This window comes from Streptomyces asiaticus, from assembly GCF_018138715.1.
Taxonomy (GTDB): Bacteria; Actinomycetota; Actinomycetes; order Streptomycetales; family Streptomycetaceae; genus Streptomyces; species Streptomyces asiaticus.
The window spans coordinates 1,199,297-1,256,967 of record NZ_JAGSHX010000001.1 but is presented as its reverse complement, the minus strand read 5'-3'; the positions used below and the strand labels follow the sequence as shown (position 1 = coordinate 1,256,967).

At 69.9% G+C, this 57,671-nt stretch carries 32 protein-coding genes and 4 pseudogenes (2 of these 36 running past the window's edge); 9 read left to right on the top strand and 27 right to left on the bottom strand.

Translation table 11 applies throughout. The annotated features are described in order from the left end of the window. The 5 genes and pseudogenes from KHP12_RS05330 to KHP12_RS05315 all read right to left on the bottom strand — a co-directional run. A protein-coding gene (locus tag KHP12_RS05330) for an ATP-binding cassette domain-containing protein (RefSeq protein ID WP_086882323.1) crosses the window boundary here: on the bottom strand, positions 1-589 show its 5' portion. It extends 164 nt beyond the left edge of the window; the window shows 589 of its 753 coding nt (coding positions 1-589); it begins with the start codon at positions 587-589; its stop codon lies beyond the left edge, outside the window. A gap of 150 nt (positions 590-739) precedes the next feature. Continuing rightward, positions 740-1,522: an IS630 family transposase gene (locus tag KHP12_RS05325; RefSeq protein WP_210608870.1), complete on the bottom strand. Its 783-nt coding sequence runs from the start codon at positions 1,520-1,522 to the stop codon at positions 740-742. Then, complete coding sequence (locus KHP12_RS50605; protein WP_245009994.1) at positions 1,411-1,782, bottom strand: helix-turn-helix domain-containing protein; 372 nt, start codon at positions 1,780-1,782, stop codon at positions 1,411-1,413. The genes KHP12_RS05325 and KHP12_RS50605 overlap by 112 nt, the downstream gene beginning before the upstream one ends. A gap of 189 nt (positions 1,783-1,971) precedes the next feature. Further along, positions 1,972-3,103, bottom strand: a pseudogene (locus KHP12_RS05320) (transposase); the annotation flags it as partial. Positions 3,104-3,295: 192 nt separating this feature from the next. Beyond that, a complete protein-coding gene (locus tag KHP12_RS05315) occupies positions 3,296-3,499 on the bottom strand; it encodes a hypothetical protein (protein ID WP_167442474.1) in 204 nt (67 codons plus the stop codon). A 489-nt stretch (positions 3,500-3,988) separates the two neighbouring features. Here KHP12_RS05315 and KHP12_RS05310 point away from each other — a divergent pair, with 489 nt between their 5' ends. The 4 genes and pseudogenes from KHP12_RS05310 to KHP12_RS05295 all read left to right on the top strand — a co-directional run. Next, positions 3,989-5,308, top strand: a complete 1,320-nt coding sequence (locus KHP12_RS05310) for a transposase (protein ID WP_246643035.1) — start codon at positions 3,989-3,991, stop codon at positions 5,306-5,308. A 280-nt stretch (positions 5,309-5,588) separates the two neighbouring features. Continuing rightward, positions 5,589-7,889: an Orn/Lys/Arg family decarboxylase gene (locus KHP12_RS05305; protein ID WP_211831556.1), complete on the top strand. Its 2,301-nt coding sequence runs from the start codon at positions 5,589-5,591 to the stop codon at positions 7,887-7,889. Positions 7,890-8,553: 664 nt separating this feature from the next. Then, positions 8,554-8,883: pseudogene (locus KHP12_RS53240) on the top strand (RICIN domain-containing protein); the annotation flags it as partial. A gap of 119 nt (positions 8,884-9,002) precedes the next feature. Then, positions 9,003-9,173, top strand: a pseudogene (locus KHP12_RS05295) (LysR family transcriptional regulator); the annotation flags it as partial. Between the two features lie 362 nt (positions 9,174-9,535). On the opposite strand, the gene KHP12_RS05290 reads toward KHP12_RS05295, so the two are convergent. The 9 genes from KHP12_RS05290 to KHP12_RS05250 all read right to left on the bottom strand — a co-directional run bounded on the left by KHP12_RS05290 (position 9,536) and on the right by KHP12_RS05250 (position 18,604). Continuing rightward, on the bottom strand, positions 9,536-11,329 hold the full coding sequence (locus KHP12_RS05290) for an acyl-CoA dehydrogenase family protein (protein WP_086881628.1): 1,794 nt from the start codon (positions 11,327-11,329) through the stop codon (positions 9,536-9,538). Positions 11,330-12,154: 825 nt separating this feature from the next. After that, positions 12,155-12,829, bottom strand: a complete 675-nt coding sequence (locus KHP12_RS05285; RefSeq protein ID WP_211831554.1) for a sterol desaturase family protein — start codon at positions 12,827-12,829, stop codon at positions 12,155-12,157. Further along, entirely contained in the window at positions 12,826-13,125 is a 300-nt protein-coding gene (locus KHP12_RS05280; RefSeq protein WP_086881626.1) for a hypothetical protein, read from the bottom strand. Before KHP12_RS05280 ends, KHP12_RS05285 begins: the two co-directional genes overlap by 4 nt. A 40-nt stretch (positions 13,126-13,165) precedes the next feature. Beyond that, positions 13,166-13,630 (bottom strand): flavin reductase family protein, encoded by a 465-nt coding sequence (locus KHP12_RS05275; RefSeq protein WP_276328634.1) that lies wholly within the window; start codon positions 13,628-13,630, stop codon positions 13,166-13,168. A gap of 59 nt (positions 13,631-13,689) precedes the next feature. Then, the gene (locus KHP12_RS05270) at positions 13,690-13,947 is read right to left on the bottom strand and encodes a hypothetical protein (protein WP_167442476.1); all 258 of its coding nucleotides are present in this window, start codon (positions 13,945-13,947) and stop codon (positions 13,690-13,692) included. 203 nt (positions 13,948-14,150) lie between these two features. Further along, positions 14,151-15,275 carry an acyl-CoA dehydrogenase family protein gene (locus KHP12_RS05265; RefSeq protein ID WP_211831553.1) on the bottom strand — a complete coding sequence of 375 codons (1,125 nt, stop codon included), beginning with the start codon at positions 15,273-15,275 and terminating at the stop codon, positions 14,151-14,153. Positions 15,276-15,681: 406 nt separating this feature from the next. Continuing rightward, positions 15,682-16,869 (bottom strand): SDR family oxidoreductase, encoded by a 1,188-nt coding sequence (locus KHP12_RS05260; RefSeq protein WP_211831549.1) that lies wholly within the window; start codon positions 16,867-16,869, stop codon positions 15,682-15,684. A 38-nt stretch (positions 16,870-16,907) separates the two neighbouring features. Next, on the bottom strand, positions 16,908-18,155 hold the full coding sequence (locus KHP12_RS05255; protein WP_211831547.1) for an aspartate aminotransferase family protein: 1,248 nt from the start codon (positions 18,153-18,155) through the stop codon (positions 16,908-16,910). 29 nt (positions 18,156-18,184) lie between these two features. Then, positions 18,185-18,604 carry a type II toxin-antitoxin system RatA family toxin gene (locus KHP12_RS05250; RefSeq protein ID WP_211831546.1) on the bottom strand — a complete coding sequence of 140 codons (420 nt, stop codon included), beginning with the start codon at positions 18,602-18,604 and terminating at the stop codon, positions 18,185-18,187. 412 nt (positions 18,605-19,016) lie between these two features. Between KHP12_RS05250 and KHP12_RS52785 the strand changes: the two are divergent. After that, positions 19,017-19,280, top strand: a pseudogene (locus KHP12_RS52785) (transposase); the annotation flags it as partial. 409 nt (positions 19,281-19,689) lie between these two features. Here KHP12_RS52785 and KHP12_RS05245 read toward each other — a convergent pair. Both KHP12_RS05245 and KHP12_RS05240 read right to left on the bottom strand, forming a co-directional pair. After that, positions 19,690-21,171 carry an MFS transporter gene (locus KHP12_RS05245; RefSeq protein WP_211831545.1) on the bottom strand — a complete coding sequence of 494 codons (1,482 nt, stop codon included), beginning with the start codon at positions 21,169-21,171 and terminating at the stop codon, positions 19,690-19,692. A 103-nt stretch (positions 21,172-21,274) separates the two neighbouring features. After that, positions 21,275-21,697: a DUF3291 domain-containing protein gene (locus KHP12_RS05240; protein ID WP_086881633.1), complete on the bottom strand. Its 423-nt coding sequence runs from the start codon at positions 21,695-21,697 to the stop codon at positions 21,275-21,277. Positions 21,698-21,787: 90 nt separating this feature from the next. Here KHP12_RS05240 and KHP12_RS05235 point away from each other — a divergent pair, with 90 nt between their 5' ends. Continuing rightward, a complete protein-coding gene (locus KHP12_RS05235; RefSeq protein ID WP_086881619.1) occupies positions 21,788-22,408 on the top strand; it encodes a MerR family transcriptional regulator in 621 nt (206 codons plus the stop codon). Positions 22,409-22,469: 61 nt separating this feature from the next. On the opposite strand, the gene KHP12_RS05225 is transcribed toward KHP12_RS05235, so the two are convergent. The 8 genes from KHP12_RS05225 to KHP12_RS05190 all read right to left on the bottom strand — a co-directional run bounded on the left by KHP12_RS05225 (position 22,470) and on the right by KHP12_RS05190 (position 44,343). Continuing rightward, positions 22,470-24,095 carry an FAD-dependent oxidoreductase gene (locus KHP12_RS05225; protein ID WP_086881618.1) on the bottom strand — a complete coding sequence of 542 codons (1,626 nt, stop codon included), beginning with the start codon at positions 24,093-24,095 and terminating at the stop codon, positions 22,470-22,472. A gap of 220 nt (positions 24,096-24,315) precedes the next feature. Then, positions 24,316-26,112 (bottom strand): acyl-CoA dehydrogenase family protein, encoded by a 1,797-nt coding sequence (locus KHP12_RS05220; protein ID WP_211831543.1) that lies wholly within the window; start codon positions 26,110-26,112, stop codon positions 24,316-24,318. Beyond that, on the bottom strand, positions 26,094-27,851 hold the full coding sequence (locus KHP12_RS05215) for an acyl-CoA dehydrogenase family protein (protein ID WP_086881616.1): 1,758 nt from the start codon (positions 27,849-27,851) through the stop codon (positions 26,094-26,096). Before KHP12_RS05215 ends, KHP12_RS05220 begins: the two co-directional genes overlap by 19 nt. Further along, positions 27,848-29,482 (bottom strand): PfaD family polyunsaturated fatty acid/polyketide biosynthesis protein, encoded by a 1,635-nt coding sequence (locus tag KHP12_RS05210; RefSeq protein WP_086881615.1) that lies wholly within the window; start codon positions 29,480-29,482, stop codon positions 27,848-27,850. The genes KHP12_RS05215 and KHP12_RS05210 overlap by 4 nt, the downstream gene beginning before the upstream one ends. 40 nt (positions 29,483-29,522) lie before the next feature. Further along, the gene (locus KHP12_RS05205) at positions 29,523-36,911 is read right to left on the bottom strand and encodes a beta-ketoacyl synthase N-terminal-like domain-containing protein (RefSeq protein ID WP_211831541.1); all 7,389 of its coding nucleotides are present in this window, start codon (positions 36,909-36,911) and stop codon (positions 29,523-29,525) included. A 129-nt stretch (positions 36,912-37,040) separates the two neighbouring features. Continuing rightward, positions 37,041-43,148, bottom strand: a complete 6,108-nt coding sequence (locus KHP12_RS05200) for a type I polyketide synthase (RefSeq protein ID WP_086881613.1) — start codon at positions 43,146-43,148, stop codon at positions 37,041-37,043. Between the two features lie 60 nt (positions 43,149-43,208). Further along, entirely contained in the window at positions 43,209-44,048 is an 840-nt protein-coding gene (locus tag KHP12_RS05195) for an alpha/beta fold hydrolase (protein ID WP_244202759.1), read from the bottom strand. Between the two features lie 28 nt (positions 44,049-44,076). Then, complete coding sequence (locus KHP12_RS05190; RefSeq protein WP_086881612.1) at positions 44,077-44,343, bottom strand: acyl carrier protein; 267 nt, start codon at positions 44,341-44,343, stop codon at positions 44,077-44,079. Between the two features lie 471 nt (positions 44,344-44,814). On the opposite strand from KHP12_RS05190, the gene KHP12_RS05185 reads away from it, so the two are divergent. Beyond that, positions 44,815-45,807, top strand: a complete 993-nt coding sequence (locus KHP12_RS05185; RefSeq protein WP_086881611.1) for an AfsR/SARP family transcriptional regulator — start codon at positions 44,815-44,817, stop codon at positions 45,805-45,807. 94 nt (positions 45,808-45,901) lie between these two features. Here the strand turns inward: KHP12_RS05185 and KHP12_RS05180 are convergent, their stop codons facing one another. Beyond that, on the bottom strand, positions 45,902-48,547 hold the full coding sequence (locus tag KHP12_RS05180; RefSeq protein ID WP_086881610.1) for a helix-turn-helix transcriptional regulator: 2,646 nt from the start codon (positions 48,545-48,547) through the stop codon (positions 45,902-45,904). Positions 48,548-49,268: 721 nt separating this feature from the next. After that, positions 49,269-49,754, bottom strand: a complete 486-nt coding sequence (locus tag KHP12_RS05175; protein ID WP_086881609.1) for an ATP-binding protein — start codon at positions 49,752-49,754, stop codon at positions 49,269-49,271. Between the two features lie 886 nt (positions 49,755-50,640). On the opposite strand from KHP12_RS05175, the gene KHP12_RS05170 reads away from it, so the two are divergent. Further along, entirely contained in the window at positions 50,641-53,994 is a 3,354-nt protein-coding gene (locus KHP12_RS05170) for an nSTAND1 domain-containing NTPase (RefSeq protein WP_211831540.1), read from the top strand. Between the two features lie 134 nt (positions 53,995-54,128). On the opposite strand, the gene KHP12_RS05165 is transcribed toward KHP12_RS05170, so the two are convergent. Continuing rightward, positions 54,129-54,266: a hypothetical protein gene (locus KHP12_RS05165; RefSeq protein WP_167442473.1), complete on the bottom strand. Its 138-nt coding sequence runs from the start codon at positions 54,264-54,266 to the stop codon at positions 54,129-54,131. A gap of 1,687 nt (positions 54,267-55,953) precedes the next feature. On the opposite strand from KHP12_RS05165, the gene KHP12_RS05160 reads away from it, so the two are divergent. Next, a protein-coding gene (locus KHP12_RS05160; RefSeq protein WP_211831538.1) for a LuxR C-terminal-related transcriptional regulator crosses the window boundary here: on the top strand, positions 55,954-57,671 show its 5' portion. The gene runs 1,123 nt beyond the window's last position; only the first 1,718 of its 2,841 coding nucleotides appear in the window; the start codon lies at positions 55,954-55,956; the stop codon falls past the right edge of the window.

Genomic DNA, 57,671 nt, shown 5'->3' with positions numbered 1-57,671 from the left:
GGTCTTCGGTCTGGTGGGTGGAGACGACGATGTGCACGTCGTCGGCGAGCTGTTCGAGCAAGGACCGGAAGACCTTGCGCTGGGTGGGGTCCAGGCCGGCGGTCGGCTCGTCCATGAGGATGAGCTCGCTGTGGTGGGTGAGGGCGCCGGCGATGCCCATCCGGCGCAGCTGGCCACCGGAGACCTGGTGGCTGTGGCGGTCGGCGAGCTTGTCCAGGCCGACACGGCCCAGCGTGGTGGCCGATGCCTTCCAGGCATCAGAGCGGTTCATGCCTTTGAGCCAGCCGGCGAAGGCGACTTGCTCCCGTACGGTCAGGCCCGGTACAGGCGTGCTGTGCTGCGGCAGCCAGGCCACCGCCTTCCGGTACGCCCGCACATCCTTGCGGGCCGCGGGGTCGCGGCCCTTCCAGGTGACCGTGCCGTCCAGGGGCTTGAGCTGGGAAGCGGCCAGCGCCATCAGCGTGGACTTCCCCGCCCCGTTCGGGCCGAGCAGCACCGTTGCCGCGCTGCTGACGCGAAGGTCGAAGCTGTCGAGAACGGTCGTCTTCCGGTTGTACCGGAAGCAGACACCACGTAATTCCAAGGCCATGAGCCGCACAATCCGCCGCCAGGGGTGACCCCGAGGAGGCTGTAGTGAGAAGCGGAGCGGGAGGTGCCCGGGCGCAGGCAGAACCCGCCTGCGCCCGGGCACCTGTGAAGACGTGCCGTACTGTCTTCGGGTTCTAGTAGATTGTCGCGGCTAATTTTTGGGATAGAGGTGGCGCAGTTTGATGCGTGCGTCGTGGGTGGTGAACTGCCAGTTCACTTGACGTTGGTCGGTGTTGGTGGCGTTCTGCCAGGCTGAGAGTTCGGTGTTGAGGATGCCGAGGTCGCTGATCCGGCGGTCGAGGCATTGCCGGGTCAGCGCGGAGAGTTCGATCTCGGCGATGTTGAGCCATGACCCGTGCCTGGGCGTATGGTGGATCTTGAGGCGTTGGGCCAGGGCGAATGCCTCTTGTGGTTCGAATGCCTCGTACAGCGAGGCGATGCTGTGGGTGTTGAGGTTGTCCATCACCAGCACCACGGTCTCGGTGTCGGGGTAGTCCACGCTCAGTAACTGCTTGACCTGGCCGGCCCAGTCGGTCCGGGTCCGCCGGGACAGTGCCTGAACACGGCGCCACCCGCGCAGGGGTTCGGTCCACACGAAGATCGAGCACGTGCCGCAGCGGATGTACTCGCTGTCCTGGCGGGCGTCGTGACCGGGGCGGGCCGGGAGCGGGTCGCGGACATGATCGAGGAGCTGGTAGGGCTTCTCGTCCATGCACACCACCGGACGCGCCGGGTCATAGGGCCGGGCATAGACGGCCAGCACGTCTTCCATCCGGGCCGCGAACTCCGCGTTCGCTCGTGGCGGGATGGTCCAGCACTTTCTCAGGTGAGGGCGCAGTTCCGTTTTTTTAAGACCCGCCCGATGGTGGAGTGGTCCAGATCGGGGATGTCCTCGGCCAGCGCGACGTGCTTCTCCAGCAGCCGCAGCGACCACCGGGTATGGCCCTGGGGCGGCTGTGAGCACGCCATCGCGATCAGCCTGGCTTCGACCTCACCAGTCACCGGCGAGGGCACCGGCGGGAGGTCGCGCTTCTTCCGCGCGATCGTGGCGTGCACATCGCCACCGGTCTCGGCAAAACGCTTGGCGACCAGCCGCAACGTCTCACCGGAAACGCCGAGCCGGGCCGCGATCACCTCCTTGGAATCCACCTCACCCACCGAGGTGTCCAGCGCGAGCAGCACCCGGGCCCGCATGATCATCGAAGCTGGGCGAACACCCGTCGTGGTCACCCGCACCAACCCCTCGCGATCCTGCGCGGTCAACCTCACCGGCCACTTCTTCTGCGAACCCATGACAACAGTCCCGTCTGACAGAGGGAAAGGAATCTGCCAGACACTAACCTCCCAACCAGACATGCCACAACTAAGCAGCGACAATCTACTAGCTTCGGGGGTGCGGATCTTCGGCCGGGTCCAGCCGAGGGCTTGCTTGACCATGCGGAAGGTGTGCTCCAGGTCGAACCTCCTCAGGAACGCCTGCCAGCGCACGTCGACGTCCTCGCCGGACAGCCCGGTGGCGGACGACCAGAGCCAAAGTGGCAGCGGGTCGTGGCCGCCGGGCAGGCGGTCGACCTTCAGGCGAATCAACGTGCCCTCGATGATGGAGAGTTCGCGGGTGTGGTCGATCCACGCGGAACGGGTGGTCAGCCGGGGATGGATGCGGTCCCAGGCCATCGCGTGGACGGTGCCGTATCGGTCCGCGACCTGCGTCGTTGCCGCGTTCGGCTCGCCCCAGGTCTCCGGCTTGGCGAAGCGGAATTCCTTGCCGCGTTTGGGCGGGCGCCCACCTTGCGGCGGGGAGATCCACGGCACCGGGACCGGCTTGCGCATCACCCGGTCCGAGCGCATCCTCCCGAGGACCCCCACCGGCAAGTCGGCCAAGAGGTGGGCCATGCGCGGGGCGTCGTACCCGGCGTCGAAGACGATCAGGATGTCACGGTCGCCGAAGCGCCACCGGTCCATCTCGATCAGGTCCTCCACCACCCGGCGGACCTGGGAGGCGGTGACTTCGGCGACATCGTCGGCGGAGCCCAGCCGCACGGCGTCCAGCAGCTGGCACCAGGAGGTCCGTCCTGATTCCAGGACGGCGACGAAGGAGTACGGCCAGCCGGGCACGAACTGGTCCGAGGCCGGCCACTACGGCCGTAGACGTGGCAGAACAGGCGATCTGGGCGGGTCGGGGCGTCCGGGCGGAGCCAGTGGCTGATGTCCACCGCCAGTACCAGGCGCTCATCGGCGGCCTACGGCTGAGGGAGGCCGGCCAGCACCTGCCGCAGCCGCGGCACATCGACGTTGCCGCAGTTCAAAGCGTCGTACATGGCGCCGTGACCACGCCGGTGCTCGGCCACCAGCGTCAGTCCACCGGCGCGGTCACCGGCCCGTCTGCGCACAGCAATGCGTCGGTGAGCTCGAACAGTTCGTCACGCCGGGCGGTCAGGCATGCGTAGAAGTCGTCCTGGAAGTGTGACGCCACAACGAATGGCTCCCGCTGGGCGTCGTGATGCAGCAAACTCAATTTTCCACGGCCTTCGTGCTGATCAGGTGCGTCTTTGGTCGGAGCGCAGGATCAGGCGAAGGCCGTGTTCACGTCCGGAGGATCCCCGTTCGAGTGATCAAGTTCTGGGATGCCGTTCGACGTCCTCCAGGCACTCGGCCGGCTTGCGCAGCCCGAGCGCAGCACTTCTGGCTGAGCGGCCATGTGGCCTGCTCACGAAGACTCACGCTGCGAGTGCCACGCCGCTGGGAGAGTGGCACCGAGGACTCCGCCGACGCCACCACCGAGCGCCAGACCAATCGCCATGTTGTCGAAGACAGCCAACCCGAGCACGATCCCGATCGCGACGCCGATCAGCATGCCGACAGCAAACCCTCTGCTGATGGACGGCGCTCCGACATCCTCGTTGTTTGTCACACGGTCATTGTGCCGAACGAGCCTCCGGAGACGAGGTCCAATACGGCCAACCTTCAGCGGGCCAGACCATAAAGAACAAGCTGAGGAGGGACTCTTCGAGAAGGCGGTTGCGCACTCCATCGCCGGACCGGGCAGCGTCACCGATGTCGTAGCCGACGAGGCGGTAAGTCCCCGCGAGGTCATCGCCCGGCTCCTCCACGGGTCGATCAACATGCAGACCGACACATCCCACCCTCGCGGATGCCTCGTCGCCCTCTCGGGGACGGTCCGGGCACCGGGAGCGGGCGAGACCGGAGCGCGCGACGCCGTGCTCGCGATCTGGGACACACAGGGACGCCGACGCTCACGCGCACCACACGTCGACGGCGGTCCACGCACAGCCCCCGAACCGCACGACCTCAGGCGACATGAATCGCGCTGGCCGACTTCCGCGAGCGCATCGCCCAGGACGACCGCGCCGACCGTCTCCTCGACCTCGCGCTCGCGCGCTTGAAGGAGGCCGGACTCGTACGCGAGCGCACCACCCAGCGCACCGACTCCCCCCATATCCTGGCCGCCGTACGCGACCTGACCCGGCTGGAACTGGTCACCGAGGCGGTCCGTGCCGCGCTGGAAGAAGTCGCCCGCACGGCCGGGCACCTGCTGGTCGATCTGGTCGACGAGGAGTGGGGGCGCCGCTACGGCCGTCCGGTCCGCCTGGGCAAGAATCCCACCCGGCCCAAGACCAGGATCCTCGCCGCCGGCGACGACGCCTGTCGGCTGCTGGAGCGCCTGCACCGGCACCAACCGGGCTACCGGCCCGGCCCGCAGGCCGAGGCTCTGCGGCAGATCATCGTGCAGAACTACTACCGCGACGCGGCGGGCCGCCTGCGCTGGCGCACCGCCGACGACGGCGGGCTGCCACCCTCTTCCTCGGCGATCGTCTCTCCCTACGACATCACGGCGCGCTACGTCCGTCACGGGCATATCATCCGCTGGAAGGGGTTCGCCGCGCATGTCACCGAGACGTGTGCCTCCGGCAGCGTCAACGTGATCACGGATGTGGCCACCACCTCGACCGCCACCAACGACGCCCAGGCCCTGCCCGGTATCCATACCCGCCTGGCGCGTCGGGGACTGCTGCCCGCCGAGCACCTGGTCGACGGAGGCTACACCTCCCTGGTCCACCTGGAACGAGCCGAGCGCGAACACCAGGTCACCGTCAGCGGGCCGCTGCCGGGCAACCCCACTCGCCAGCACCGCAGGAACGAAGGCTTCGACCGGGACGACTTCCACATCGGCTTCGACCGCCAACAGGTCACCTGTCCCCGGGGCCAGGTCAGCAAGGGCCGGCACGGCCCCTACCCGACCTCCTCACCCACCGCCGCCCCGCTGATCGTGGCGCGGTTCACCAAAGGCCAGTGCCAGCCCTGCCCGGACCGCCCCCGGTGCACCAGCTCCCGCGAGAGCGCCCGGAACGTGGGCTTTGCCCCGCGAGAAATGCGAGAGTTGCAAGTCCGCGTCCGCGCCGAGCAGCAGACGCCCGACTGGAAGGCCCGCTACGCGGTCCGCTCCGGGGTGGAAGGCACCATCAACGAGTTCGCCCACGGGCACGGCATGCGTCACTGCCGCTACCGAGGACAGCCGAAAGCCCACCTGCAACACGTATTCACGGCCATCGCCGTGAATATCGAGCGACTCAGCGGCCTGCCACCGACTGAGGAAACCCCCTCACCGCGGCCACCGACCGCCTGCCGAGGTGGCGCTGGTTCCAGATCAAGGTCCGGTCCAGGAGCTCGTGTCTGCGGGTCTGCACCCACCTTTCCATGATCGAGTTCATTCTCGGCATCTGGATGCCAGTGAGGACGACCTCGATCCCCGTGTCCGTACGCCCTTGGGAAACTAGGCGAATCCTCACAGTTCAGGCACGCGCCGGTCCATGCTCACCATGTCCCGGCGCGGCCCACTTGCGGTCGCCGCAGGTCGATCTCCCGTCCGCGATGTACGCCATACCGGTGGTTTCGCCCAAGGGGGGCCGCTCGCCCAGCCGGGCCGCGCGGACACTTGCCCGACGGTGGCCGGGCGGCCGCCCGGGGAGGGGAGGACAGTCATGGCCGACAGCAGGGTTCTGATGGCGGTACCGGAGCACCCGCGCGCCGAGGGCGCCAGGACGGAGCAGCTGCGGAAGATCCGGGATGCCGTCGAGGCCGGCGGCTTCGAGGTGCGCTGGGCCGTCGACGCGCAGGACGCGGACGCGGTGCTGCGTACCGAGGCGGGGCTGGCGGCGGCACTGGTCGCCTGGGATCTGCCCGGCGGCGGCGTGGAGGACGGCGGGCCCGTCGTCCTCCGCCGGATCGGCCGGCGTTTCCGGGACCTGCCGGTCTTCCTGATCATGGCTGAGGAGGGGGTCCGCGATCTGCCGCTGTGGGTATCGGAGACGGTCGTCGGATACGTGTGGCCGCTGGAGGACACTCCGGGATTCATCGCGGGCCGCATCACCAGTGCCGCCCGGGCCTACCGGGAGGACGTGCTGCCGCCGTTCTTCCGGGCGTTGCGCCGCTTCGACGACGCCCACGAGTACTCCTGGCACACCCCGGCGCACTCCGGCGGTGTCGCCTTCCTGAAGTCAGCGGCGGGGCGGGCCTTCCACGACTACTTCGGCGAGCGGCTGCTGCGCAGCGACCTGTCGATCTCGGTCGAGGAACTGGGTTCGCTGTTCGAGCACACTGGACCGATCGGCGAGGCCGAGCGCAACGCCGCCCGCGTCTTCGGATCCGACTCCACCTACTTCGTACTGCACGGCGACTCCACCTGTAACCGCCTGGTCGGCCACTTCAGCGTCACCCGCGACGAGCTGGCGCTGGTGGACCGCAACTGCCACAAGTCGGTGCTGCAGGGGCTGGTGGTCTCCGGGGCCCGCCCCGTCTACCTGGTTCCCACCCGCAACGGCTACGGCCTGGCCGGCCCGCTGCCACCGGCCGAGCTGGCGCCGGAGGCGATCGCGGCCCGGCTCGCGGTGCATCCGCTGGCCGAGGCCGCGGTGTCGCCGCGGCCTCAGTACGCGGTGTTCACCAACTCCACCTATGACGGGCTCAGTTACGACGCCGTCGCGACCGCGCGAGCACTCGCGGGCAGTACACCGCGAGTGCACTTCGACGAAGCCTGGTTCGCCTACGCCCGATTCCACCCGCTGTACACCGGCCGGTACGGCATGGCGGTGGACGAGCGGACCTTCCCGGGGCCGGAGCGGCCCACGGTGTTCGCGACCCAGTCGACGCACAAGCTGCTCGCGGCGCTGTCGCAGTCCGCGATGGTGCACGTGCGACCCGCACCGCGGGCACCGGTCGAGCACGACCGCTTCAACGAGGCCCTGATGATGCACGGCACCACCTCGCCCCTGTACCCGATGATCGCCTCGCTGGACGTGGCCACCGCGATGATGGACGGCCCCCAGGGCGAATGGCTCATCGACGAGGCGGTGACGGAGGCGATCCGCTTCCGTCAGGAAATGGTCCGCCTGCACAAGCGGGTGGAGAGCGCCGGGGACCGGCCGGGCTGGTTCTTCGGCGTCTGGCAGCCGGACTCCGTCACCGACCCGGCCACCGGCGAGCGCCTGCCCTTCGACGAGGCCCCGCCGGAACTGCTGCGCACCACGCAGTCCTGCTGGCTGCTGGAGCCCGGTGCCGCCTGGCACGGCTTCCCCGGGCTCACCGAGGGGCACTGCATGCTGGATCCCGTCAAGGTCACCCTGACCTGCCCCGGCATCACCGCCGCCGGCGACATGGCCGAGGAGGGCATCCCGGCCCGCGTCCTGACGGCGTACCTGGCCACGCGGAACATCGTCGTCGAGAAAACCGACAGCTACACCACGCTGATCCTGTTCTCCATGGGCATCACCAAGGGCAAGTGGGGCACGCTGCTGGACGCCCTGATGGACTTTAAGGCCCTGTACGACGCCGACGCCCCTCTCCACCGGGTGCTGCCCGCCGCCGTCGCCGCGCATCCGCGCCGCTACGCGGGGCTGACCCTGCGCGAGCTGTGCCGGCAGATGCACGGCCGGCTGCGTTCGGCCCGTCTGGTGGAGCTGCTGGACACAGTCTTCCAGCAGCTCCCGGAGCCGGTCCGGCCTCCGCAGCACTGCTATCAGCGTCTGGTGCGTGGCGGCACGGAGCGGATCCGGATCGCCGATGCCGCGAACCGGGTGGCGGCCGCCATGGTCACCGTCACCCCACCCGGCATCCCGGTCCTGATGCCCGGGGAATCCACCGGTGACACCGACGGCCCCCTCCTGCGGTACCTCACGGCCCTGGAGAGCTTCGACCGCCACTTCCCCGGCTTCCGCAGCGAGACACACGGCGTCACGATCGACGAGGAGACCGGCGACTACCAGATCGAGTGCCTGCGCAGGTGACCTGGCCGCAGCCTCGTTGACGCCCCGGGCCGGCCGGCTGCGGGCGGGCCCGCGATGTCAGCGCAGCGCCGTCGCGTTGGCCGGAGAGCCCACTCCGCCGGTCAGGTTGAGGGGTTTGACGGTGACCAGGCTGTCCCAGCGTCCGGTGTGCCGGCAGTCCTGGGCGAGGCCGGTGGGGTTCCACAGCTCGCCCAGGGGCAGGCCCAGTTCGGGGATCAGTTCCTGGTGGCATCATGTCCTGGTCCTCGGGCGCGCTGTGGTGGAAGTCGCTGTCGACCAGGACGGGGAGGACCTCCACGGCGAAGGTGTCCGTAGCCCATGAGGGCGATGTGGTGGTCCCAGCACCAGGCGGCGAAGGCGCGGCTCTGCGCGAACCCGGTGGCGCGTCCTGCGGCGCGGACCTCGGCCCGCGCCGGAGTCCGTCGGTCTGCGTACTGGCCTGCGGGTGGAAATTGTCCAGGACGGCCGAACGCGGCGGTGCACTCGCCGCCCCGGTGTCGTCCGTCTGTACCGCCCGCACGTTCCGGACACGGCCACACTCAGGCCCTTCTCCCCCATCCGGGTGGTTCGCCCGCCAAGAGAGCCGCTATCGCCCGACTCTGGTTCCCGCGTCGTCACGCCTCGCCGGCGGCGGCCCTCCAAGAAGGAGAAAGGCAGGGACAGAATGTTCTCACCTCGGCAGGCCGCTCTCGGCGGAACAGCACTCCTCGCTCTGGCGCTCACCAGCCTGACGGTCAATCCGGCCAGCGCGGCGGCCTCGGGGGGACGCGTCGCCCAGGCGGCCGCGCAGACTCTCATTCTCCACACGGTGAAGAACCAGAACCTCGTGGCCGACTTGGCCTACGGTTCGTCAACGCCTGGCACGCCCGTCACCTTGTACCCGGAGCACGGAGGGACGAACCAGCAGTGGGAGGTCGTCCCCGTCCAGGGCAACTGGTTCCAGCTGCGGAACAAGGCGTCGGGAACCTGCCTGGTCAACGGCTACCACAGCGCGCAAAACGGCCACCGCCGTGTGAGTCTGAGACGGCGTCATCGCCTGCTGTCCCAGGGGTGTCCCCCTGGGACAGCAGGCGTCGGCACCGGCGGAACCCATTGCTTAAGGGTTACGGGGCCGCGCACTACGACGAACTCGCGGCCACCTTCGGCGGCGGCATCGACTCAGTCGGCCCGGACTTCGGAATCGAACCTCTGCTCGACACCATCACCGGCTCCACGACACTGGCCACCTTCGTCAGCGAACAGACCCCACTCGTCTGGCCCGTCGGCCAGGATCTGCGCCGCATCCTGTGGGGCTCGGTTATTTATCGCCGCTGGTCAAATGCCCCGCCCGGCGCGTAGAGAGTTGCGATGATGATCGGATGATCGTGTCGCTTCTGTACCAGGTGACTCGACGTCTTCTCTCCGTCCCGGCGATGCTTCTACAGCGGGACACCTCGAAGGAGGCTGAGCTTATTTCCGAGCGGCACAGGCATCCGGGCTTCCATCACCAGCATGGCTCGCTTCACAGTAGCGGTGCTCGACAGCAGTGTCGCGGGCGTCGCCGCGCTCGATCCGATCGCCCCATTCGGCGCGGGCGCCCGCAGGGTGTTCATACAGGTCAGCGCCTACGTTGTCGCCTTGATGGCGGCTGGCCTGCATTGCGATGTTCAGAAGCGGGCCGCTGATTCGTCGTGGACGCGTTCGGCGAGCGGGAACTGCCAGTGTGAAAACAACTGGTTGTCGCTGTGGAGATGGCGTAGCACCTGCATTACCGCGTCGACCACCGCCCCATCTGCGATGAGTTCGTGCGGGTATAGCTGCCTGCGCAGCCGTTCCAGCTGGAGGAGCAGCAACGCCCCACTGGGCAGCGGATGGTCCATGACGTCGTAGGAGTGGACGAAGGTGAGCACGCAAGCCGCAGCGGCGTGCAGCAGGCAGTACTCCTTTGTCAGTTCGAAGAGCTCGGGCGACTGCGTATAGTCCTTGCCGAGCGTGGATGTGAGGGTGGTGGCCCTCATGTTCATGGGACTGACCCTGGTGAGCAGTTCCTCGGCGAGGTCCGCGGCACAACGCAGCCGGTCGCGCTCAGCGCCCGTGACTTTCTCGGCCAGGGCGCGCAGCCGTCGCAGCCCTTCGGGTGCGGCCAGCACAGCGTCGTCCGAGCCGCGGCTGAACAGTTCCTGCTTCACCGGCTCGAACACCGGGAGCTCGCGGTCCATACCGAAGAGAGTGGTGGCGCGTTCGGCGGCGGCCTCGCATGTGGCTGCCTCCGGTGCGTTGGCCCTGTCCAGCAGACGGCCCAGCTGATGGCCGAGGTTGCGCAGGTTGACCACGGTGTTCCCGTCGGTGACGTCGGTCACCAGGATGTCGCGTAGCATCTTTTGATGCATGCCGTAGTGCGGGTGGTCCCTCACGAAGGTGCGTGCCCCGAGGACCACGGTCAGTTGTGCCATCGTCTTCTGCAGCAGCGTGGGCACCAGGTACTTGGCCACGGACGACCAGACGCTGACCTGCTCCGGCACCACCTGAAGGCTGCGTGCGGCCCCGAGGACCACCGCGTCGGCCACCATCAGGTCGGCGAACGCCTCCGCCAACTGGCGGCGGGTGTAGGGGACATCGATGATCGTGTCACCCAGCAGGACCCGGCGTTCGGCGAAGTCCATGGCGAGCCGGAGACTGGTGTCGACCGCTGACAGAGCCAGATGGAGGAGCACCACACGCGCCGTCAGGCTGGTCTTGATCGCGATCTCCAGACCTTGGCCCTCACGCCCGATCAGCGCAGACTCCGGTACGAAGGCCTTGTTCATCCGGATACCGCTGAGGTTGGCCGCGCGCACGCCATACAAGTTTTCGCAGGGCATGTCCTCGACGGTGTCTGCCCTGCTCTGCCACTTGTCCAGGATGAAGAGCGAGTAGGCGGCCGGACCGCCGTGCCTTGCGGTCCGGGCGAAGATGATGATCTTGTCGGCGACCGTCGCATTGCCGATCGGCCACTTCTCACCGGTGAGCACGTAACCGCCTTCCACCTTCTCCGCCACCACCTCGTTGGCCACGACGTCGCTGCCGTGAGTGCGCTCGGAAAGGCCCCAGGACACTGCGTCACCGGATGTGATGTCCGCGATCAGCGAGCACTTCTGCTGCTCGGTGCCGAGGATCCACGTCGGCATGAATCCGAGGCAGGTGAGGGAGAGGCCGAGCGCGGTCGAGGGGTCCCGGCGCGCCACGAGCCGCATCAGACAGACCGAGGTCTCCACGCTGCCCGCCTTGCCGCCCTGCTCGGCGGGCAGGCTGTATGCGGGGACGCCCCAGCGCCGGAGCAGGCTGAGGAACTGGTACGGGTACCTTCCGCGCTCGTCGTGGTCCAGGACCTGGGCGAACGGCATTCGGCTGGCTGGGTCGTGCGGGTCGCCCAGGTATTGCTCCAGCTGCACGGCCAGGGCCGTCATGGTTGATTTGGACATGGTGAACTCCTACGGAAGAGGTGCTGACTGGACAGGCAGGGCGGCCAGCGGGCGTCCCGGAACGCGGTGACGGCGTCGAGGGCGGGCAGGAGCTCCCTCCCCTCCCCCGGTGGTGCCGGGGATCCCTCCCCTCCCCCGGTGGTGCCGGGGATCCCACCCCTCCCCCGGTGGTGCCGGGGATCCCACCCCTCGGTTCGGGCGAGCCGGGTAGCCGATGGGTGCTGTCCGCGGCCATGACGACGGCGGAGAGAAAGGCCGCTGGCGCGATGTCGCCGTCGCGCCCGGCTCATCAGTGGAGCCGGGTTGATCGCCGGCAGTGGCCGGCCCTGGCTGGTCCGCCCCGGGCGGACGCAGGACGCGGCGGCGTGCGCGCAGGCACCTACCGATCTGCCACACCTGGCGATGCGTTGAGGAGGCGGTGGCGCGCTTCCGCGTGTGTCCGGGTCAGCGTTCCCCGTTTCGCCACCGCATCGTCAGCCTGGTGTGAGGCTGTCACCGGCCCAGTCGTTCCAGCGAGCGGCCGCTGTATCTTCGGGGCGACCCGGCTCGCTTTCCGGGGTACTTGACGCGGTCCGCTGGGCGTCCCGGACGAGCACCTGGTTGCCGAGAGGCCACCGACGTCCACGGCTTCGGTCCGGGAGCGAGTTGATCCGCGGCGTCGAGATGCCTTGAGCGCGACTGAGGTTTCCGATGGGCGGGTCGCGCGGCGCGGCTCGACCGCAGCACCGCCCACTAGTGGGCACACAGCCGCCCTGGACGTCTCGCTGGGTGGGAGCCGACGCCGCCCTGAGGGCCCGGGCCTCTCCGGGCCCGGGCTGTTGGTGCTCAGGCGGTCTGGCGTCCTGACCCCGTGGTGCCGCGGGATGGGCGGGCGACGGAGGTGCCGAACAGCTCGTCCCAGTAGGGCGCGGAGATCCCGAACCCGCGAGTGTCGTCGCGGAAGTGATGGCGCATATGCAGCAAGCGCAGGTGGCGCATCAGCTGGTTCTTCGGGGTGGCATGGTGCAGGTAGAGGTGGAACAGGTCGTAGGTGAGGTAGCCGAAGGTGTACCCGGCGCCGAATGTCAAGGGCAGCGAGCCCAGTCCGGAGGCCATGTAGATGGTGCCGGACACCATCGGGATGCTCAGCAGCGGGCTCAAAAGGGAGCGACGTACGTCTTGCGGGTAGTCATGGTGGATGCCGTGGAGGATGTAGTGGAGCCGTGCGCGGAAGCCTTTCTCGGGCTCGTAATGCAGCACGACGCGGTGGCCCCAGTACTCGGACAGAGTCCAGGTGACATATCCGGCCGCCGCCCATCCAAGCAGCGCCCAGCCGTCGGCCTGTTCTCCTGCGGCCGCGAACCAGCTACAGGCGATGATGACCGGGGTGTACATGGCCACCGTGATCACGGGGTGCACGTGGATGAGGCTGTCCAGCCACGACCAGCCGACGACGGCCGGTGCTTTACCGCGGTGAATGGCGCCCTTGTTGGTCTTGCGTGCAGGTGTCGAGGAGGTCATGCGCTGGCTCCTACCGTCGCAGGGGCCTTCACCAGCGCCACGTAGCCCGTGCAGGGCTGGAAGCCGGAAGTGTGCAGCGGCCGGTCGGTCGTGGGGGAACAGCTCTTGCCGGCCCGGTCGGTGACATCGAGGGGATCGGCGTGGGTGCTGATCACGGCGCCGGCCATGGGGGCGACGTCGTAGTCGGGGGCTGCGATGACGGCCTCCGCGCCAGTGTCGATGAGCTGCTCGGCGGTCGTCCGGCCGCTGCCGCGGCTGCCGGAGATCTCGACCGTGTTGTTGAGGTTTCTGTGCACTGGTCCTCCTGCTGCATGGGTTGTTGGGTGAGCGAAGACCTCAGGCGAGTGTGGTGAACTTACGGTTGTGCCAGACCAGCGGCGGGCTGCCGCCGGGGCTGCCCCCACTGCCGATGCTGCGCACCGTGGCGGTGACGATGGTGTGGTCACCGCCCGGATGCATGTGGGCGACCTGGCAGGTCAGCCAGGCCAGCGCGTCGCTCAGCACGGGCAGGGCGTCGGTCTGGTGGTGGCGGGTGCGGGCGAAACGGTCGCTTTGGCTGATCGCGGCGTCGGCGAACTGCTCTGCCAGGGGGGCTTGGTCGTGGCGCAGAAGGTTGAGTGCGAAGCCGCCGTTGAACCGGATCCCGGCCAGGGTGCGGCTGTGGTTGTTGAGGCAGACCAACACCATCAGCGGGTGAAGGGAGAGCGAGCACACGGCACTTGCGGTCATCCCACAGGGGCTGGTGCCGTCGGGGCAATTGGACGTCACAATGGTGACACCGGTGGGCAGTTGGGCGAACACGTACCGGAACGCCTCTGACGTCACGGCCTGGACAGGGGCGTGCAGGGCCCTCGGATGGCTCACGGCTGACCGCCGCCGTCGGCCGGGGCGAGGGCGTTGTCGCCGTAGGGGCCGTGCCCGGCTGCCACCGGCCTGGTCCTGAACGGGGCCAGGCCCGGGCGGTGCTCGGTCAGGTCCCCCGGGTGGAGCCCGTCGGCACTGGAGAGCGGGGCGTGGCGGCTCAGGGCGATCAGATGGCAGCGCGATAGTGGGGGAATCAACGCCGCGCCGAGGATGCCGGAGGCGCTGGTGAGCGGGAAGGCGGTAGCAGAAGACACGTCGGAACACTCCATGGGTGGGCAGCGTTGTGCGTACGAATGGCCAGGGCTTCGGGCGGGCGTTCGCCCAGGGGGATGCGGGCCACGGTGCGACAGGGGGACCCAGCCGTTCGTTCCCGGGCGGACGTCGGCGAACCGGCAGTGAAGGATGATGGCCCGGGCGCGAACGCGTTCTCCGCCCGCACCCGAAGCGGCGGTCGGAGTCAGGAAAGCCGCAGCGGCTCGCCGGCCAGAGTGTCCACCAGTCGGGCGGCCATGCGGTGGCGCGAGGGCGGGTGAAAGGCCAGTGCGCGGCATGCGGAGTTGAGGTAGGCGATGTCGCCGGAGGAGACAAAGGCCATTCCGCCCAGGGCCTCCACCGTGGACGCCAGCACTCGGTTGATCGCGTCCTGGGCGGCGTAGCGGCAGATCAGCGCCTGGGTGAGGGTGTCCTGCCCGATCGGCTCGGGAGATGCGGCCAGGGCCTCGACGGCAAGGAAGGCCCCCTCGACGTCGGTGGCGGACTCGGCGCGTATCGCCGCTTCCACCCTGGCGTTGGCCAAGGTGCGTTCCACCAATGCGGAGGCCACGCCCAGGTAGCTGGCGGTCATCAGTAACTCGAACCAGACGAAGCCGACCGTCTGCAGGTGGTCCAGGCGGCCGTCGTCGGTGACGTCGGTGCGCACCACCAGGTCGGCGGCCACCTCCACATTCTCCAAGACCACCTCGTCGCTTTCGGCTCCGGCCAGGATCGGACTGTTCCAGAACGGACGGACGCTCAGCCCGGGCGCGTCGGCCGGGATCAGGGCGATGGCCAGCTGCGGCGTGCCGTCGGGGCCGGGCAGCGCGATCGAGGCGGTGAGGAGATTCATCGACCGGGCCAGGCTGCACGGCTTCTTCGACCCGCTCAGCCACATTCTCTCTCCCTCCACCCGGACGGTGAGATGCGGAGCAAGGATGCCCTGACCGGTGCGGCCCTCAGCGAATCCGGAGGCAAGCAGCAGCCCGTCCTGGGCGATCGCCGCCAGCAGCATCGATTCCAAGCCATCGCTGTGCGCTGCTGCCTCGACCACGGCGCCGACGGAGAAGTGGTGCATGGTGGTGGCCACGGCCAGCGAAGGGGAGCGGGCGCCCAGAGCGCGCTGCACGCGCGTTGCGGTGAGCAGGTCGGCTCCTTGTCCGCCATGCTCGGCGGGAACCAGGAGCGCGGGCCCGCCCGCCTCGATGAACGCGGCCAGTGCCGGACCATCGGAGCGCTCCAGGCCCGCGAGTGAATGCGCGGCCAGCTGCTGGTCCAGCCCTGGCAGCGTGTTCTCCAACGCGGCGCGCTCACGGTGCAAGAACTTCATACCTGGTTTCCCTCCATACTTTCACGACGCATCCGTACCTGCCGCACCCGGTCGGCAAGCGCCGTGGCCTGCGTAGCGGGCGACGCGGGAATGTGCTTCTCGGGCTATCGGTACGACCATGGTCTTGATCACAGAGATTCACGTGTTGATCATGTCGGTGCGGTGTGGGGCACCGGGACAGCCGCCGTCGAGGCGATGGGCGTGCTCTGTACGGGGACCGGGCGGGTCGAACCACACCGCCAACGACGGCACAGCAGTCGGCCTGCCAGAAAGCTCTGCCGGGCGGCGAGCAGCGGAATGCCGATGTCGCCGGGGCTGTGACCGAGGACTTCCGGCGACACCTCCGCTGAGCCGCCGCATGCGGGTGCGCTCACCGCCGTTGGCGCGGGGCGATATCGGCGGAGTATCAGGGGCCGGTGACCGTCGCGGGATCCGGCAGGATGCCATGACGGACGAAGTACGCCACATACGCCGAGAACACCTCCTCGTCGATATCCGGCCTGGGAAGCCCGGCATCGACAAGGAACTCCCGGGTGGCCACGTCCGAGAACTCCGCCACGTCGACCTTCTCCCATTCAGCTACGACGCGCATCAGCGGAAACATGGAGTTGGTGACGTCCGCCGCGATGGCCTTCATCCACTTCAGGATGCTGACCTCCGCCAGCTCGTACCCGGCACTGCGCAACAGGCCGAGGATCTTCTCAGGGCCGAGCACATCGGGGCTGACCTGGTGGAAGATCCCGCCGATCGCCCGCGGGTTCCGTGAGAGGGCGACGATCGCGGCACTGACGTAGTCGACCGGAACAATGTTCATAGGTAGCCGGAACCTGCGTGGATACAGACCGGCCTGGAGAGAACCCCTGATGAACCGCCAGACGAAGTCGTTCTCCTGGCAGGCTCCACTCCGCGAGTCGCCCCACATCTGGCCGGGACGGTGGACCGTCACGGGTACGCCCCGGCGGCCCGCCTTCAGCACGAGTTGCTCGGCGACCCACTTGCTCTTGGCGTATCCCAATTGCAGTGCCTGCGGCGGCCCGGTCGGGTCGAGCTCCCCCCGCGGCGGCTGGTCTGCTGTCGGCTCGAACACGGCCGTAGTCGACGTGTGATGCAAGATCGCCCCGGCCGCGCAGGCCAGCCGGAGTATCTCGTGGGTCGCGTCGACCGTCGCCCTGCGAAGCCACTTGTAGATCGTGAGGAAGTTGACCTTGGCCGCGGAATGGTAGATGGTGCCGATCCGCCCGGCCAGCTCGGTGTAGGTCTCCTCCGGCATGCCGAGTCGGGGCCGGGTCACATCCCCGGTCACCACCCTCACCGCGTCCAGGTCAAGGGTGTCGAGGAGTTCGTACCTGCGCAGGTTCTCCTCCAGCCGCTTGAGACCCGCGTCGGCGTCTGGGGCCCGCACCAGGCAGTGCACGGTCAGGCCATGCGCAAGCAGTTGCCGCAGCAGAAACGCCCCGAGAAAGCCGGTCGCGCCGGTGAGGAACACCTCGGACACGGTGTGGGGATCCGGCGCTGCGAAGCCGGTTATGTCCTCGTGCAGCCTGATATCGTCGGTGAATTCCTCGGTGACTTCTGAAAGCGTGGGCGAAGTCATCAGCTGTCTACATTCCTTCCCGCCGGCAACGGCTCCGGCTATGCCTCGACGGCAGCGGCCTGTGCTGCTTCGGTCAGCAAGGCCAGCGCCTCATCGAGGTCCTCGTCGCTCGCGACGATGGGAGGCAGCAGCCGGATCGTCGTTGGCCGCGTCATGCAAGGGGAAACGACCAGGCCACGTTCGGCGAGTCCGGTGAGCATGGCGCCGACCAGCTCGGGCGAGCGGAGGTCGATGCCCCACAGCAGTCCGCGACCGCGCGTCTCCGCTACGACGTCTCCGTGCCGCTCCTGGATCTCGGCCAGCCCTGTGGCCATCGCAGCGGCGATGCGCACGCCGTCCTCGGCGTGCCTCTCGATTGTGTCCAGCGCCGTGGGGATCACTGCGGTGCCCAGCGGGTGACCACTGAAGGTCGCGGAGTGCATCATCGGGTCGGCAAGCAGGGGCTCGAAGAGCTGATCGGTGCCGACCGCGGCCGAGACCGGGACGACACCACCGCCCAGAGCCTTACCGAGCAGCACACAGTCCACCGGCAGCCCCGCTTCCAGCGCCACCGAACGGGCACCACACCGCCGCAGCCCAATCTGGATCTCATCGGAGATGACGAACGCGCCGTGCTCGTGAGCATCCCGGCACCACTGCGCCAGGACCTGCTCGTCCAGCGGCCACGCCCCGTTCTCGGCCTGGAGCGGCTCGAAGACGACAGCGGCGACCTCCTGGTCACGCACGACACGCGCGACGGCTTCGGGATCGTCCGGCGAGACATGCACGACGCCCTGCAGCAGCGGATCCAGGCCCTTCCTCAACCGCGGGTTGTCGGTCAGCGCGAGTGCCCCGAGGGTCTTGCCGTGGAAGGCACCGTCGACCGCGATCACGGTCATGCGGCTGGTGGCCATCCGGGCCAGCTTGACGGATGCCTCGACGGCCTCGGCCCCGCCGCACCCAAAATAGACACGGTGGAAGGAACCGCCGAGGTATTCCGCAAGGCTCTCCGCAGCAAGCGGCGGGACCGGGCTCTGGATGGACCTGGTCGACGTGGGCATCACGTCCAGCTGGGCACGTACCGCCTCAGCTACCGCGGGATTCCGGTGGCCGAGCAGCGCGACGGCGTAAGAGCCGAAGTCCAGTAGGGACCGGCCGTCCGAAAGCGTTACACGGCTTCCTGCGGCGGACATCTCGACGGCTCCCTGTCCCATAAATTTCCCTGCCGTCGCGAGTGCGGGCGAGAAATGGCGCTTGACACGCCTGAATGTTTCTTTGGCGACTGTCGATCGAGGGTCACTCACCATGTCTCCTCCTTCAGGAGTCAGCCATTCCCCTACAGGCTGCTGCTGAGAATCCCCTGCTGATAGGCCCGCAACGACTTTGCCACTGCAGGGTGGATCATTTCAGCCACCATGGGGAGCCCGATGTCGAATTCCACATTGAGTTCGAGCGCCACGCCCTCGGCATCCTCGAGGACTTGCCAATATCCCTCATAGTGGGCGAGGTCCCCTTCGGTCTGACGAAACTCCCAGCGAAGTCGCTCGACGTCGATGACATCCTCTTGATCCCATTCCATCTCCGAGCCCTTGAGCTCGACGACCCAGCTACTGGTGCGACGGCCAGCCTCCTCACCGGTGACGGTGACCTCGTTGACGCCGTCCAAGAAGGTCGGGAAGGCCTCGCAGTCCAGAAGCACCTTCCACACCCGCTCGGTAGATTCGGCACCCCTGCAGGTCACATTCAGTACGGCCATGAAAATCCTCCTTCGGGACACTTCAGGGGACCCAATCGGGGAGGTTTAGAAAAACTGGAACCCCCGCCCATCGGTATTCGCATCCTAAGATGCGCGGTCGCTCATCAGGAGAGCCAATACCCATACCTGACATACGATTGACACGCTGACAGGCGGACTCCTTCGCGCTTGACCGCCCCTGCCCTATCGGAGTCGCGAGGCCGCCGCCGGGACCGAAGGCCATGTCTATGACCTGGGTGCCGGTCCAGAGGAAGGGGTTGCTCTTCTGAACGGTGCCGTCGTCGCCCTGCTCGGTCCGCGTGATCCAGCCGTGGCCGAACTCACCGGCGAAAAAGTTCCCGTCGTACTCCTCGGGGAACTTCGGAACTTCACCAACGAGCGGAGTTGTCGTCGTAGCCGTAGACGGGCTGGCGGACGCGGAGCGATGTACGACGGCTCAACCAGGGTCGAATCGACTCCGGCCGACTGCGTTCGCTGCTGGCCGGCCTGCCGCTACCCGGTTCCCGGACGGGAGGCTGGTGCTGGCGGTGGACGTCTCGCCGTGACTGCGGTCGGACGCGCGGTGCCCCTCAGACCGATTGTTCTGCGACGTCTACGGGCGCGGACGAAGGCGGCCTCGCAGTTCATTCCCGGCCGACCGTACTCCTTCGTCACGGTGCTGGAGGTGGGCGCAAGCCTGCGGCCAGCGGTGCCCACCAGCAGTTCCAGCGACGCACAGCCTGATCGGACACGATGCGGCCCGAGCAGCGGGTTCACCTCAGCCGGGCTCAGGTCACACGCCGTGAGACCACCCTGGCACCCGGGACGGGGTGTCCTGTGATCGGTTGCGAGGGCGGAGGGTGAGCATTCACCCTCCGCCCTCGACCGAGATGGCCCTTTCCTGGGCCGTTGCGGTTGCCCGCCCCAGTCGTCGGAGCTGACCGGTCTGCTGAAGGGCAACGGGTGTGCGCCCCGGGTCCGCACGATTCGCGAGAGGGCGGTGTCCTGGTCACCGACCACAACACCCCGGAACAGCGCGCAGCGCGCCGATGGCATGGCGGCACGCTGCGCGGGACGGTAGGGACAGACAGCGACTCCCGCACTGGTCAGGCCTTGACCGGTTCCTCGGTGCGCGGCTCCCCGGCGGTGGCGCCGTGGCCACCGGTGCCGGGGGCGGACCGCGGATGGCGGGGAATGAACAGGCCGCAGAGGGCGCCGAAGAGCACCACTCCCCCACCGACCCAGACCGCGGGGTGCAGTCCGTCGACGAAAGCCCGGGCGCTGCGGTCGTTGCCGCTGTTGGCGAAGACCGTGCTCAGAACAGCAATGCCGAGGGCGCCGCCGATCTCGCGGAATGTGGCGTTGGCACCGGACACCTTGCCCTGGTGCTCCCCGGGAACCGACGCCAGGACGACCGCCGCAGTGGGCGCGATAGCGAAGCCCATGCCCGTACCGGCGAGAATCATGGCGGTGACGAGCTTGGAGTACGGGGTGTTGTCGGTGGCCACCAGGTTGATCCAGGCGAGACCGGCGGCCTGCAGGAAGAGACCGAGGGCCATCAGGCGTCCACCGCCGACCTTGTCGGTCAATACGCCGGCGATCGGGGCGATGACCATGGGCATCAGCGTCCAGGCCAAGGTCAGCACGCCGGCGTGCAGAGGGGTGCGCACGGGGGCAATCTGGAGGTACTGCGAGAGCAGGAAGATGGAGCCGAAGACCCCGAAGTACATGGTCGCCGAGACGATGTTGCTCAGCACGAAGGCGCGGGACCGGTAGAAGCCGAGTGGCAGGAGGGGGGCGGGGGCTCGGCGCTCCCACAGGATGAACAGCACGAGCAGTATCGCGCCCGCGGCGAACATGCCCAGGATGCGGCCCGAAGTCCAGCCGTCCTGCTCGCCGTTGACGATCGCCCAGACGATCCCGAAGAGTGCGCCGGTGGCGAGCGCCATGCCCGGCAGGTCGACCCGGGTGTCCGGCACCGAGCTCTCTTTGAGTGCCCACATGACCAGCGGTACGGCCACCACGCCGACGGGCACGTTGACCCAGAAGATCCATTGCCAGTCCAGGCCGTCGACCACGGCACCGCCCACCACCGGCCCACCCGCCACGGCCAGACCGCTGATGCCGGACCAGAGGCCGAGCGCCAGGCCGCGCTTGCGCTCGGGGACGGCCGCCGCGAGCAGCGTCAGAGACAACGGCATCACGGCTGCGGCCCCGAAGCCCTGGAGGGTGCGCCCGGCGATGAGCTGCCCGGTGGTATCGGCGAGGCCGCAGGCGATGGACGAGGCAGTGAAGACGATGATGCCGAAGACGAAGACCTTGCGCCGTCCGAAGCGGTCACCAAGCCCGGCGGCGGTGAGCAGGAGGCAGGCGAAGGTCAGGACGTAGGCGTTGACGAACCACTGGAGATCGGACGTGGACGCCTTCAACTCGACGGCCAGAGTCCGCAGCGCCGTGGAGACGACCAGGTTGTCGAGCGCCACCATGAACATCGGGACGCTGCATGCAACGATGGTCAGCCACGGGGGCACGGTGCGCCCCCCGGGAGCCTGCGCAGGTACCTCACCTGCGGATTTCAGCGTGATCATGCGCAATCGATCCTCAGCTAGGTCTCGTTCGGGCGAGATAGGGGAAAGGCAGGCAGGGTTCCCGGCCCGGGAGCGGGGTCTCCCGGACCGGGAGCTCGGGTGGTCAGCCCGGGGAGCCCGCCGCGGCCTCGTCCGCGGCGAGCTTGGCGCGCAGCCGGCGCCTGGCGTCGCTCCAGGTGATGGGGAGGTCCTCGGCGGGCACGTCCCAGAAGTCGAAGGTTGCCGTCCGCATGGTGGAGCGCAGGCCGGTCATGATGCTGCGGTGCGGTTCGGCGCCGGCGTAGGTGGAGAGCGCCTCACGGCTCTCCCAGGCGGAGAGTGTGTAGAAGGTGCGCTTCAGCGGCTGCGCGATGAGCGAGGCGCCGAACGCGCCGGGTGCCTTCTTCACCTGTCCCCAGGCGCTCAGGGACTTCAGGAAGAAGCGCGGCACGTCACGCATCGAGCGCACCTCGAAACGGGATGCCATGACCAACGCCCGCGTCCCGGGAGTGGGCGGATTCGGAGTAGTCCAGGGAAGTGTCGGCACCGTGCCGCCCCCTTGCATGGATAATGGAGAGTGCTGCTCTTCATAGTAGACTATAGAGCTATCCACTATCCATCAGGGAGCGGAACAAGCATGCGAATGTCCGAGCTCAGCCGGATGAGCGGGGTACCGGTTGCGACGATCAAGTACTACCTGCGGGAAGGTCTGCTGCCCCAGGGGCAAGCCACCGCCGTCAACCAAGCCGACTACGGCGAGCTCCACCTGCGCCGCCTCCGTCTCGTCCGCGCCCTGATCGGCGTGCGCGGGCTCTCGGTGAGCGAGACCAAGGAGATCCTCGCCGGTGTCTCCGAGCACGCCTCCGACATGCATGAGGTGCTCGGACTGGTCCTGGGCGCACGGCCAGTCGACAAAGAGGCCCCGCCGCCGGCCAAGGAGGCGTTCGATGAAGTGGACGAGCTGCTGAAGGAGGTCGGATGGCAGATCTCCGACCACGCTCCCGCCAAGCAGGTCATCGCCGAGGGCCTGACGACCCTGCGCTCCCTGGGAATGGACGTCGGCTGGCGGACCCTGCTGCCCTATGCGGAGCTGGCCGGGCGCTGCGCCGCGCTCGATCTCGACCAGCTGCGGGACACGGACGACCCGCTGGAGCGAGCCGAACGCGCGGTGGTCCTCACCGTGCTCCTCGAACCCGTGCTCCTGGCCCTGCGACGGCTCGCGCAGGAGGACGAGTCGGCCAGGCGCCACAGGGCCTGACCGCTGCCCCAAGAGACGGGGCGGGGCACCGGATCACCGAGTGCCCCACCCCGCCGCCTCGTCACAGTTTGAAGATCGACACGTAGCGCACCGGTGTCTCGGAGACGAAGGCATCATGCACGGAGCCCGCGGCCGCCGCGAACGCGCCGCCCGCGGTGATGATCCGGCCCTGGTTGCTCACCCGTCCCTCGATGAGATAGAAGAACTCCGCATGCTGGTGTACGTGCGGGTCGGTCCGGTAGCCTGCCTCGGCCTCGACCAGTGCGACGTGGTAGCCGTCGGCCTGGGCCACGAGCCGGGCACGTGCCTTGCCGCAGGAGCCCCACGGAATCCACTCGCCGTGGTCCGCCGCCGCGATGTCCCAACCGGCCAGCGAGGGTTCACCCGGCCTCTCCCCGCCCATGTCGCGCAGCAGCTGCGCCGCCGCCTCGGCGCCGGAGGAGAAGGCTGCCTCATGGGAACCGATCTGGTCCCAGCCCAGCCGCTTGGAGTGGAAGTACGAGCCGCACAGCTTCACCCGCGGGCCCTCATTGACGTCGTAGATGTCTTTTTGCAGCTCGCGCACGGGGACGTCGATGACCGGGTGACTGTAGGAGAACTCGGCGATCACCTTCGCCGGGTCCACATCGCCGGGGTAGTCGAGGGTGACGAAGTAGTCCTTCTCGGCGGTGAAGCCGTGCAGCTTGTTCATGTAGTACGCGACATAGGCGCGTTGCTCGCCGCCGACGGCGACCTTGCCGTAGTTCCACACCTCCCAGCGCGAGCGGTCTGCTGGCATCACCGAGGCGTCGGTGTGCAGGATGACGCGTGAACCGTTGTACCGGACCGGGGCCAGGACGGTCCGCTGCCGCTCCGTGGGGTTCTCCAGCAGGGCCAGCGCCTGGTCCGCGTGGGTGGCCACGACCACGAAGTCGAACCGCTCACTGGCCGATGCGGTGCGCACCGTGACCCCTTCGGAATCCTGGTGAACGCCAGTGACCGGCTCGGACGTGCGCACCTCGGCCCCGATAGCGGCGACCGCCTTGCGGACGTAGGAGATGGAGCCGCCACCGACGGTACGCCAGTCGACGCTGCGGCCGCCGAGCCCGCCCTCGTCGTGTCCCATGTAGAAGGCGATCACGGTGGAGGCCGGCATCTCCCAGATCCGCTCGGCGGGCACCGACCATACGGCCGAGCAGAGCAGAATCACGTATGAGTTGCGGAACTCCCGGCTGTAGCCGCGCCGGTCGAGGTACTCGCCGAGCGGCATGTCGGTCTTCTTGTGCAGGAAGTCCTTGCGGCTCTCGGTGTGGAAGCGGCGGGCCTCGCGCCAGATGCCGACGAACTCCTCCGGGTAGCAGCCGACGACCTCGTCCTCCTCCAGGACCAGCTCCCGGGTGCCGTACTCGATGCCGGAGTCAAGGTCGAAGAAGTTGAAGCCCCCCGGGTGTTCGACCGCCTCGACGTCCAGCTCCCGGAAGAATGCGGTCAAGTTGGGATACGCTGGCTCGTTGAAGACGACAAACGCCGTGTCGATGCCGAACTTGCGGCCGTTCTCCTCGACCTCCACGGTGTGGGCGTGGCCGCCGAGGTGGTCCTCGCACTCGTACAGGGTGATGTGCGCGTGCTCGCGCAGGTGGTACGCGGCGGAGAGGCCGGCCACTCCGGCTCCGACGACGGCCACGCGCGACTGGTGCTCAACAGGCATGGGATGTCCTTGACTCACAGGGTTCGAGGGGCGAAATGAGGGATGTCGGGGTGTGCGCCACCGTCCACGGCCACCGCGAGCACCTCTCCGGGCGCCGCAGGCCGCACCGCCGACATTCGGTGGCGCCCGCGGGCCGCCGCCATTCAGTGCGTCCGGCTCGGCGGCAGTGACGGCCACGGGGCCGGCCGGGGGCAAGGAGCTCAACTTTCGGACTCCTGCCTCAGTGGCGGGCGGCGGACACATCGGCCGTGGGCTCGGCCAGCGGGAAGGTCCAGTGCGAGAAGAGCCGGTTCTCCCGGTACAAGTGGCGCACCACCCGCATCACCTCGTCGACCACGGCCTGGTCGGTGACCGCCTCGTGCGGCCGCACCTTGCGGCGCAGCCGCTCCAGTTGGAGCAGGAGGACGGCGCCACTGGGCAGCGGGGCGTCGAGCGCGGTGTGCGAGTGCACGTACGTGAGGACACAGGCAGCCGCGGCGTGCACCAGGCTGTACTCCTTGGCCAGGTCGAAGAGTTCGGCGGAGTTCCCGAATGCGCGGCCCAGCTCCGCACGGAGAGCGTCGCAGCGCTCGCGCAGCAGCGCAGCGTGGGCCAGCAATTCGTCGGCCGTGTCGGCAGAGCGCAGCAGCCAGCCGCGCTCCTGCTGTTCCGCCTCGCCCGCGAGGCCGCGCAGGCGCCTTACCGCGTCGGGCGCCGCCAGCAGGGTGTCGTCCTCGCCTCCCCGGCTGGACAGCTCCTGCTTCCACGGCTCGTACAGCGGCAGCTCCCGCGCCATGCCGTACAGAACCGCGGCCCGGTCGGCGGCGGCCAGCCGCACCCCCTCGCCCGCCGTGGTGGCGCAGGTCAGCACCTGCGGCAGTTGGTGGCCGAGGTTCCGCAGGTTGACCACAGTGTTGCCATCGGCGAAGTTCGCCACCACCAGGTCACGCAGAAGCTTCTGAAACATGCCGTAGTGCGGGTGGCCGCGGAGGAAGAAGCGTGCACCGAGCACCACGCTCAGCTGTGACATGGTGGCTTCGAGCAGCGTCGGCACGAAGTACTTGGCGACCGACGACGAGACGCTGACCTGCTCGGGCGCCGCCTGGAGGCAGCGTACGGCGCCCAGGCAGACCGCGTCGGTGACCATCAGGTCGGCGAAGACCTCCGTCAACTGCCGTCTGCTGTACGGGACGTCGCTGACCGGCTTGCCGAGGATGACCCGCTCCTCGGTGAAGTCGAGAGTGAGCCTGAGGCCGGTGTCGACGGCGGACATCGCGATACTGCTGATCTGCGTGCGAGCCGTCTGCGTCGCCTTCAGGGTGATCTCCAGGCCCTGGCCCTCGGCGCCGATGAGCGCGGAGTCCGGCAGGAAGACGTCGTCAACACGGATGCCGCTGATGTCCATCGCGCGCAGCCCGTGCAGCCTCTCGCGGGGCAACTCCTCGACCGAGCCGGCCGGGGTCTTGCGCTTCTCCATCAGGAAGAGGGAGAAGGCGGCCGGGCCCGGGCGCTCCCCGGTGCGGGCGAAGACGACCACCGCGTCGGACCACGTGGCATTGCCGATGAGCCACTTCTCGCCGGTGAGGCGGTAGCCTCCCTCGACCTTGCGGGCGCTCATGGCGTTGGCGAGCAGATCGCTGCCGTACGCACGCTCGGACAGGCCCCAGGACAGGCGGGCACCGCGCTTGACGGCGTCGACGACGGCCCGCTTCTGCTCCTCGCTCCCGCCGATCCACACCGGCATGAAGGCCAGGTTCGTGACCATGAGGGCGGTCGCCGTGGTGGGGTCGCGGCGGGCTATGAGCCGCACCAGGCTGAAATTGGCCTCCACATCGCCCGCCTTCCCGCCCTGCTCGCCCGGGAGCGCGTACTCGGGCACGCCCCAGTCGCGCAGCATGTTCACGAACGCGTACGGGTACTCCTCACGCTCATCCAGGTCGAGGACACGCGTGAACGGCATCCGGCTCGCCGGGGCGTGCGGGTCGCCGAGGTGCGCTTCAAGCCGGGCCGCCAGGGCGGTCATATCGGCCTTGGGCATGAACTTCTCCTATGGGGTGTTCCGGCGAGCCGTACGGGCTGCGCGGTGCACAGCAGGTGGTGGTCGCACAGCGCAGCGACCACGTCGAACGCGGGGGCCAGGGCGGCGGCGTAGCGGCGCGGGTCGACGCCCTCGGCCCGGGCGAGCAGATAGCCGACAGCCGCACCGAGCCATTCGGCCGACCCGGGCTCCGCCCCGTACAGGGCCCGGTCGCGGTTGGCCGCCCACAGGTGGACACAGGCCGCCGCGCTGTGCAGCCAGGCGTACCGCTCGGCGAGGTCCACCAGGACGTTGGGATCGGCGCCGGGGCGGCGCGCGGCGTCGGCCTCATCCGGCAACACGGCCACCGCGTCGGTCAACCGGACGAGCAGACCGGCCACTTCGGCCCGGGCCGTGACCATGGCAGCCGCCTGCGCGAGCCCGATCAGGAGCGGGTCGGCGCCACGCGTGACCAGGTCGAGGCAGCCGGGCCGGTAGGGCGGCAGCGAGGCGTCGAGCCGGAGCACGCCGGGCAGGGTGTCCGGGTCCGCCGTGGCCGGGGTCCGCAGCAGGGTCGGCAGCTGCCCCGCGTACGACCGCAGGTTGGCGAGCGGGCTGGCGTCGATCACGCGGACCACCGCCGTGTCCCGCTCGAGCTTCTGGAAGACGCCCGCGCCGGGCGCGCCGTCACGCAGCACGGAGCGGGTCGCGAGGATGCCGCCGCAGCGCCGCACCAGATCGCCGGACGCCTCCGCCACAACATGCTTGGCGACCGGACCCCATACGCTGAACGCCTCCGGGAAACCGTGCACGCCCCGGGCGGCGGCGAGCGCCACCGCGTCGGCGGCGAGCAGCGCGGCCGAGGCGGTCGCCAGCTCGCGGCGGGCGTAGGGGACTTCGGCGAGTGTCGTGCGGCCGACACGGCGGCCGGCGGCAAACTCCACAGTGAGTCGCAGCGCGCTGTCCGCTATGCCGAGCGAGCCGGCCATGCTCATCAGGCGGACCGCCTGCTGGGCCTTGACCGCGACCTCCAGGCCCTCGCCCGCGGTGCCGACGAGCGCGCTCTCCGGCACCGGCAGAGCGTCGAAGCCGATCCGTGCCAGGTCGATACCGCGCATGCCGCCGATGCGCGGCGCGGGCATCCGCACCAGACGGCTGTCGGACATCTGTGGCTCGTCCAGGAGCAGTGCGGAGAACGCGCCGGGGCCGCGCGGCCCGGTGCGGGCGACGACGTACAGAGCCTCGGCACACCGGCCGTTGCCGACCAGCCACTTCTCGCCGCGCAGTACGCCGTCGGCCAGCTCCACGTCATTGGCGAGGAGTTCGCTGCCGTGGTCGGCCTCGGTGAGCGCGAAGGCGACCGCGCCGCCGCGACGCAGGATCGCGGCGACTCGCTCGCGCTGGTCCTCGCGGCCGTGCAGTTGCAGGCAGGTCGCGGCGATGATGCTGAACATCGTGCCGGGCATGACGTTGACATCACGGCGCGCCGCTGCGCGCACCAGGGTCAGGCTGCGGTCGAAGGACTCGAAGCCGCCGCCCCACTCCTTGGGCAGGTAGTTGAGGTGGAAGCCCGCGTCGACGAGGGCTCGGCACAGCTCGGTGGGGAACGCGTCGTGCTCGTCACGGTCGACGGCGGCCGCGAAGCCGTACGGGTTGGCGGGGTCGTTCGGGTCGCCAAGCAGTTCCTCCAGGGCCTCGGGTGTGAGGGCGCCTTGGGGTGTGCTCTCGCTCCGCACGGCCTCGGGTGCCGGCTCGTTCATCGGGGGGCCGCCGAAGGGCCGGTCACGGACGTGTCCAGTGGCACCGGCAGGTAGTGCGCGGCGGCTGCCGGGATGTGCGCGCCCGCTGTGCGCAGGCGGGCCAGGCGGGTGTGGAAGGCGGCGCCGCGCATCAGGTGGTGGGCGATGTCGGCGACCCGGCGGTTACTCGGGTTCTTCAGATAACTGCCGGTGACCCAGTCGTTGAAGCTCCCCATCGCGGGGCCGCACCAGATCTGGTAGTCCATCACGCGGTCGGGCTCGCCGATGGCCGCCCAACGCGAAGCCATGCCCAGGTACCAGCGGAAGACCAGGGCCATCTGGCGCCTGGGGCTGCCCTCGGCGCGCCGCAGTTGCTCGGGGTCGCGGTGCTCGAAGTACGCGACGCAGTCCTGCCACACGTCGTCGAGGCGGCGGCGGAAGATCTGTCTCTCCAGCTTCTCGCGGTCCTCGGCGGGCAGGGCCGCCAGACCGTCGTACGCCGTATACAGCTCATAAAGGCGGCGCGCCCGCATCGGGAACAGGGTTCCCTTCTTGAGGACCTGGAGTTCCACGCCGATTTCGAACATGTCGGCGGCCGGGGCCATGTCGCAGTCGGCGATGTCCGCCCCGGCGAGCAGCGCACGCGCCTCCGGGGACGTGCCGGACTCCAGGCACGCCTGGTTGACCGAGCCCGTCACCGCGTACGCGGCGCCCATCGCGAAGGCGGCGGCGACCGCGACCGGGGTGCCCAGGCCGCCCGCGGCGCCGACCCGGATCGGTTCCGGGTAGCGGTGCTCGCGCTGCACGGTGTCGCGAAGGCGCAGGATCGGCGGCAGCAGCGCGGGCAGCGGGCGGCGGTCGGTGTGGCCGCCGGAGTCGGCCTCGACGGTGATGTCGGCGGCGAGAGGCACCAGGTGGGCCAGTTCGCTCTGTTCGGCGGTGATCAGTCCCTGCTCGCGCAGCCGGGCGGCGATCGCGGCCGGGGCGGGCCGCATGAACCGCTCGGCGGTCTCCGGCCGGGAGACCTTGGCGATCAGGCGGTTCTCGGCGATGACCTGGCCGTCGGGGCCGCGGCGCAGGCCCGCGAGACGGTAGCGCACCACATGCGGCGTCAGGTTCATATACGCGGACGCCTCGACGCAGCGCACCCCGTGGCGCAGGAACAGCTCCACGGCTTGCTTTTCCAGGCGCTCCTCGCTGGGGCTGTGGATGAGGTTGACGGCGTACGGCAGGCCGGGGATCTCGGCCGCGAAGCGCACCAGGGCTTTTTCGATGGTGGACGGCAGCAGGCCCGCCGCGCCGAACGAGCCGAGGAAGCCCTCGCGGGCCAAGGCGATCACCATGTCCGCGGAGGAGATGCCGCCCGCCATCGCCCCTGTCATGTACGGCAGGTTGACGCCGTGCGCGGTGCGGAAGGCGGCCGAGCCGAGGCGGCGCGGCGGCAGCGCCTCGACGGAGGCGAGCAGCGGCAGTCCGCCATGGGCGGTGTCGCCGACCGTGACGGCGCCGCCGGAGACGGCGCCGATGCCCTGTGGCGTGACCGTCAGGTGGCAGGGGTTGTCGAGGTCGGCAAGCGCGGCGTAGATGCCTGCCGGGTCGGTGCTCGGGAACCGCTCCCCGTGCCAGCGGTAGGGGGTCTCGTGGGATTGCATGACGTGCGTTGCTCCTTGGGCCGGGTGCGCGGGGCGTCCGTCAGACGTGGGCGGCATCGGTGTCCGGGCGGACCTCGATGGCGACGTCGATGAGCTCGTAGATGCGCAGGCCCGGCTTCCACAGCTCGGCGTCGGCGATCACCAGGAGCCGCCCGTCCTCCCGGCGGACCTCCTTGACGTGCGCGTCGAAGCTCATCTCGCCGTCGTGGCACAGGATCTGGCCGCGGTACTTCCAGCTCATCTCGACATCGGTGGCCATCGCGAAACGGGGCCGCGCGTAGCCGTCGGCGAGCCCCTCCTCGATCACGAAGAGGCGCAGCGCCTGCAGCACCGCCTCCACACCGAGGGAGCCGGGCATCACCGGGTCACGGTGGAAGTGGCAGTCGAAGTACCACTCGTCGGGCCGGATCACCCGCCGGCCGTGCAGATATCCGGCGCCGTGCCGACCGCCGCCGACGACCAGCTGGACCTCGTCGACCAGAGCGAAGTGCCCGCCGGGCAGGTACAGCCGACCGCCGGAAGGGTCCCGGAAGGCCGGGGCGTCCTCGCCGCGGAGGTCGATGGTGCGCACGCCCGCGGAGTCCGGCAGCTCCTGCTCCAGCCACGGGGCGACGTAGGCGCCGTTGTCCAGGCCGACCTGGTTGGCGAGGGCCGCCTCACTGAAGTAGCCGAAGAGCGACTCACCGGTGTAGAAGACCTCGCCGTCGGCGGAGAGCTCGTAACTGAAGTTCTGGAGCACCGCGCCCTGGACCGCGCTCGTCATCAGGAGCCTGGAGTGGTGGCGGATGGTCCTGCCGCGCAGGTCGATGTCCTTGACGAGGGTGGCGCGCCCGCCGAGATTGCGGATCGAGTACTCCTGCTCGGGGTTCTTCAGGGTAGCGCCGAGGTAGTAGCCGAGGAAGATCGCCGCCTGTAGCGAGGACTCCATGTACACGCAGTTCGGCATGTGCGGGAAGGAGTTCTCACGGTAGTACCAGGAGTCCGGCGCCGAGTCGTACTCGGTGACCATCTCCGAGCCCGGGCTCAGGTCGCCGCGGGTGCCCTCGAGCCGCATGACGCGGTCGACGAACTTGAAGTCGCCGTTTGGAATGTAGGGCGCGCGGCGCTCGCGGTAGATGTCGAACTCCGGGCCCATCGCCATGCCCAGGTCGCCCTTGGCGGCGTGTGCCAGGTGCATCTCGTTGATCATCGCGGGCTCGCCGCTGCGGTTGCGGCGGCCGAGGAAGGCGGGTATCCCGCCGGCCTCCGGGCGGTACGGGGTGCCCTCCTTCTCCAGGATCTGCAGGCCGAGGTTGCGCATCCGGATCACCGGCTTGTCGCCGAGGTGGATCAGGACGTCCGCGACCACGGAGGGGCGCGGGAGCAGCGTCACCTCAGTGACCTCGACCTCGTAGCGGATCTCCGGGTGCTCCGGCGTGATCTGGCCGCGCACCTGCACATCGATCCGCAGTTCGGTCATGGTCTGGAAGCGGGCGTCCGGCAGCGTCAGGTGCATGCCCAGGTACAGCAGATAGATCTGGAGCAGTTGCACGGCTCCCTCGGCGACGAGGGAGCCCGCGAGCACCGGGTCGTCCGGGAAGTGGCACTCGAAGTACCACGCGTCCGGCTCAAGCCGCTTGATCGCGCTGAGCCTGCCGAGGCCGTACGGGCCGCCGGTGCGGTCGATGGTGACCTCGTCGACCATCCGCAGCTCGGCGACCGGCAGCTTGAGGGCGGGGTTGATGCCCGGGGCCTGGGCATGGTGCGGCCCGAACACCTCTCCTGGGGTACCCTGCGCGAGCAGCTCCAGGTCGTCCGGGGTGAGATGGTCCTTGTCGGTGTACTCAAGCGGCTTGAAAGTCTTCTTCGGCAGAGCCGTGCGCGCGGCCCGCCCGGCCTTCTCCTTCTCCGACATGACGACGCCCAGCGGCGTGTCCAGCTCCTGCTTGCCGAAGAACCCGGCGCAGGCGTCCTTGAGTTCGAGGATCAGCTCGCCGTCGGCGTAGCAGAGATAGCTGAAGAAGAAGAGCGTCGTGTCGCCCTGGTGGACGAAGCGGTCGATGGAGATGTCATAGCGCAGGGTCTGACCGGTGCGCGGCAGCGGCCCGTGGAAGATCAGGGAGCTGTCGAGCAGCCGGTAGACGCGCTCGCCCTTGTTGCGGAAGTCGATCCCCAGGTAGCTGACGAGCAACAGGTCGCACTGACCCGCCTCGACGGTGACGGCTGGGGGCACACCGCCGTCAACCGCGTACCAGGCATCCTCCGGGACGTCGAACTCGGTGGTGATCTTCGACGGCTTGAGCTCGCCCGGAGTGGCCTCGACACGGGTGACGCGGGTGACGAAATGGTACGGGGGCGCGGGAAGCCGCACGCGCTTGGCGTACTCGTCGATGACGGCGAACTCGGGCCCGAAGACGTTCGCGACGCGGCCGGTGGCGAACTCGAGGAGATCCTTGTTGTCCCAGACGACGCCATCGGGACGGGTGCGGTCACCTGCGGTGCGCTCGCTCGCGGGACGGACCGTGCCCTCGTCGACCGGCGCAGGCTGGTGCTGATACGAGGACGGGGCCGCCGGAAGCGCCTGCGCCTGCGCGCCCGGTGCGGCCTCGGCGGTCCGTAGAGGCTCGGCGGCGGCCGATGCGGGCCGCTGGACCGGCGCACTGGGACCGGCGGACGCGCTCGGTACGATCGGCGCCCCGGCCGCCCCGTCGAGCAGCGCCTCCGTCGTGCGGAGCGCGGCCAGCTGAAGGACGTACTGAGTCTCCATGACCACGGAGTGCGTGGCGAGCATCTGCCCGCGCAGCTCACGGACGACGTCCGCGGCGGCAGAGGCTTCCCGCGCATGGGCCACAGAGGCGGACGCCACCTCGACACGACTCTGTGAAGGGGGAGTTGCCGTCACGGTCGCAAGGGGCTCGGGCGCCGCGGGCACGGCCCTGGGCGCCGTCGGCGCGAACGGCAGTACGGAGATCGGTTCACCGTCGAAGGCGATCGTCTCCTCGGCGAGGGTCAGGTCGGCGGGCATGCGGGCGGGTTCCTCCGGTGCTACGGGAACAGGGGCCGGGCGCCGGGCGGCGAACGGGCCGTCACTGGTGGCGAGTTCACGGACGGACCGGGCGATGCGGTCCGGCACCGGGGTGCCGCCGCCCACCCGGAACCGGGCGGCGCGGCCCTGCCCGGGCCGGGGCGGGGGCGCGGCGAGCGGGGCCTCCAGGTCGACGTCCAGGCCGTGCCCGACCAGGCGGGCGAGGAGCTGGGCGACCGACCGGGTGGCCGGGACGCCGCGCCGGTCGACGGGGACCGCGACGTGCGGCGCGTCGCCGAGCGTGTCGCGGACCCAGCGCGAGCAGGTCGCGCTCGGACCCACCTCGATGAAGTAGCGGAAACCGCGGTCGTACGCGGTGCGCACCAGGCGAGGGAAGTCGATCGGGGAGCGCAGGGTCTGCGCGATGCGCCGGGCGACCTCCGTGCGGTCGAGGCTGGCGCCGGATGCCACGACACCACCGTCCGCGCGGGTCAGCGCCTCGTAGTCGTACGCGCTCAGCAGCTCGAGGCCGTCGACCGGGCCGGTCGGGTAGTCGTTCAGCCCGGCCAGGCCCTCGAGTTCGGAGTCGACGGCCGTGCAGTGCATGACCACGCTGACCGGGGAGCGGGCCGCCGGGCAGCCCAGTTCCTCGACAAGCGCGCGGCACTGGACCGGATCACCGGCGATCACCAGCTCGCCGGGCGTATTGACGTGCGTGAGGTACACCCGGTCGTACCCGGCGAGGGCCGTGACCACCAGATCGGCATCGGTGAGCAGCACATAAGAGGCCCAGATGGCGTCGTCCCGGGTTTCCCGCGGCAGCCGCCACAGCTCGCGCACGGTGCGCCGGGCACCGCACAACCGATCCCGGAAGATCGGTGTGTTGCTGAGCAGGTCGTCCCGGCGGCCCTCCTGCCGCCAGCCGCCGGTGGCGTGCAGCATGCTGGACTCGCCGAGGCTGTAGCCGAAGCCGCCGTGGACCTTGAGGCCGAGCGTCTCGCGGACGAGGTCGGTGTGGAGGATGGCGAAGCTGGTGCCGGTGGCGAGCATGAACGGCACGTCCTCCCCCATTGCCGCCTCCAGCTTCATGACGTCCCGGCGCTCCGGGGTGACGTGGGTGCGGGGGTAGAGCCGGTGCGCGCGCAGCAGCCGGGCGGGCTCGGCGGCCTGCGCCTCGAACCGGTCGAGCAGGCCCGGGAAGGCCCGGAAGAAGTCCTGCCCGAGGCCGGGGTAGGAGTTGAAGGCGCCCGGGTAGACCAGGGCGACCTTGCCGTCGGGGCCGATGGGCCGGGCGGTGAAGAAGGTCCCCGCCGGAGTGGCCCACTCACCGCCCCGGGCGTATGCGTCGGCGACGCCCTTGACGGCCAGGTTCAGCTGAGCACGCAGCTCGACGGCGTCCGTACCGACGAAGACGGCGCGCGGCGCCGACGCCGGGAAGCGGCGCAGCCGCCCAGCGGCCTCGCGGGCGAGCGCGTACGGGTCGATGGCACCAGCGCCGCCGTCTCCCAGGAGCGTGCGATGCCGCTCGATCTCTGCGAGCAGCCCGTCGAGCGAGTCGGCGGCGAGCGGAAGCAACGCCGGGCCCCCCGCGCGGCGCCAGTCGGTTCGGGCGACGGCGCCGCGCGTGGCGTCGGCGGAGAGCACCAGATGGCCGCACATGCCGCCGGAGCCGAGGACGTTGACGGCGGCGTGGCGGCGGACGCCCTGGGCGCGGCGCAGCCAGGGGCGGGACGCCTCGGGCACGTACAGGGCGGAGGCGGCGAAGGCGTCGGCCAGGTCGGCGGCGGGACGGCGCCAGCCCTTCGTTCCGGGCAGGTAGCCGTGGTGCAGGCAGAGCACCGTGCGGAGCAGACCGGCCATGGCCCCGGCGCATCCGGCGGTGCCGACCTGCGCGGCGGCGCTGCCGAGGGCGGTTCCCCGCTCACCGTCCCGGCCGGGGTATGTGCGGGCGAGCGCGGCGACCTCGGCGCGGTCCAGGTCGGCGGTGCCGCCCGCGTGGGCCTCCACGTACTCGATGCCGGCGGCCACGATCCCGGCCTCGGCGAGCGCGGCCTCGGCGGCGCGGGCGAGCGTGTCGACGTCGGCGGTGGGCACGGCCCCAGCGGCGGGGGCGGCGTGCCGCACGGCCAGGGACTCAAGTCGCGCGTAAACACGGTCGGTTGCCCGGTGCGCCTCGTCGGGGCGCGTGACGACGACGGCGCCCGCGCCCTCGCCGATGCGGCGGCCCCGCATGTCCTCGCCGAAGGTCAGTCCCGCCTGGGCGGCTGTCTCCGGCGCGAGCAGGGTCTGCTCGGCCGAGCCGGTCATGTCGACGGCACCGACGAGGACGGCCTCGATGGTCGGGTCGAGCAGCAGCAGGCGCGCGGTTTCCAAGGCGGCGACGGTTCCGGAGCCCTCGGAGGAGAGCGTGAAGGAGGGGCCGGTGAGGTTCCACAGCGAGGAGATACGGCTCGCCATGATGTTGCCGATGTAGCTGAGCACCTCGTTGGCGGTGATCGGGTCGACCACCGCGTCCCGGGCCGCGGCGGCGAGCGCGGCCCGCTGCTCCTCCGTGAGCTTCAGACCCGCGCGCTCGTAACTCTCGCGCAGGAATGTGGCAAGGCGGTAGCGGGTGAGGCGGGCGTGGCTGTACGGCTCGGTCTCCATCGCCACGACGACGGCGATCCGGCGCGAAGCGGGCGCCTTGGCGCCTTGGGACACCTCACGGCTGTACCCGGCGTCGCGCAATGCCTCGTCGGCGACCTTGGTCGCGAGGACGTGCTGGACGTTGTATGTACGCAGATCGGCGGGCGGGATCTTCTGGTCGACCGGGTCGATGGCAACGCCGTCGACGAACACTCCCTGCGGCAGCGCGTCCGGCGTAACCCCTGCCCGTCGCTCCAGGGAACCGCCGGAGGTCTGCTCCAGGCCGCGCCAGCGCCGCTCGGGCAGCGGCGCGAAGGCGTCGGCCCCGCTGTGCACCACCTGCTCAAACTCCTCTACACCATCGAGGGAGCCGAAGTGGGACCCGAGGCCGATGATGTCGAGAGCTGGCACGGCCTGCACCTGCAGCTCCTCCGCCTCGCTCTGGGGCGGTGTGTCCGACAGGACCACGTGTGCGTTGGTCCCGCCGAATCCGAAGGCGGAGACCGCCGCGCGGCGCGGCCCGCCGTGGTCCGGCCACGGGCGCCCCTCACGGACCAGGACGGACGCACCGACCGTGCCGTCCTGGGACTCGATCGGCTGGCCCACGGCGATGGTCGGCGGCAGGTGTCCCTCACCCATCGCGACGATCACCTTCAGGAGGCTGCTCAGACCCGCGACGGTGAGCAGGTGCCCGATGTTGCCCTTGACCGAGCCGAGCAGCGGTACCTTGCCCGCGCCGCCGAAGAACCGGGCCACGGACTCGGCCTCGGTGGCGTCACCGATGGGCGTACCGGTGGCATGGCACTCCACGTAGTCGACCTCCTCGGGCCCGAACTCGGCGTCTTTGTAGGCGAGTTCGTAGGCGTCGAGCTGGCCCTGTCCCTGCGGTACCAGCAGGTGGCGGCCGCCGCCGTCGTTGGTGAGGCCGATGCCCTCGACGACGGCGTAGATCTTGTCGCCGTCGCGCACCGCGTCCGCGAGCCGTCGCACCGCGACCATGCCCGCGCCCTGCCCGGTGAGGATGCCGCCGGAGCGGCGGTCGAAGGGCTGGCTGAACCCATCGCGCGGGTAGGCGCCCAGGTCGGAGAAAGACAGGTGGATCAGGGTCGGGTCGGGGGCGCACACACCGCCCGCGAGCATCAGGTCGGCCTGGCCGGTGGCCAGGTGGTCGCAGGCCAGCTTGAGCGCGTAGAGCGCGGAGGAGCAGGCCGCGTCCAGGGCGTAGCGGGGGCCGCCAAGGCCGAGGGCGGTGGCGGTGACCCCTGCCGGGGAGCCGCTGACCCTGAGGTTCTCCTCCGTGAGCGGCGCCTCGTCGACCAGCGGGGCGCCCGGGGGCAGACCGGCGAGTTCCGGGAGCCCGGCGCGGCGCAAGCCCTCGAGCACGGCCTCCTGCGCGAGCGGCACGCTCATCTTCGCCGACGTCGGCGTGGGGAAGGAGTAGTTGCCGAGGACCAGGCCGGCGCGGGCGAGCACGCCGGGCCGCTCGGCGTGGCCACTGTCGCGGAGCGCCTCGCGGGTGACGTGCAGCGACCAGTGGAAGAGCCGGTCGAGGCGGGCGAGGTGGCCGGGGTCGAGCCGGTATCCGCCGGGGTCGAAGTCAAAGCCGGTGACGAAGCCGCCCCGGCGGCAGTAGATCTCGTGCTGCGGGTCGAGGTCCTGCTCCTCGGGGGAGGTGCCGAAGACCTCCTGGCCGCCCTCGCGGCGGCTGTCCGCGCCGGCGCGGAGGTTGTGCCAGAACTCGGCGGGTGTCCGCGCTCCCGGGAACAGACAGGAGAGGCCGACGATGGCGTACGTGCTCATGAGAGCTGGGGATCCCTTCTCAAGGGTGGCCGGCCCGGAGGGCAAGGGGCGATAGGAAGACCGCCCGGACCGGCCTGCTCGTGTTTCGTCAGGTGCGCTGTCGGTCAGCTGCCGGTGGAGACCGCCGCGTTACTGGCGAAACTTCGCCTCCATGTGCGGGGCCGGAACCACGCACACGCCGTGGAGGCGGGTCAGGACCCGGCCGTCGGCCCCGCAAGCGGACACGGTGAGCCGGTCACCGGCCCCGCCGGAAGCGGCGTTCCTCTCGCCCGGCTCCACGACGACCAGGAACGGCTCGCCGTCCGGCAGCGCCGCGTGCAGCTCCGCCTTCGCCACGGAGAGCGGCAGACCGGCGGTGCCGCGGAACAACCGCATCCACACCAGGCCCGCCTGGAGCAGCAGGTCGGCGGTGCCAGGCGCGAAGCGGGCCCCGGCGAACGCGCCGCCGTCGGGACGCAGTTCGGACAGCGCGCACTCCAGGACGAGCCGTTTCTCGTCCTCGGCGAGCACCCGGCGCACCCCGCGCAGAGCGGGCCCGTGGAAGAGCGTGCCGTCGGCGTACAGTTCTGCCGCGTCCCGGCCGCCGCCCAGCCGCGGCAGTCCGCTGACTGTGGCGGCGGCGGGCACTACGGTGGACGTCACAGCCGCGTAGTGCGGGCGGGCGGCGCCGTCCTTCGCCACGGACCGTATGGCGACCTTGGTGGTGTCCCCGGCCGGGGTCATCTCCAGGCGCACGGCCTCCGGCTGGCCGCCGTCGAAGACGATCCCCTTGTACACGGAGAAGTCCCGCACCTCGCGCACCTCGCTGCGGTGGGCGCGCTCCACGGCGCCGATGGCCCAGCCGAGCGCCACGACGGCCGGAAGGACCGGGGCGTCGCCGATGATGTGGTCGGCAACGATCGGCTCGGCCACGAGGCCGCTCAGGCTCCGCTCCACCGTCACAGCGGCGGTGCGTGACTCCGGCTCACGCTCGGGCAGCGGGGTGGCCGGGCCAAGGACGGTGACGACATCACCGGCGCGCTCGGCGGTGAACTGCTCGGCGAAGAGGGAGGCTCCCTCGTCGACCGGGATCAGCGTGATGCCGCGCTCTTCAAAGACAGCCTTGATCTCCGGGGAGACCATCCCGCTGTCCCAGGCGCCCCAGTTCAGGGAGGTGACCCGGGCCCTGGGGTGGTGCTGCTTCCAGGACACCGCCCAGGCGTTGAGCGTTTCGTTGGCCATAGCGTAGTCGGACTGACCCCGGTTGCCGAAAAACCCGGCGACCGAGGAGAAGAGCACGACATGCCGCAGCTTGTCGGCGTCCAGGGCGGCCATGACCGAACGGAGCCCGGCCAGCTTCGGCGCGAAGACCCGCTCGACCTCGGACGCCTTCTTGTTGGCAATCAACTGGTCGGCCAGGACGCCCGCGCCGTGCACCAGGCCGGTCACACGCTCGCGGTACGGGGCGAGGGAGGCGGCGGTCGCGGCGGGGTCGGTGATGTCGACGGCGAGGTACTCGGCCTCGCCGCCGGACTCCCGTACCCGCTCCAGGGTCTGCCGGATCTCCCGGGCGCCGGTCACGGCCCGGAAGAGCTCCTCGACCCGCTTCGGCGTGAGCTGCTCGCCCTCGGCCTTCAGGGCGAGGGCCGCGGCGGCCTTCAGGCCCGCCTCCTCGACGCCGCGCGCCCACGCGGGCTCGTCCTCGAGCGGCGTACGTCCCAGGAGCAGCAGACCGGGACGGTGCCTGCGGGCCAGCTCGGCGGTACAGGCGGCGGTGATGCCACGGGCGCCGCCGGTGACGACGAGCAGGTCGTCGGCGCCGACGTCCGGGGCGTCCTCGACGCCCGAGGCGTACGAGGGGGTGTCCCCGAGTCCGAGGCCGACCCGGCGCGTGCCGTCGAGTCCCACCTGCGTGGGCTCCGCCGCCGCGTCGTACGCCTCGGCGAGTACGAGCCGGGCGGCGCTGTCGGCGTCGAGGGCCGGGGCGAGGTCGAGGGCGCGGCAGAAGACGCTGGGCTGCTCCACGGCCATGGTCTTCACGAGCCCTGTCACTCCGCTCGCGGGCACCAGCTCTTCGTCCAGCCCGGTTGCCCCGAACGCTCCGTCGAGCCGGGTCACGGTCACGAACGCGGCGCGCCCGTCGGCGGCCGCCTTGGCGAGCGGCTCGACCACGTGCTTGGCGACGAGCAGCGAGTAGGCGAGGCGACGCACGCCGTCGGCCCAGGATCTGGTGGCCTCGGCTGCGATATCGAGGACGAGGGAGAGGCCCTTGCCGTCGCCGTCGCCGAGAATCTCCTCGACGTGGGTTCCGAGTTCGGTCTCGCTCCAGTCGGAGAGCGCGTGCTCCTTGGCGCCCTTGTCCGCCTCGCCTCGCTCCGGGACGCCCGGCAGGCGCAGTGTGTGCACCCGCAGGCCCGCCTCGGCCAGCTGCTCGTTGAGGGCGGCGATCAGTTCGCTGCCGTCGTCGATGAGGAGGGCGCCGCCGTCCTTGGGGTAGGCGTCAACGAGCTTGTCAGGTGTGGGCAGTGTGCGGAGGGCGGCCTGACTGCGGCCAATGCGGCCGAGCGCGGTACCGGCGGTGGGGGCCTTCGGGGTCGTCGTATCCGCCGGGGCAGCGGGGATGCCGGTGTCGGACGCCTGGCCCGAGACGAAGGTGACGATGTCCCCCAGGGTGCGCAGCTCGGCCAACTGCTCCGGACCAGCGGCGACGTCAGCGGAGAACCTCTCCTGAAGCACACCCATGATCTCGACACGCTTGATCGAGTCGATCCCCAGATCCACCTCAACACCCATGTCCAGATCCAGCATGTCCGCCGGGTAACCCGTCTTCTCCGCCACGATCTCGAGCAGGGCAGCCTCCACAGACGCCTTGTCAGAGCCGGCGTCGGCAGCCGGATCCAGGGCAGGAGCAGACGCGGCCGCGGTCGGGACCGGAGCCGTCGGGAGGGCCGCAGGGGCCCCGGCCACCGGCTCAGGGCGCGTGCAGGCCGTCGGCCCCGCCGTGCGCGTGTCCGCATCGGCCCCCCGTACCGGCGCCGTGCCGTGCTCCAGGCCGGCCAGGTCGCGCAGGATCTCGTTGACGCGCAGATGGGTGCGGCCGATGGCAAGTCCGTGCTCCTTGACGGCGTTGACACCGGGCAGCACGTCCGCCGTGCGGCCCTGGGCAGCGGCGCGCTCCAGGAGAGCGGCGAGGCGATCGGCGCTCCGCAGCTGACCGGTGAGGTAGTCGTCGTGCAGGGCGAGGTAGTCGGCCAGGCGGTCGGTGGCCGGGGTGGCTGCCATGTCCAGGTGAGCTGTCTCCTTGGCGGTGGGGGCGGCGGGCACGGGAGCCGGAGCTGCCACAGCCACAGGCTGCGCCTCAGGCACAGGAGCGGGCGCGGACTCCGTGGGCAGCACTACCTGGTACCCGTTCTCCAGCGCGTCCCGGTATGCGGCCCTGCGCTCAGACGAGACGTAGTTGATGCCGTTGAGCAGCACGGTCCTGCCCTTCTGGGGCTCCTCGGCCGGGACCGGCGCGACGTACCGGTCAGCGGTGGTCAGCTCCAGGCCGAGTACGGCGAGCTGGGCCACCCCCTGCTTGAGGGCCACGTCGGCGTCCTTGCCGGGGCCACCGTCTAGGGGCAGCGCCACGTGCTCGCGGTCGCCGAGCGTGCGCCGCACCAGGCCGGTGAGCAGGCCCTTGGGACCGAACTCGACGAAGACCCGGAACCCTGACTCGTACATCTCCTCGACCCGGGTGGCGAAGTCCACCGGGTGGACGAGCTGTTCGGCGAGCGCCTGACGGTTGGCGGCGATGTCATCGCCGTATGCGACACCGCGTGTGTTGGCGAAGACCTGGCCGCGCGGCTCGTGCATCTCGACAGCCTCGACGTGGGTGCGGAAGGAGTCGAGGGCGTGCTCCACGAACGGTGTGTGGAACGCGGCGGACACGGGCAGCAACGACGCCTTGAGGCCCGCCTCGCCGGCCGCCGCGACCAGCTTCCTCACCTCGCCCGTCGCGCCGCCCACGACGATCTGATCGGGGGCGTTGCGGTTGCAGACGGCGAGCCTGGCGCGGTCGGCGAGCAGTTCATTCACGCGGTCCTCGGGCGCCGAGACGGCGGCCATCGCGCCGGTGTCGAAGCCGGGCGCGGCGTCCGCGGGCGGGGCCATTGCCTTGCCACGGGCCCGCGCGAGCGCGAAGTACGCCTCGTCGTCGAGGGACCCGGCAGCCCACAGCGCGGTCAGCTCGCCGAAGCTGTGGCCGAGGAAGCCCTCGGCGGCGAAGCCGAGTTCGCTCAGGTAGCGGAACTGCCCGGCGGACAGCGCGCCGATCGCGGGCTGCGCGTACTCGGTGGCCCGCAGTGCTGCCTCCTGCGCCGTGCGGCCCTGGGCGTCGAAGGACGGCGGCGGGAAGGCGACGCAGGACAGCGGCTCGACGCCCTCGAAGTGCCGGTTGGCCTGGTCGAAGGCGGCGCGCAGCGGCGGAAGCGCGAGTACGGCGGTCATGCCCGGGTTGAGGTACTGGCCGCCCTGCCCGGCGAAGAGTGCGGCGGTCTTGCCGAGGCCGCGGGCGGCCGAGCGGCGGAAGTGGATGCCCTTGGGGTGCGACCAGGATTCGGCGTCCTTACGGACGCGCAGCTCGTTGAGGGCCGTCTCGCGTAAGGCGGCAAGCTCCTCCTCGGTGCGGGCGACGAAGGCGAGGCGCGCGTGGCCCTCGGGCACCGGTCCGCCCTGCGCGGGCTGCCCGTCGGTGAGGGTCTGCGCCAGGGCGGTGGTGTCCGGGGCGTGCCACAGATGCACCTGGGCGACGGGGAACATGACCTTGAGGTCGTCGCCGTCGCCGTACTCGTCCAGGACGAGGTGGAAGTTGGTACCGCCGAAGCCGAAGGAGGAGATCGCGGCGCGGCGCGGGGCGCGGTGCGGGGAGCGGATCCAGGGACGTGTCTCGCTGTTGACGTAGAAGGGTCCGTGAGGGAAGTCGATGACCGGGTTGGGCGCGTCGACATTGATGGTGGGCGGAAGCACCTTGTGATGCAGGGCGAGCGCCAGCTTGATCATTCCTGCGGCCCCGGCGGCGGCCTTGGTGTGGCCGATCTGCGACTTGACGCTGCCGATCGCCGCGTACGAGGTGGCGTCGGTGGTCTCACCGACGACGGCGGAGAGCGCACTGAGCTCGGTGGCGTCGCCGACGGCGGTGCCGGTGCCGTGTGCCTCGAACAGCTCGACGCTGGCGGGCGAGCAGTCGGCGTCGTGGTAGGCGCGGCGCAGGGCGGCCATCTGGCCCTCTTTGCGTGGAGCGTAGATGGACGTGAACCGCCCGTCGCTGGAGGTTCCCAGGCCGCGCAGCACCGCGTAGACGCGGTTGCCGTCGCGTTCGGCGTCGGAGAGGCGGCGCAGCGCGAGCATGCCGATGCCCTCGCCGATCAGTGTGCCATCGGCGTCCTTGTCGAAGGGGCGGATGCGGCCGGACTTCGACAGCGCTGGGGTCTTGCTGAAGCACAGGTACATGAAGATGGTGTTCTCGGCGTCGCAGCCGCCCACCAGCATCGTGTCCGAGCGGCCTTCGAGCAGCTCGGCGACGGCGGCGCGGACGGCGCCGAGCGAGCTGGCGCAGGCTGCGTCGACGGTCATGTTGATGCCGCCGAGGTCGAGGCGGTTGGCGATGCGCCCGGCGACGACGTTGCCGAGCATGCCGGGGAAGGAGTTCTCCTCCCACGGGGCGTACGCTTTCACGAACTTGGCGGCGATCTCCTCCGCGTCCCGGTCGCTCAGGCCGCAGCTGTGCACGACCTCCTTGATGACCGGGGTCTGCAGGCGGGCGGTGAGCGGCTGCGTGAGCTGATTGGCGCCGGTGATGCCGAGGACGACGCCGGTGCGCGACCTGTCGTACCAGGGCTGGTCGGCTCCGGCATCCTTGAGCAGGTCGCGGGCGACGACGAGGCTGAGCAGCTGGAGGACGTCGGTGACCTCCAGGGTGTTCGGTGGCAGGCCGAACTCCATCGGGTTGAAGGCGACGTCGGGGATGAAGCCGCCGTGCTTGGAGTAGGTCTTGTCGGGCGCCGCCGGGTCCGGGTCGTAGTGCTCGCTGACGTCCCAGTGGCCGTGCGGGATGTCCTCGATGCAATCGGCTGCCGAGATGATGTTGTTCCAGAATTGCCTCAGATCACGGGACTTGGGATAGAGAGCGGCGAGGCCGACGATGGCGATCGGGTCACGGGCGAGGCGCCGATCGAGACCGGCGCCAGTGGCGTAATCGGTGTCCTGCGGAGATTTCACGGCGAGTCCCTCTGGATCTGAAGCGGATGCGTGCTGCGGCGAACGCGCGGTCCGGCGCGGTCAGCGGCGGCCGGACAGCTCGGCGATCACGTCGGCGGCGTCCGGACGGGTCAGCATCGTGTAGTGGTCACCCGGGGCGGTGTGCAGGCTGAGGCCGTGCCGGGCGAGCTCCGTCCAGCCGAGCGTCTTGTCCTGCGGGATCAAGCTCCGTTCGGCCTTGATCAGGACCAGCGGGACGGACGAGGCGGGCGGCTGGTGGCCTGCGGTCAGCCTGTTGTTGCGCAACAGGCCCTCCACGTAGGTGTCGTAGAGCTTGCGCAGGCCGGGCAGCGGTGTGTCGGGAGGCAGCGCGCCGCACCTGACGGCGGCGTCGAGGAGGTGTACGAGACCGGTGTCCAGGTCGTCCATACGCGTGCTGTCGAAGCAGGTCGATAGGTCGTGCCCGCGCTTTGCGCCCAGGTACATCGCGAACCAGCGCAGCAGCAGCGGGACGTCGAGCGCGTTGTCCGGCTGCTGGTAGGCGGCGACCGGCGCGATGGAGTCAACGAGGACGAGGCGGTCCGGCCGTTCCTCGGGCGCGAGTCGCTCGATTGCCGCATGCGCGAGGACTCCGCCGAAGGACCAGCCGACGAAGACCGCGGGCGGTTGGGGCGCACCCTCGCGGTCGGCGCGGTAGGCGGCTGTGAGCCGGTCGGCCAGGGAGGCGACGCTGAGGCCGGTGTCGTCGCTGGAAAGGGCCGCCTCGAAGTACGCGGGCACGCCCGCGAGGTCGAGAACTGCGAGTCCGGTGTCCCGCGGCAGTGCGTCGGCGAGGCGGCCCCACACGCCCACGGGCAGCGCGCCGGGGTGTACGGCGTACACCGTGGTTGCGCCCGGGGCCGCCTGACGGTGGCGTCGCACGATGGGTGACGCCACCTCGCGGCCCGCTCTACGCTGCTGCCGCACGCTGGCCGCTCTCCTGGGCGATGTGGGCTGCCAGATCCTTGATGGTCGGGTGGTACCACAGCGCCGTCGTGCTCAGTTCGAAGCCCAGCCAGCTCTCCATCTCGCCGGCAAGGATCAGCGCCTCGGTGCTGTCCAGGCCCAGTTCGTCGAAGTACTGCTCCGGCGGAACCTCGGCGGGTTCGGCCCCGAGCCGCTCGGCGATCTTCCCGATCAGCCATTCCTGGGCCTCATCAGCCAATACGTGTCGCATGCCGCACTTTCCCTTCCTACATTGCCGCGGGCGTTGTCGCGGGCCTTTTGCGTCGCGTCGAACCTAGGCGGCCGCTGGTAAGGAATGCAGCCGGGCGGTGGCGCGCGGAGTGCCGCTGACACGGAGGGCCATCGGAGGGCCGGTGAGCGCGGCCTGTCCTACCTGCGCACATGATGATGGGGAGCCGGGTGACGACAGCCGATGTCAGGCTTACGCAAGGTTGTCAGCGCGCCTGTCAGGACATGGCGAGGGAGTTGTCGACGATTCGCCAGGACGTTCAGGAAGGAGTGAGTGGCGATCACTCAACTACCGGCCCGCTGACCGTCGTTCCGGCCAGGGCACCTGGTGTGCAGACCCGTATGCGGGGCGGTCAGATTTGAGTGCCGCGCACTCAGGCTCCCGCAGCATTCCGCGTGCTTTGCTCGGAGCCGATGGCGCGGCGGGGGCCGTGCCGCATTGGGGAGGTGAGCGGTGCAGTTCCGAGTGCTCGGCGCGCCAGGCATATACGACGAGGCGCGACAGCGCCCCGTCCAGTTGAACAGCCCCAAGCAGCGCCTGCTGCTGGGGGCTCTGCTCGCCTGGCGATCATCGCCGGTTCCGACAGCCGCGCTGATCAAGGAGGTGTGGGGTGATTTCGCCCCGGACAAGGCGGTGAATGCCCTTCAAGCACACGTATCGCGCCTGCGGCAGTTGTTGATCGAGAGCGAGCCCGCCCGCGCCAAGACGCCCCGGCTGATCGCCCGGGGATCCGGATATCTGCTGGATGTCCGCCCCGAGGAACTCGACTGTGTCCGCTTCCGGCTGCTGGTAACCAGGGCGCTCAGATGCGCGGACGACCCGGATACGGCTGCCCGGCTCCTGCAGCGTGCAATGGCGCTGTGGAGCAGCCCCGATCCGCAGGCCGACTCCTACGGTCCCTTGTACGCACAGGTCGCCGCCCGGTTCGAGGAAGAGCGACTGCGGGCTCTTGAGCATCTCTATGGCGTCACCATCCGCCTCGGTCGATGCGAGGAGGTGCTCGCCCCGCTCAGGGAGCTGGCCGTCGCCCACCCGGAGCGGCCGGTCTTCCGTGATCAGTTGGCCCTCGTGCAGCGTCAGCTGGAGCGGCGGCCGAGTTCACCGTCGGGACCGCCTCGCAAGGCCGGCGTATGGACGAGGCCGGAACCGGTCGCACCCCGGCCGACGAACGTGGCCCCGCCCATGCGCGACATGGCGGGCACACAGGAGATCGACCGGCTACGGCAGCACGTCGACCGCCTGACCGAAGAGCAGGAGCTGTTGTGGGCCGCGTTGGAGAAGATGACAACCCTGGTGGCTCCAGAGGGCTCTTTGCTGCCGCACCGGCGTGACGCCGCATCTGTGCCGCCGCTGGAGGATCTCGGCACACTCCGCTACAGCAGCAGAGATCTGCTGATCCGTTCGATGATGCCCGGCCCGGGGCCGGGCCTCGGCCCCGGCACCTGAGGGGCGCCGACCTTCAGCAGAAGGGGGAGGCTCCCCCTGGCTCGGGCGCCGGGGTACCGCTGCCGGTGGGCCGGCGTGACTGGGGCACTGGATCTCAGGCGGAGGCGCGATCGCCGCCTTGGTCCGCGAGGGCGCGGCCGACGTCCGTGCGCGCCGAAATGCCCAACTTGTTGTAGACGCGGTGCAGATGGTTCTCCACCGTGCGGACCGAGACCACCAGACGGGCCGCGATGCCCCGGTTCGTCAGGCCGGACGCCACCAGAGCGGCGACTTCACGTTCGCGAGTGGTCAAGGTGGCAGCCGGACGCTCATCGGGGGCCTCGCGCGCCGCCCAGGGAGGCAGCATGCCCTCCGTGGTAGTGAGGATCTCCTGGCATGCCGTCCACGCCGCCTGGCCCTTGCGCAACTGTCCGGCGCTGTGGTGTGCGCGGGCCGCCTGAGCCAAGGCCTCCGCCGCGAGCGGCAGCGCGCCGTTGGCCCGGAACCGGTCCGCCACCGTCCGGAGGGCGTCGCCGTCCGCAGCGGCGAGTGCGGCGATGTGGTCGGCCTGGAGGTGGACGAGTTCGGAGGTGCTGCCATCGGCGAGCCCTCGTGCCTGGCAGGTGAGCGGTCCAGCATCCGCGACACGAGCCGCCAGATGCAAGGCCGCGACGGCCGTCAGGGTGCGCCCCGCCTCGGAGGCCCGTTTGGCCACCTCCATGGCCTGGCCGACAGCTCCGGAGACATCCCCCGCATACGCGAGCACCAAGGCGCGTTCCTGGGCCATGCTGTCCCGCACGATCGGACAGTCCGGCTTGTCGCTCTCCTCGCTGTCGGCCTCCAACAGCGTGCAGAGCGCCTCACTGTGCTCCCCCATCTCGGCCAGAACACCGGCCAGCCAGCCGACTATGCAGTGTGTGTCGAGCCAGTCGTGCCGTCTTGGGACGGTTCCGACCTCGCGCAACAGCTCCGCTGCTTCCCTGAGCCGTCCGCCTTTGCGGTACAGGCAAGCTCGCGTCACGGACGTGTGGAATTGCCGGGCACGGTCCTGGAGGTCCGTGCTGCGCTCCATCTCCTCCAGCATCGAGGCTGAAGCCTCCTGGCCGCCCAGGTGGAACAGGCATCTCGTGACGACCGCGTCCCGATGACACAGAGCGTCGTCCTCCCAGTCCTCAAGACGTCCTCCATGGAGGCGTAACAACTCCAGAGCGCCCACCGGGTCGCCCCGCTCCAGGCGGGCGAAGGCTGCCACCGGCAGGATGGCCCGAACCGTGGGCGAACCGGGCGATTCCAGCGGCAGCACGCGGTCGGCGATGGCAAGGATGTCCGCGAGCCGGTCGGCGTGGAGCGCGAGTGCGGCACGGCAGCCCTCCAGCGCTCTCGCTGACGGGCCGTCGAGGCTCTGCATAGCTTCGTCCGCCAGCGCCACGGCCTCGGCCGTCCTGCGCATCCCCCAGACAAGATTGTCCACGCGGGCCCGGAAGGCGTCCACGTACTCCTCCCGCGGCAGCTGTACGGGAGTCTTCGCCGCCGCGGCAAACTCCGCCTCCGCCTCCGCGTGGCGTCCCGTGCTGGACAGCACCCGGGCGAGCAGCATCCGGGCACGGGCCGGCTCGGCGGTCTCGTCATCAGAGCGGGACAGGGCCGTCCGGCACACGCGCTCGGCGAACTGATGGCTCCCCCGGCGGATGGCGGTGAGGGCCGCCGCGAGCAGGTGGTCTCGCTCGGGCACGAGCCCCGCGTCCATTCGCAGGGCGACAATGCGCAGCACGTCGTCTTCTCTGCGCGCACCGGTGGCGGTGAGCGCGTCGGCGACCTGCCTTCGCAGACGGCGGCCGGTGAAGGCGGATATCCGGGAGGCGAGCACATGTCCGGTGAGCGGTTCGGACAGCCGCAGCCGAATCCGACGCCCGGCCCGCTCCTCCGCCACCAGTCCCCGGGCATACAACGACTCGGCAGCGGCACCCAGTCCTGCCTGCAGGACCAGGTCCGTCTCCACCGACTCGGCGATGGCGAGCATGCACGCGAGTTCGTGCTCGTCCGAGGTCAGGTCCCGCAGCCTGAACAGCGCCGCGTCGGCCAGTCGCTTGGGCGGCGCGCCGGTCAAACCGCGCCAGCGCCAGACCCCGCCGACGCGGCAGAACGAGCCGTCGGTGAGCGACTGCTCGATCAGCTCCCGCAGCAGGAGCGGGTGTCCGCGAGTGGTGGCCCACAGGCGTTCCAGCGTGCTGGCTCCGACCTCTACGCCGAGCCGGGCGCGCACAACCCGGGCGACAGTGGGCCGGTCGAAGGGAGCGAGGTCGACGCGCTCGACGTGGTGCTCCAGCCACAACATGTCGATACCTACCGGGGGGCAGGCCCCTCGCGTCGCCGCCGCGACGATGGAGGCCCGGCCGGAAGAGGCCAGCGCACAAAGCCGTGCGGCGGTGGGGGAATTGAGCAGGTGAACGTCGTCCACGCCAAGCACGGGGGGCAGGGCTCCTTGCGGCCGGCGCATCCGGGCCAGCCGTTCCAGGCACGTGTCCAGGGTGTCGAATGCCGCACTTGCGGAGGCACCCGCGCCCCCTGTGCCACCGACCGAGACCACGGTCAGTCCTTTGGCTTCGGCCCGTCTCAGAGCCGCGCCGAGCAGTTGCGACATGCCCATGCCCAACTGCCCCTCCATCAGGACGCCCTTCCCCTGGCTGGTGGCGGAATCGATGGCCCTCAGCTCTTCCGCACGCCCTGCCAGCATCCAATCGTCGTCTTGTGTTTCCTGCATGCCATCGTCCTCGCGAGATTCGAAACAAGAAGATGAGCGCTAGACCTGCCGACCTCAAAATGGAGACTTCTGCCGATTACTGGGCTACCTCCTCGTGCTTGGCCGTCCGCCGCGAACCATGGCACAGCATCCGTCGCCCGTCTTATGCCGCCATCGCCTGGTCACCCCGGGCTCGCTGTCGCAAGAGTCGGCCGCACTCATCCGGCGCCGAACAGCGCACATCCCAGCAGACCCGGTCCTTCCTCCGCGCGCATCTCAAGGACCGAGCCGGACGTTTCCACTCCCATACAACGACCACGGGCAAACGCATTCGCACCGAAGATGGATACACACGGCCGCGCACCGCAAGCACCGACCGTCTCCGCCTCACCGGCGAACAACACCTGGCATGCGCCACCACGTACTCCGAGCAATACCGGACGAGTCCACCGCAGCATCGGAACCACACGCCCAGGAGACGCCCCGAAAGTGATCCCCCGAACCGCTGCCACGATCACACGCCAGCAGCGCTGCCGCTCCGGCGAGGAACGGGCTCACGCTTCTTCCGGTGGCGCTCCAGCACACGCCGCCTCCTGCGGCGCCCAGCGTCGTGGCGGCCATGGCCGGGAGTCCATAGGCCACACGGCCCCTGCGCAGCACGCTTCTGGCCTGTTCGCATGCGGCCGGAACCGCATGGGTGCCAGGGGGCGGATTGCAGCGCCCGGGCCTGTCTGCCTGCCTGTCACCGACCGGCTCCGCACGCCACGGGAAACCGGACCACAACACGGGTGCCTGCAGCACGCGAGTGGATCGTACACCGGCTGGTACATGCCCTGACCAGATCCAGTCCTCGTCCGAAGTGGGCGTCGCGGTCCTGCTCCACACGGCGGTTGATGTCACGCACCAGCCACCGGCCGCAGTCACTGACCTCGACGGTCATGGTGACACCGTCGAAGACGATCACTGCCGTCACATCCAAGCTGCCACTGTGGATCACGGTGTTCGTCACCAGTTCGCTGACGACGAGTAACAGTGTGTCGCACGCATCCTGGGGAATGTCCCATCGCCGCGCTGTACTGCGCGCGAAGTGCCGTAACTCCGGTACGGCTGCGGCCACCGCCCGGGTCACGCACAACGCCCGCAACCGCGTCAGCCTGCGCGGCTGCGCTGCTGGGCTCGGCTTCGAGTAGTCGGCGGTAGCGGATCGGAAGCTGTCCATGATGGCCATGCCGAGGTCTCCTGCTGGTCACTGATGAACTGTGTGGGAACCCTCTTCGACCGTGGCCGCTGGAATGCCCCTGCGACAAGCAGGGGATCCGACTTACGGATACGTAATGATGTTGAGTACGCATGACGCGCCCCTCGCGAGGTTGGGCGCCCTCTCTGCACGCCCTGGTGCACGCGGGCCACAACGCCGAGCGGGGAGTGAACACGCGGCGTTTCCAGGGGAGGGGGAAGGTGACACGAGCGCCGCACACGAAGCCCCCGCCCAACGACAGTCCGCGCCCTGATGAGGCACCCCGACGTCCTCCCGGAGCGTGATCTACCCGTAGTTCCGCGCAGTTAATTGCGTATCCGTGATCCGCCGCCGCCGATAGCTGACTCCCCTGCAGAGAACCTAAGTTCGTAGTACCACCGGACGCGCCGTCGTCCCAAGGCAACATGGTGCCGGAAGGAGGAGCTGGCACGATGCCGCCACATTCTGGGGCGCGGCGCGTGGGTTCACCTTCCTGGTCAACGCCGGGAGAGTTACCCCCATCCGGTGCGGTCACGTCATCCCCTATCCGCCGGTAACGGCGGAGGCCCGACCGCACCGGACGGCCGGTGTTCGGACCGGTCTTGGCGACGGACGGCCGCCAAGGCCGGGCATCTCTTGCATACTTCGATTCCAGGCGCCGGAAGCCGACGCTTGTTCTGGCTGACCGGGGAATCGCAGATCGGCGGGGCCCTATCACTGATGGCGAGTTGGGCTGCCATGCAGCGGGTGGCCGCTCATTGAGCCGGCCATACATAGCAGCATCAAACAGTCACAGCGGGGTGTTGCTGCCGGTGACGGCCCTATGGTGGCTGCCTGGACTGGTCCGGGAGAGTTATAACTACCAGGAGTGGTGCTGATGGGGAATGAGGGGCACAGGGAGCCGTTACCGCGGCGGGTGTTCGCCGATCGGTTGGCTGAGCTGCTGGAGCTGACGGCGGACCTTCCGCTGAAGAGTGCGGTGGCAGAGGCCAACCGGCGTCGGCCTTTCGGCCGGGGCCGACCGATCTCGGGGCGCAGAGTCAGCGACTGGAAGCGCGGGCGGCATCTGCCCGACTCGGAGATGGCGTTCCTCGTTCTGGTCCGGGTGCTGATCGAGCACTGCCGCGGTCGGCGGATGCCTGCTGATGAGGTCAGTGCGGGTCTGCTGGATGAGGAGCAGTGGCGTCACTGGCTGCGGGCCGCCCGCGCCTCCCCGCCCGATCCCGACGTTGAGCCCCGCGCCGGGCAGTCGGCCGAGCAGGACGAGTGGGCCGAGCAGGCCGGGCGGGGCGTGACTGACGGGAGGTGGGCGTCGCAGTGCCCGTATCGGGGGTTGGCGCCGTTCGGGCAGGAGCAGGCGGAGGTCTTCTACGGGCGGGAGAAGTTGACCGCGCAACTGGTGCACACCCTGGCCGACCGGCTGGACCGGCCCGGGGTCATGCTGGTGAGCGGGGCGTCGGGGGCGGGCAAGTCGTCCCTGGTGCGTGCGGGGCTGCTGCCTGCGCTGGCTAACGGGGCGCTCAGTGCGGAGTCGGCGAGGTGGCCGGTTGCGGTGATGCATCCCACCTCGCAGCCTCGCGATGAGCTGGCGCGGGTGCTGGCCAAGGTCGGCAGGCGCGATCCCGGCGCGATCCGTGCGGCGCTGGAGAGCGCTCCGGAGCGGGCGTACACATTGGTGCGGGATGTGGTGGACGCCTACGCTGCCAAGGGGCAGCAGGCTGTGGGCAGTACCGGTAACCGGCTGGTGCTGGTGGTCGACCCGTTCGAGCAGCTGTTCACTCTCCCCGACACCCCTCACCCCAACCCCGGCTCTGGTTTTGGTGTGGCCGGTTCGGTGGAGCGGGAGCGTGCGGACGTGATCGCGGCCCTGCATGCGGCGGCCACGGTGCCGTGTGGTCCGGACGGGGAGCCGGCCGCGTTGGTCATCGCAGTGATCCGCTCCGATTTCCTGCCGGCCTGCGCGGCCTACCCCCAGCTCGCCCAAGCGGCAACCGACGGGCTGTTCCTGGTCGGGCCGATGACCGCGGCGCAGCTGCGGGCGACCATCACCGGACCCGCCGAACGCGCGGGCCTCAAGGTCCCGCCGTCTCTGGTCGACGCCATTCTCGCCGACCTGCCCGCCTCCTCATCCGGCGGCGGGTACGAGGTGGGAGCGCTGCCGCTGTTGTCGGAAGCGATGCGCGTCACCTGGAGGCACCGCGAGGGCGACTGGCTGACCAGCCGCGGCTACGAGCTGTCCGGTGGTGTCGCCCACGCTATCCAGACCAGCGCCGAAGCCGTGTACACCGAACTGACCGAGGCCCAGCAGGCCGCCGCCCGCAAGGTATTCCACCGTCTCACCAAGGTCACCCCTGACGGGCAGGCCGTCCGCCGCCCCATGCCCTACCGGCACGACGACCCCGCCTCCGAGGACCACGCCGTGCGGGATGTGGTGGAGGCCTTCGCCGCTCAACGCCTGATCGTGATCGGCGAGAACACCGCACAACTCCCCCTCCAACGCCGCCTCACCGGCCACAAGGGCGACGTGGGAGCGGTGGCGTTCAGCCCCGACGGGCACACCCTGGCCACCGGCAGCGACGACGGCACCGTGCGGCTGTGGGACCCCGCAACCGGCCGCACCCGAAGGGCCCTCACCAGCCACAACGGCGCCGTGAGAGCGGTGGCGTTCAACCCCGACGGGCACACCCTCGCTACCAGCAGCGCGGATCGCACCGTGCGGCTGTGGGACCCCGCAACCGGCCGCACCCGAAGGGCCCTCACCAGCCACAACGGCGCCGTGAGAGCGGTGGCGTTCAACCCCGACGGGCACACCCTCGCTACCAGCAGCGCGGATCGCACCGTGCGGCTGTGGGACCCCGCAACCGGCCGCACCCGAAGGATCCTCACCGGCCACAACGGCGCCGTGAGAGCGGTGGCGTTCAACCCCGACGGACGCACCCTGGCCACCGCCGACGAAAACGGCACGGTACGGTTGTGGGATTCCGCAACCGGCCGCACCCAAAGAACCCTCACCAGCCACAACGGCGCCGTGACCTCGGTGGCGTTCAACCCCGACGGACGCACCCTGGCCACCGCTGGCACAGACGACATCGTACGGTTGTGGGATTCCGCGACCGGCCGCATCCGAAGGATCCTCACCGGCCACAAGGGCGACGTGGAGGCGGTGGCGTTCAGCCCCGACGGACGCACCCTGGCCACCGGCGGCGACGACCGGACGGTACGCCTGTGGGACACCACCGGCCGCACCCGAAGGATCCTCACCGGCCACAAGGGCATCGTGTACTCGGTGGCGTTCAGCCCCGACGGACGCACCCTGGCCACCGGCGGCATTGACGGTACGGTACGGCTGTGGGACCCCGCGACCGGCCGCACCCGAAGGATCCTCACCGACCAGAAGGACGACGTGGGGGCGGTGGCGTTCAGCCCCGACGGACGCACCCTGGCCACCGCCGCCGACGGCGACACGGTACGGCTGTGGGACCCCGCAACCGGCCGCACCCGAAGCATCCTCACCGGCCACAAGGGCGACGTGGTGGCGGTGGCGTTCAGCCCCGACGGACGCACCCTGGCCACTGGCGACGACGACGGCACCGTGCGGCTGTGGGACCCCGCAACCGGCCGCGCCCAAAGGATCCTCACCGGCCACAAGGGCGACGTGTACTCGGTGGCGTTCAGTCCCGACGGCAAGACCCTGGCCACCGCCGGCGGCGACGACACGGTACGGCTGTGGGACCCCGCAACCGGCCGCACCCGAAGGATCCTCACCAGCCACAAGGACAGCGCGTGGTCGGTGGCGTTCAGCCCCGACGGACGCACCCTGGCCACCAGCAGCGCGGATCACACGGTGCGGCTGTGGGATCTCGCAGCCGGCCGCACCCGCGAAACCCTCACCGTCAACGAGAGCGTCACGTCGATGGAATTCAGCCCCACCAAACGCGCCCTGGCCACCGGGGACGAAGGCGGCACGGTACGCCTGTGGGACCCCGCAACCGGCCGCACCCGCACAACCCTCACCGGCCACAAGCTCTACGTGGCGGCGGTGGCCTTCAGTCCCGACGGCAAGACCCTGGCCACTGCCAGCGAAGACGGCACGGTACGCCTGTGGGATGCGAAGTCGCCCGGCCGAGAAGACGCGATCAAGAAGATCTGTCAGGCCGTTGGCCGAGATCTCTCCGCCAAAGAACGGTCCCAGTACCTCGCCGACCGGTCGCGCCGGGCATGCCCCTCCTGAGCCCTGGAGCGTGTGCCCACTACCCGGCCGTCAAGGCAATGCCGCGTAGCTACTTGCTCCTGGAAATAGGGTTTGGCCCGGTGACGCGGCGTGCTGAGGGGTGAGGGCATGCCGGCCTGCCGGTGGCGCGTACGTCACCGGCAGGCGACGGTCATCCGGTGGAGGTTGTCGGCGAAGATTCCGAGTCCGGCCCAGGTCTGCGCACCGGTCAGGGGCGCAAGCGCGGTGGGTCGGGAGGTGAGCTGCGGCCGGCCCGCGACCACAGCCGCCACTGCTCCTCACCCAGCAGGCCCGCGCCGGCCCCGTCAGCGGGCGTCCGCCGGCCGCGGCAGTGCTCGATCAGCACCCGGATCAGAACCAGGAACGCCACTTCCGACCCGGGCAGATGTCGGCCCTGTCAACGGTCTTGGGGATCTCCACGGAGGTGGTCGGTGGATTTCCGGACTGGTGGACAGTTTCCCTCCGGGAGGCCCCGCTTCCCGTCGCTGACCCTGCGCCCGCAGACCGGCCACCTCCGACCGGCGGGCCGACGCCTGCCTGCCTGGGCCACGGCATTTTTCAGCGGCGGATCCGTCGTCAGCTGAAGCAGTTCATCCAACCTGTCGGCGAATATCTGCCGCGGTGCCGGCTCCGCCTCTCCCATGACCACCCCCTGGCGCATCGTTGTCCGGACCGGTCCGGACCGGAAAGCCACTGTAAGGCTACGACCAGGGGTAACACCGCCACAGTGACACAAGCGCTACACGCCGTAACGCAATCGGTGGGTCAATCAACATGCACCACGGCCTGGCCTGCGCGGGGTCGGCCGGGTTCGACCGCCGCACCGCCATGGGCGGCGAAAATGCCACATCCTGCCATCGCGGCCGCACCAGTCACCGAGAGAATCGTCATGCATGCGTTTCCGCACCCGTCGCTGCTGATCGCCCTGGCCGATACGCTCGTTGCCCTGGCGGACATTGGCCGCCGGACGAAGGATGGCATTCCCTGACAAACCGTCGCGCGGCGCCTCACTGCCGGGGGGACGCTCCGGCGGTCGCCACGACGGCCGTTCCTGTGAGGTGTTGATCCCGTCGGGGCCGTGCGGGTCGTGCGACCCGCCGGCCACTCCTCCCGCATGGGACGTGCTGCGTGGGACACCGCAGTCAGTTCCGGTGATTGCCGCGCCGCATTCACCTTCAGCTGAGTATCACCGCCATCCCTTGCCTGCCCGGGTTCAGAACCCGGGCGGGCAACGTGGGTGGCGCCACCTTGACGGCAGCCCCCATAGGTGCCTCCGGACTTGAAGGGAAGGCTTCTCGATGCACTTACCGTTAGACTCGCGGCAGCAACAGCGGCCTCTCTGGGAGGCGGATCTCTGCTGCTGTCGCTACGCCGCCGTGCACGTATACCTCGCCCCATGTGTGACCGGCCGAGTGCAGGCGCACCGGGTGACTTCGTGTGTGTGTGAACAGTTGCTGCAACGATTGCTGTCCGGGGGACTCTTCGTCGGGTCCCCTCACCCGGGTTGTCTGCGGCCCCAGTTGACGGCCGGTATCGCGGGGCCGGCTCCCGAGAGGGTTCGGGCTGCATGCGAGCTGCCCATGTGCCCGCTGAAGCAGCCCCGCACAGACCTGTATATCCAGCGGCTGGGGCGCCCCGGCTGCAGGGAAGCCTTCACTCAGCTCACACTCCGGCCGGAAACGCCCCCGGCCGGAGAAATCGCGAACCACCTCCGCTCCTGCTCAGCCTGCGTGCGCCTGCGCGATGATGTGACCCCGGCTCGACGAGCTACTCGCGGCACAACTGGTCGTACGGCTGCTGGGACGGTGGACCGGAGGGCACTACCTCCATGCCAAGGCCGCCCCCAGACCCTGGGCTGTGCGCCACTCCTGGCAACACCGCTGGGCCGGACCCGGGCCGATGCACCCGCAGAGCGTTCGTACACTCGCCGGGCCCCGGCGCCGGTCGGGGTAGATGACCATGGGGCGTGAGCACGAGTGGAATACGGTGTTGCGTGAGCCGCTGGCGGTGGGGCAGGCCCCGGTGCTGGTGCTCGTCGAGGGAGAGGCGGGGACGGGCAAGAGCCGTTTCGTGCACTGGCTGCTCGGGGACCACAAGCTCGGCCGGACGCCTCGCCTGACGGTGACGTTCACCCCTTCGGGCGCCTTCGTCGCCCAGGAGCCCGCCAAACCGGCAGGGACCGCGTCGGTGGTGAAAGTGGCCGGGGCCCGTCCGGCAAGCCCACAGTCCCAAGGCCCGGTGCCGCCGCGGGCGGCCCGGCTCGAGGCTGCCTCGCTCGCGGAGCTGGTGGCCTCGCTCGGCACCGGTGTTCCGGTACTGCTGATTGCCGAGGACGTTCACCGGGCGGACGAGCAGGATGCACGCGCACTGCGCGCTGTGCTGGCCCAGCCTCCGGCCGGACTTTTCGCTGTGCTGACCTGTCGCCCCGAAGAACTGTCCTGCCCCGGGCTGGTGTTGCGTGCCCCGGTGGGTTACCCGGCCGGTTTGACCATTATCCGGTTACGGCTCGGACCGCTCAGCAAGACCGAGGTCCGCCAGATGGCGGTTCAGGCGCTGGGCGAGGACCGCTGCTCCGAGCATTTCGTCACCCGGCTTCATGAGCGCTCCGGCGGAATCGCGCAGGTGGTGGCTGATCTGGCCGCGGAACTGACGATGGTCCGCCCGCTGCCGGGCGGCACAGCCCAGTCAGGCAGCCGGAGCCGGTTGACGGCCAGGGACGTGGACGAGGCCGCGGTCCCGGTACGGCTCACCGAGCTGGTGGTCGGCCGCATGGCGGCACTGGATGAGCAGCCGCGGCGTGTAGTGGAGGCGGCGGCAGTACTCGACCAGGCCGCGACCGAGAAAGAACTGGTCTTCGTGGCGGCCCTGTCGGAGGCAAGTGGCCGTACGGCGCTGACAGCTGCGCTGTCCGCGTCGGTGCTGCACGAATTCGCGCTCGGTCAGTACGGGTTTCGTGTACCGGCGGCAGCCGCGGCTATCCATCAACTGATACCCGGCCCGGTACGGCGGGAGATGCACGAACGCGCGGCCGAGGCGCTGGCGGCCCGGCGCCCGGTGCCGTGGGCGCTCGTGGCACGCCAGCAACTGGCGTCCGGGCGGATCGCAGACTGGCTGGGGAACATGGAGAAGGCCGCGCACGAGGCCATCGAGGCCGGGAACCACCAGCTGGCGATCTCCTTGCTCGAAGACACCCTGGCACGCCCTGTAGTCCATGAGTCGACCAGGGGTCGGCTGGCGCTGATGCTGGCTCGCAGCGCATCCCACGGCCCCCGCTCCGACCAGACGGTGGAGATCCTGCGCCGACTGGTCGATGACCCTGCGCTGCCCGCCGCCGCGCGGGGCGAGATCCGCCTCGGTCTCGGTTTGCTGTTGCTCCTGGGCGACCAGGATGGGCACAGCAGCCACGGCCGTGACGAACTCGTCAAAGCCATCGAGGAGTTGAGTGGCCGCCCGACGCGGGCGGTGCGGGCGATGTCCGCTCTTGCCCTGCCCTACTGGCCTCGTGGTTCGCTGACGGACCATCTCGCCTGGCTGGCACGGGCCGAGGCGACAGCGGCGAAAAGCGGGGAGGCGGCGGCTGAGGCCGCGGTCGCGGCCAGCCGGGCGGCCGTGCTGCTCAGCGTGGGTGATCCAGATGGGTGGCGGCACCTGGAGCAGCTCCCCCGGGACCACGATGA

Bases quoted from the DNA above. Each gene is read 5' to 3' on its own strand.
- KHP12_RS50605 (WP_245009994.1), bottom strand. From the start codon at position 1,782: ATGCGGGCCCGGGTGCTGCTCGCGCTGGACACCTCGGTGGGTGAGGTG.
- KHP12_RS05305 (WP_211831556.1), top strand. From the start codon at position 5,589: ATGGCCGACAGCAGGGTTCTGATGGCGGTACCGGAGCACCCGCGCGCC.
- KHP12_RS05290 (WP_086881628.1), bottom strand. From the start codon at position 11,329: ATGTCCAAATCAACCATGACGGCCCTGGCCGTGCAGCTGGAGCAATAC.
- KHP12_RS05285 (WP_211831554.1), bottom strand. From the start codon at position 12,829: ATGACCTCCTCGACACCTGCACGCAAGACCAACAAGGGCGCCATTCAC.
- KHP12_RS05265 (WP_211831553.1), bottom strand. From the start codon at position 15,275: ATGAAGTTCTTGCACCGTGAGCGCGCCGCGTTGGAGAACACGCTGCCA.
- KHP12_RS05260 (WP_211831549.1), bottom strand. From the start codon at position 16,869: ATGACTTCGCCCACGCTTTCAGAAGTCACCGAGGAATTCACCGACGAT.
- KHP12_RS05255 (WP_211831547.1), bottom strand. From the start codon at position 18,155: ATGGTGAGTGACCCTCGATCGACAGTCGCCAAAGAAACATTCAGGCGT.
- KHP12_RS05250 (WP_211831546.1), bottom strand. From the start codon at position 18,604: ATGGCCGTACTGAATGTGACCTGCAGGGGTGCCGAATCTACCGAGCGG.
- KHP12_RS05245 (WP_211831545.1), bottom strand. From the start codon at position 21,171: ATGATCACGCTGAAATCCGCAGGTGAGGTACCTGCGCAGGCTCCCGGG.
- KHP12_RS05235 (WP_086881619.1), top strand. From the start codon at position 21,788: ATGCGAATGTCCGAGCTCAGCCGGATGAGCGGGGTACCGGTTGCGACG.
- KHP12_RS05225 (WP_086881618.1), bottom strand. From the start codon at position 24,095: ATGCCTGTTGAGCACCAGTCGCGCGTGGCCGTCGTCGGAGCCGGAGTG.
- KHP12_RS05220 (WP_211831543.1), bottom strand. From the start codon at position 26,112: ATGCCCAAGGCCGATATGACCGCCCTGGCGGCCCGGCTTGAAGCGCAC.
- KHP12_RS05215 (WP_086881616.1), bottom strand. From the start codon at position 27,851: ATGAACGAGCCGGCACCCGAGGCCGTGCGGAGCGAGAGCACACCCCAA.
- KHP12_RS05210 (WP_086881615.1), bottom strand. From the start codon at position 29,482: ATGCAATCCCACGAGACCCCCTACCGCTGGCACGGGGAGCGGTTCCCG.
- KHP12_RS05205 (WP_211831541.1), bottom strand. From the start codon at position 36,911: ATGAGCACGTACGCCATCGTCGGCCTCTCCTGTCTGTTCCCGGGAGCG.
- KHP12_RS05190 (WP_086881612.1), bottom strand. From the start codon at position 44,343: ATGCGACACGTATTGGCTGATGAGGCCCAGGAATGGCTGATCGGGAAG.
- KHP12_RS05180 (WP_086881610.1), bottom strand. From the start codon at position 48,547: ATGCAGGAAACACAAGACGACGATTGGATGCTGGCAGGGCGTGCGGAA.
- KHP12_RS05175 (WP_086881609.1), bottom strand. From the start codon at position 49,754: ATGGCCATCATGGACAGCTTCCGATCCGCTACCGCCGACTACTCGAAG.
- KHP12_RS05170 (WP_211831540.1), top strand. From the start codon at position 50,641: ATGGGGAATGAGGGGCACAGGGAGCCGTTACCGCGGCGGGTGTTCGCC.